The sequence below is a fragment of the Roseburia sp. 1XD42-69 genome, assembly GCF_003612565.1.
Lineage (GTDB): Bacteria > Bacillota > Clostridia > Lachnospirales > Lachnospiraceae > Roseburia_B.
The window spans coordinates 1-55,580 of sequence record NZ_RAZG01000008.1 but is presented as its reverse complement, the minus strand read 5'-3'; the positions used below and the strand labels follow the sequence as shown (position 1 = coordinate 55,580).

Below are 55,580 nucleotides of genomic sequence, written 5' to 3'. Positions count from 1 at the left end.
GATTTAGGTTCAGACTTTGGGCCTCAGACTACAGTGCTGACGGATGGAAACCGGATTATGATATCAGATGTTTCAGGATTTTCCATGGATTTTATGGTGGGTGCAGGTCAGACAGGAGATGTGGATATAGAAGTGACAGATATTGGAAAAATGACACTGCAGATTGGGGCAAATGAACATCAGACTATGAAATTTACCATTCCCAAAATTTCCAGCCAAAATCTATATCTGGACGAAGTGGATGTAACCATGATAGATGGCGGAGGCAGGGCAATCAGCATTTTGGATAATGCGATTGGAACTGTGAGCAGTATCCGTTCCAGAATCGGTGCTTACCAGAACCGCCTGGAATATGCGGTGGACAGCCTGGATGCGGCAGGGGAGGATGTGACGACTGCTTACTCACATATTAAAGATACAGATATGGCAAAAGAAATGACAGAGTACACCAAATATACTGTTTTGCAGCAGGCAGGAACCTCAGTGCTTGCCCAGGCAAATGACATTCCCCAGATGGTATTGCAGCTATTGCAGTAGGAGTATAAAACATGAATCGTGAGCAGGTAAAAGATTTTACCAGAAGAATTTCCCAGTGTAACAGAGGCGGCATGATTGTGGTAATTTATGATATTTTCTTTGCGTATGTAACAGAGGCGGAAGATGCATTTTCCAGAAAGGAGAATGAGCAGTTCCAGGAATCTGTGCGGAAGGCGGAGAAATGTATTGACGAATTGATGCGGGCCTTAGATTTTAAATATGCGGTCTCAAAAGACCTATATTCTCTGTATGTCTTTGCCAAAGAATCTTTGGCAAAGTCAGTGATGAGGAATGGGCTGGAAGATTTAAACCATGCAAAAATGGTTATGGAAAACCTGCATGATGCTTTTAAGGAAGCAGCAAAGCAGGATTCCTCACAGCCATTAATGCGCAATACCCAGCAGGTTTATGCCGGGATTACATACGGAAAAAATGATTTGACTGAGACATATCAGGTACCTGAAGCTTCCAGAGGATTCTTTGCATAAGAATCCTCTATTTGCTTTACCCGGCCAAGAAGAAACTTATACCGCATCTGCACAGACTGAAGCTCATAGATATAGCAGTCGATAAGGTCCTGGTCCAACACATTTGCAAGGTTGGCATAGGCGGAATCTAAATCCACCTTGGCTTTGTCCAAATCCTCTAAAAGCACAGCATAGTTTTTGTCACAAAAAACACTGTTTTTCAGCATTCGCTTCATAGCATCCCCGCCTTCTCATAAATATGATATATTTAAATTATAGTCAATAGAATGTGGATTTATACAAAAAAGGAATAATTTTGAAAATAAAGTATATATTGTACCAAAGAGTGGACGAGGAATAGAAATATGGAAATGAATAAAAATACCGGGATGCTGGTAATCATTGGAATTTGCCTTTTGGTGCTTTTTATGGGCCTTTTGCGGCAGAAAGCTGAGTTTTTGCTAAATTTTTTAGTGCGGGGATTATTGGGAGTCATAGGCATTTATCTGTGCAATATGGCCTTGGCTGAGTTGGGAATTGCCTGTGCAGTGGGAATTAACCCCTTTAGTGTTTTGACAGTGGGAACCCTTGGTACAGGCGGTCTTGGGCTACTTTACGGCATTGTTTTTTATAATATGTTGTGACAATTTCACAAAAATGGAAAATTTTTCAGAAAGCAGTAGACAAATTAGGCTGCAGCTACTATAATGCTAACTACAAACTACGAGAGAGGTGATACATTGGAAAAGTAAAAATTGTAATATTGTTTTTCCTGCTTGTCATTGCAGTGGCGCAGGATATTCGTTCTGGAAGGGTTTCCAATAAGCTGATTCTATTTGGGCTGTTCCTTGGGCTGCTCAGTAAAGTTCAGGAATATGATTTCAGAGGGATATATTTTTTTCTTAGGAACATTTCGGTTCCTGTAATCTTATTTTATCTTATGTTTCTTATGCATGTCCTTGGGGCAGGCGACATCAAGTTATTTTCCATGATAGGCGGTATACTTACCATTGAGGAATTGCTTTTTTGCATTTTTTACAGTTTTATAGCAGGCGGAATACTCTCTCTTTTTTATTTATTAATGGATAATCACAGGGGAGAAAAGCTGAAATATGCATGTAATTATCTTTTTTATGTGTGCAGATATCAGAAAATAATACCCTATGAGCTTCCGGAGGAGATACCAAAGTCTAAGATGGCATTTTCCCTTGCAGTTTTCCTCGGATGGATTTGCATGTACGCTATACCCATTGTAAAGTCAGGAGGTTTGTTTTGGTACAGTTAAAAGTAGCGGTGCTGGATAAGGAGAGGGAGTATTTAAAGCAGCTTGCAGCGTACCTTGTCCGGAAAAAGGAATGTTTTTTTAAAGTCTGGACGTTTTGGGATATGAGAGCATATGAGCGGGCGGCGGAAGCAGAAGTATTTGATGCTCTTTTAGTCACAGGTGCGTGTTTGGAGGAAATGGAAATTGAGAAGATTTCATCAAAAATTATATTATTTCGGGAAGATTGTATACCCGGCTTTGCACAGCATCTGCCTTCTGTTTTTAAATACCAGCCAGTGGAAGAAGTTTTTTCTCAAGTTTCTGCTCTTTTATGGCAGGAAAATCCCCTCCAGGAGGAATTTGTTTCCGGGAAACGGACAAAGATGACAGGGGTGTACTCCCCGGTTCATGTGTGCAGCCAGATGTTGTTTTCCCTTACGATGGCTCAAATATTAGGGGAACATGAAAAATTATTATATATCAATCTCCAGGAACACAGTGGTTTTTATGGAGTTACCGGTACGGATGCCACAGAGGATATTGGAGATCTTATCTATGGGATGATGCAGAATGGCCAGAATTTTCAGACAGGCCTGCATCGGATTCGCAGAACAATTCTTAATTTCGATTATATTCCTCCGGTTGTTAACCCGGAACATTTATCAGAAATCCCTCAAAATCTTTATGAAGAATTATTTTTAGATCTGAAAAACAACAGTGGGTATGATGTGGTAATCGTAGATTTTGGAAATGTATTTTTAGGATTTGCCCAAATGTTGTCCTTCTTTGAGAATATCTACTGTCTGGAAAAAGAAGGAGGGCTTAACCGCATCCGCATGAAAGAATTTACGGGTTATTTGGAGAAGGAAAGTGAGAGTACAGCATCCAGATTAAAGCATATTTTTTTGCCGGATGAAATGGTTTTGGGGGAGGAGCCGTTTTCTTTGGAAAAAAGTTTGTACGGCTCCCTGGGAGACTATGTGAGGAATTGGCTGGGAGGTCCAAAAATTGAATGACAGGAAATTATATTTAAAAATGAAGGAAAGAGTTCTGGAGCAAATGGATTTTAACCGGGAGCTTTCAGATGGTGAGGTTGTGGAATGCATAGAAAAGGAGTTGTCCAGGGCAGATAAGACAGAGATATTGTCTTTTGAGAAAAGAAAGACAAATTCTAGGAATATGTTTTATTCTTTTCGTAAATTCGGTATTTTGCAGGAATTGCTGGAAGATGAGGAAGTGACGGAGATTATGGTCAACGGGGCGGAAAAAATATTTTATGAAAAAAAGGGAGAATTGTATTCCTACGGCAGGCACTTTGCAGACCAGGAAGAACTTGAGGACCTCATTCAGACAATCTGTGCAGGGGCAAACCGCATGGTAAATGAGGCATCCCCTATTGTGGATGCCAGGCTGCCGGAGGGTTCCAGAGTGAATATCGTTTTAAAACCCCTGTCATTAGACGGTTCCGCCGTGTCCATACGCAAGTTTTCCCAAAAGCCCATGAGTATGGAAAAATTACTGGAATACCAGTCGTTGTCAAAGGAGATTGTGGAGTTTTTAGAAAAACTGGTAAAAGCGGGGTATAACATATTTGTCTCCGGGGGTACGGGAACTGGGAAAACCACCTTTTTAAATGCCCTTTCCCAATTTATCCCCAGGGAGGAGCGGGTGATTACCATTGAAGATTCAGCAGAGCTCCAGTTAAACGGGATTTTAAATTTGGTGCGCTTAGAGACCAGACAGGCGGGTTTTGAGGGCGTAACACCTATTGGTATCAGGGACTTGATACGTACAGCTTTAAGGATGCGGGCGGACAGGCTGATTGTGGGAGAGTGCAGGGGTGCGGAGGCAGTAGATCTTTTAAGCGCCAACAATACGGGCCACTCCGGGAGTCTTGGGACGGGACATGCCAACAGCGCAAAAGATATGCTGAGCCGTCTGGAGACTATGGTGCTTATGGGAATGGATATTCCCATATGGGCAGTGAGAGGTCAGATTCTTTCTGGAATTGATGTGATAATCCATTTGGGAAGGCTGAGAGATAAGAGCAGGAAACTTTTAGAGATTGCAGAACTTTCAGGAATGGAGGATGGAGAGATAGTATTAAATTCTTTGTACCAGTTTAAAGAGGCCGGGGAGAAGGAAGGGAGGATTCAGGGGATATGGGTGAAGACAGGGGAATTGCTTCACAGGGAAAAGTGGGAAAACGCAGGGTTTGGCATTTAAATCTATGGGAAGCCGCAGCTGCCGGTAGTTTATCAGGAGGAATCTGTTTTTTAATTGCCTGGCTGTTTTATGACTGTGTCTGGGTAATGGCGGTTTGGCCCGCAACTCTTTATCCTGCATTTTTGGCAGCAGACAGATACAAGGGAAAAAAGAGAAGAAAAAATTTAATTATGGAATTTAAGGATTATTTGTATGCTGTGAGCAGCAGCCTTTTGGCAGGGTACTCCATAGAAAATGCATTTATAGAATCCCAGAAAGATATTATGGAGTTATATGGGGAAAAATCCGAGTTGATAAAGGAGCTTGGAAATTTAAAAAGAAGACTTGGAATGCGGGAAAATTTAGAGAAAATACTTCAGGAATTTGCAGAGGAAAGCGGCTGTGAGGACATTGGGAGTTTTGTGGAAGTGTTTTGCTATGCAAAGCGGGGAGGCGGGGATTTCCCAGGAATTATCCAGACAACCATCCAAAGAATCTGTGATAAAATTGAGGTCTCTGAGGAAATAGAAACCACTATTGCCCAGAAAGTTTTAGAGGAAAAAGTTATGAGTGTTGTACCTATAGTGGTGTTGGTTTTTTTCCGTTTTTCCTCTCCTGAATTTATAGGTATTTTATATGGAAATCTTTTTGGAATCCTAGTAATGACGTTTGTGTTGTTTCTCTATGGGGCTGCAATGGCCTGGGGAGCCAAAATTGTAAAAATTGAGGTGTAGAAAATGTTTGGTTTGGGATTTTTTTTGATATCAGCAATATATCTTATAATAACCAGAGACAGAAAGAAGACGTCACTCATTCGCGCTCCGTGTCTTATCTTTGCCTTCTTTGCCCTGTGGGCGGCAGGTGCAGGACTTTTAGCAGGAGATGGGGAGCAGGAGAGGAAGCTTCTTGTGTGTGGATTTCTTGGGGCAGCAGTCCTTTGGTATGTCAAAAGAGAGCAGGGAATACGGGAGCAGGAGAAAAGAAAAAGACAAATGTTATTGGAATATCCTGAATTTGTAAATAAACTTTCTCTTTTGCTCGGTGCCGGAATGACAGTTTCAACTGCATTTTCCAGAATGGATCAGATATATGGAAAGCTGCCGAAAGGAAAAAGGGAGAAGGAACATCCTGCTTATGCAGCACTTCACCAGATGCTTATTGATATAGACAATGGAAAAAGCTGGCAAAGAGCTTATCAGTCTTTTGGGGAGTACTGTAAACTGCAGCCTTACCGAAAACTGGTATCCCTGCTGTTGTCCTGTCAGCATATGGGCAATAGGAAGTTGACAGAACGGCTGAACGAAGAGGCAGACAGGGTATTTTCTGAAAGAAAGCATATGGCCAGAAAGCTGGGAGAAGAAGCGGGGACAAAAATGCTCTTCCCCATGATGTTAATGATGCTTTTGGTAATGGGAATTATTCTAATACCGGCTATATTAAGTTTAAATATTTAATGGAACAATAGGAGGATTGTATATGAGAGAAATGAACAGATTTTTAAAAGAAGAAGAGGCGAACGGCGTTGTGGAAGTAGTTTTGATTTTGGTGGTTTTGATTGCCCTGGTGGCTCTTTTTAAGGAAAAACTGGAACCATTGATGAAAGAATTATTAAAAAAGGTGGAGACAAATGCCAAAAAAATATAAAAAGGCATATCCTGGCTCCTTGAGTATTTATTTTACACTGTTAGTGGCCTGTATAGGTGCTTTTATCCTTGTTATTGTAGAACTTGCAAGGTTTTTCGGTCTTGATTCGGATGCTGCGGAGTATACAAATTTGGCGGAGGAATCCCTGTTTGCAGGATACCAGCCGGTTTTGCTTCATGAGTATGATATGTTCTGGCTGGATGGATGTTTTGGAGGAGAAAATTTTAAAATAGAAGCCGGGGAGGAGGAAATGGAGGCCCTGCTCTATGACAATCTTTCAGGCGGGGGAAGAAATTTTTATAAAATGCATGTGGACGGGGTAAATACAGAGACATATCTGCTGGCAACAGACAGGGAAGGGAAAGTATTTCAAAGCCAGGCGGCAGCAGTGTATAAAGAAAAATTTGGAGAGAGGGCGGCAGAGGAGATAGTTACACGTATTCAGGGGATTCAGGATGCAAAAAATAGGGGAGAGAGCCCGGAAGGAAAAATTGCCTCGGCGGAATCCGCCCTTGATTGTATCAGGCAGCAGGCGTCTCAGGAAACACAAAAGCAGGGAGAGGAAAAGCTTACAGGGGGAGGGAGTCAGAGGAAAGGGGCTTCTCTCCCCGGGGAAAATCCCCTGGATGCAAATCGCCTTATGAGAAACCATGGTATCTTATCTCTGGTTCTTCCACAGGGAGCATCGTTGTCTGAAAAGTCGGTGGATACAAAAGGCAGCCTTTTAAAAAGAAGCTGCCGAAAGGGAACAGATCAGGGGGCAGTTAAGACAGGGACGATGGACAGAATTTTTATGCAGCAGTATATAAACAGATATGTAGGGAATTTTCTCTCACCTGTGGAATCCGGAGGATTATCTTACGGGGAAGAGTACGTAATTGCAGGGAAAGGGACAGACAAAGAAAACCTGGAGTATGTGATAAAAGAAATGCTTCTTGTACGGGAAATTGCAAATTTTGCCTATTTATGTACAGATGAAGCAAAACAAGCCGAAGCATTGGCGGCTGCAACGATTTTAGCAGGAATTAGCGGCAATCCAGCAGTGATTGAGGTGGTAAAGCAGGGAATATTAGCGGCGTGGGCGTATGGGGAAAGTGTCTTTGATGTGAAGGTACTACTGGGAGGGGGAAAAGTGCCCCTGATGAAAACCGCTGGAGACTGGGGGACGGACTTGTTTCATCTGGGAGATGTAATTTCAGAAAATGGGAAGGGAGCAGACCATGGATTGTGCTATGAGGATTACCTTCAGGCTTTTATGTATGTCCTTTCTACAAAAAAGGCATCCTACCGTTGTATGGATCTTATGGAGTATACGATGAAAGAATCAGGGTTTTTACATGGAAAAATGGATGGTATGATTCTTCGTATGAAAATAGAGGCGGAATACAGTGCGGATACAATATTTTCCTCCCTTTTGGGGAAAGATACCTTGGGAGGTTACAGCTTTGGAAAGGAGAGCAGTTATTGTTATCAATAGATAATTTGCCAGGAAGAAAAAGAAACTTCGTCCAAGAAGTTAAGGGGAGCGGCAGACCGGAAGCTTCCTATATGGCAGAGGCCATAGTTATTTTACCTGTATTTGTAACTTTTATGACAATTCTATTGTTTTTCTTCCGGGTTTTGCAAGTGCAGCAGCTAGTGGATAACGCCCTGATTCAGACTGGAAGGGAATTGTCAGTGGCTTCCTATGGAGCTTCCGTTAAAAAAATATCTGAAAACAGTTTTTCAGCCGGGATTATTTTGCAAAAAAACTTAAAGGCCAGCAGAGTTGCAGGGCAGTTTATTAACGGGGGAAACCTGGGAATTTCTCTATTGCGTTCCGAGTTTAAAGGTGATTTTATTACTTTGAGAGCAGATTACCAGATAAAAATTCCGCTTCTTCTGTTGGGAAAATATAATTTTAAGGTGACACAACAGGTAAAATGCCGTAAATGGACGGGGAGAAATTTGTCTTCCGGAGAATCGGGAAAGGAAGAGGAAATTGTATATATAACTTCCACAGGAAGGGCATACCACAAAAACAGGAATTGCACGTATTTAAAGCCTAAGGTAAAAAGTATAGCAGAAGGTAAAATCGATAGCAGCCGCAATGCAGACGGAGCAAAATACTATCCATGCAGCAAGTGTGGGAGAGATTTAAAAGGCAAATCAGTGTATGTGACAGATTATGGGAATCGTTTTCACAGTAATAGGAATTGCAGTAAAATTTTAAGGATGGTTTGCGCCGTGTTCTTATCGGAAGTAGGAGACAGGTACAGCTGCAGTAAGTGCAGCAGGTAAAGGGAAAGGGGAGAAATTATGTTAGAACAGTATTTATTGCTTGGGACTTTGGGATTTCACTGCCTGGAGGATATTAAGAGGAAGCAAATTACTTTAATGGTCACTTTGGGTTCTGCAATGGCCTGTTTAATCTGCCATATTATATTTCAAAACCGGAGTATTTATAATATGCTGGGAGGAATGTTGTTTGGAGGGATGATTCTGCTTTTTTGCATTCTAAGCAGGGGAAAGATGGGACCGGGGGATGGTATTGTATTTATGTTGACAGGCCTGTATCTGGGGGCAGAAGAAAACCTGGCCCTTATGCTTTTGTCATTTTTCTTTGCAGCAGGCTGGTCATTTATTGCAATATGTTTTTTTCATAGGAATAAAAAGGAGAAGATACCATTTATTCCTTTTCTATTTTTGGCGTATCTTGTGATTTTAATAATTTGAGGTGGAAATGAAGAGATTCGAGGGTTCCTATACAGTAGAGATTACATTGTTGTTGCCTTTAATTTTTATGGCGATGTTTTTGCCAATTTACAAGGCTTTTGATTGTTATAAAGAAGTAAAACAGGATTCTGGGTATATATGGGAGAAAAATTTTGTGCCGGAGGAAAAAATCAGGAAAATGCAGCTGGCAGAAAAAGTGTGGGAGGATTTAAAATAATGGAGTACAGGCGGTGTCAGGGAAAAAGTTATATGATTTTGAAATCTGAAAGTGCAGGCTTAGGGTATCAAATGCCTATGTTAAGGGAGAACAGAGTGAAAGGCGTTCTTCCTGTTCAGAGGGTGTATGAGGGGGAAGAAGTTCAGTTTTGGTATGATATCAGCGGAAAACATGATTTGGAAGGGTATGCAAGGTTTCATAAACTAGGAAGGGACTTTTTAGGAAATTTTATTTTGTCTTTGAACCGTACTGCACAGAATTTGGGGGAATATTTGCTTTTGGAAGATGAATTGTGTCTTGAGCCGGACAGGATATATCTTAACTACAATGAAAAAGAAATCAGCTTCTGTTACATACCAGGCAATAAAAAAAGTTTGGAATCTTCCCTGGGAAATTTTATGGAGTTTTTTTTAAAACATATGGAGCATGGGGCACAGCAAGATATAGAAATCTGTTATAAAATATATGAAAAAAGCCAGGAAGAGCATGTAAGACTGTCAGATCTTGCGGAGCTGGCAGCGCAGGGGCTTAGCAGAGAAGAAAAAAATTTTAAGCCGGAGGAGCCAGACATAAGGGAAGAATGTGAGATACAGCAGGAGCGGGAGGAGGTAAAGAAAAGGCAAAAGGAGAGGTGCGGTTTTATAAAAAATGGATTTTGTGCAAAGAAAAAAATATTATCGCAGTGGATGATGGACAAGAGAAATAGAAGTAAGGGGGAAGAAGAGCAGTTTATCTTTGAGCCCCAGGAGCCAGAGGAGGAAGTTTCTAATCCCACAGTATTTTTGGGGAGTGAGAGAAAAGAAATTCTGGGAGAACTGCGGTATGAAGGGGATGGGCGAGGAAGAAATTTTAAAATTGACGTTCCGGTGTTTTTAGTGGGCAGCCAGGATGGGGAGGCAAACGGAGTAATTTTTACTTCTTCCGTAAGTCGTCATCATGCATTAATTTACAGGGAAGAAGAAAATTACTTTATTGAAGATTTAAATTCTACCAATGGAACATACTTAAATGGGGAAGCCCTTGGGTATAAAGAAAAGGTTCCTTTGTCCAAAAATGATAAAGTAAGGTTTGCGGATGAAGCCTACCGTTTTGTGTAATACTTGCAAAACCGGGAGAATACCTTATAATTCTTATAGAGTAAATAGAAAAAGAGGTATTTTGCGGCATGAGAGAACAGATAAAAACTCTTCCGGCTGTCACTGTAACAATTGCAGCGGCAAATATTCTTGTTTGGATTTTTTTAGAAGCCGCCGGGAGCACATACGACAGCGAATTTATGACAGCCTGGGGGGCGGCGTACACTCCCTATATTTTGGAAAATGGAGAGTGGTGGAGGCTATTGTCCTGTACATTTTTACATTTCGGCGCGGAACATTTGCTAAATAATATGTTTATTTTTGTTTTAACCGGAATGCGGCTGGAAAAATTTTTGGGAAAGCTGCCTTTTGTACTGCTGTATCTCTTTTCCGGATTTGCAGGCAGCGCTTTGTCTTTTGTAATGGAGTTAAAAGCAGGGGAAATTGTGGTGTCTGCCGGAGCATCTGGGGCTGTTTTTGGAGTGTTGGGAGGGCTGACTGCGGCGGCAGTATGTAATCACGGTAAAGTGGAAGGGCTTACTTTGAAAGGGCTTTTTATAATGCTGGCCTTAAACCTTTATAACGGTTTTACCACAGCAGGTGTTGATAACTGGGGGCATATAGGCGGTTTTGCCGGAGGATTTCTCTTATGTTTGATTTTTTGTCTCATGGGAATATATAGAAAAGATTGATTTTAGTTTCAAAATTTTTTATACTATATGTATTGCAGATAAAGATAGAATAAGAGTACCAGACGGAGGACAATATGAAGATAAACATTTACTATGGAGGAAGAGGGTTACTGGATGATCCCACATTGTATGTGGTAAACAAAATGGAGGACGTTTTAAAAGAACTTCGGGTCAATGTGGAACGTTACAATATCTATGAGCACAAAAATGAAATCTCCACATTGCCCCACACCTTTAAGGAGGCGGATGGAATCATTCTGGCAACTACGGTAGAGTGGCTGGGAATCGGCGGTTACATGCAGCAATTTTTAGATTCCTGCTGGCTTTACGGGGATAAGGAGCTGATGAGTGAGCTTTATATGCAGCCAATTGTAATGTCTACCACTTATGGGGAGAGAGAAGGCGTTCTGGCTCTGGAAAACGCATGGGAGATGCTGGGGGGGCAGCCCTGTTCGGGCCTGTGCGGATATGTGGAGGATTTAGTCACTTTTGAGTTGAATGAGGAATATACGGTAATTATTGAAAAGAAGGCGGAAACACTTTACCGTACCATATCCCAAAAGATTAAAGCCCTGCCGTCCAGCAATCAGGCTGTAAAACAGACTGTGTTAAGAACCCAGTCTATGGATTTGACACCTCAGGAGAGTGAGCAGCTGTCCAAATATGTATCAGATGATTCCTATGTAAAGAAACAGAAGGAAGATATTGAAGAGCTGGCCTCTATGTTTAAGGATATTTTGGGTAAGAGCAAAGATGAAGAAGACACTATGTATCTTACGGAGTTGGAGAGCCATTTTGTACCACAGGAGGATTTTAAGGCTACGTATCTTCTGATGATAGAGGGAAAACAAAAGCCGTTGTATATTCAGGTGGAAGACGGGGAAATGACCTGTCACTATGGCAAGGAGGAGAATATTGATGTCTTTGCAAAACTCAGCTCCGAGGTGATGAATAATATAGTTAGCGGAAGAATGACTTTCCAGCGTGCTTTTATGACAGGTGAGATGACAGCGAAAGGGAATTTTAAGACTTTGCGAATGTTGGATACTGTCTTTAATTTTGAGTAGGAAGTGCGATGGATTTGGCATAAAACAGGAAAGGAGTATATAAGAAAATGAGAGATGATAATTGTATTTTTTGTAAACTGGCATCTGGTGAGATTCCAACAAACAGTATTTATGAGGACGATATGTTCCGGGTGATTTTGGATGCAGCGCCGGCATCTAAGGGACATGCACTTATTATTCCAAAAGAGCATTATGCGAATATTTATGAGATTGATACAGAAGCAGCGGGGGAAGCCATGAAACTTGCAAAGAAAATGGCAGCTCACATGACAGAAAAATTAAAATGCGACGGTTTTAATCTTCTTCAGAACAATGGTGAGATTGCCGGACAGACTGTATTTCACTTTCATCTGCACTTAGTTCCAAGATATAAGGATATGAAAAATGATGACATTTTAAGATGGAACCATGAGACATATACAGAGGAAGAGATGAAAGAAATCTGTTCTGAGCTAAAAATGTAACGAAATCCTGTTGGGAACACCTGGAGGGGGATAATTCCTGCCACATTCCATGTTTGAATGTGGCAGAAGCCTTACTATTTTTTCGCATTATTTTCAATTAAATCCACAATTGTCTGAATGGAGTCCATCTGGCCGCTTTTTTTCATAGAAGCAATATAAGTATCTCGCTTTTCCGTAACTTGGCGGATGGCAGATAAAAGTGTGGATTCTGTTAAATCTTCTTCTAATAATACGTAAGAAAATCCTTGTTTTTCAAAAGACTTTGCGTTTAATATCTGGTCGCCTCTGCTGGCGGCGGCAGAAAGCGGTATCAGTATATTTGGCTTGTGTAATGCTAAAAGTTCACAGATAGCATTAGCTCCGGCGCGGGAGATAACCATATCTGAGAGGGCAAACATATCTTTTAGCTGTTGGCTGATATATTCAAACTGTGCATAGCCTTTTGTATTTATTAAGTCATTATCCAAATTTCCTTTCCCGCAGAGATGAATAATCTGATAATCGTCTAAAAGTTTTGGTAGCAAAGCCCGGACAGCGTCATTAATTGCCTTTGAACCTGAACTTCCTCCAATAATAAGAAGCACAGGTTTACTAGATGTAAAATGGCAGAAGGAACGTGCAGCTTCGGGATTTCCCTGCAGAAGTTCCTGGCGGATAGGGGAGCCTGTGAGTACAGCTTTCACAGAAGGGAGATATTTTAAGGTTTCGGGAAAATTACAGCACACTTTTCTTGCAGCGGGGATGGAAATTTTATTGGCAAGTCCAGGCGTAATATCCGACTCGTGAATAATTACGGGAATTTTCCTCATTTTGGCTGCAAGAACCACTGGCACGGAAACAAAACCGCCTTTGGAGAAAACGATATTTGGCTTGATTTTTCCTAGAAGACGAAATGCTTGCCCAAAGCCTTTGACTACTTTAAATGGGTCGGAAAGGTTCTTGATATCGAGATATCTCCTTAGTTTTCCGGAGGATATGCCATGGTAAGGAATTTCCATAGCTTCAATTAAATCTTTTTCCATTCCCTGATAGGAACCAATATACTCAATTTCATAAGATAATGCCTTTAATGCAGGCAGTAAAGCAATATTTGGGGTGACATGTCCGGCAGTGCCTCCGCCGGTGAGAACTATTTTTTTCATAGAATACCTGTTACCTTTCTCTCTAAATGTTTCTTTCATTATATTATACCCTCTGGAAAAAAAGTCAAGAAATTAATGAGAAGGCGGTTTGTGTCAAATTCCACATATTTATGGCTGCCTATGGTTTTTGATGGTGCAAAAGGGGGAAACTTGCGGTGAAATTTATAGCATGTCCCCTTTTCACTAGAGAAATTTTTCCCTATAATAATATCAACATCTATGTGGATGGCAATTAATAAAAAAGGAGGCAGTTATGTTTCAGAAGGAAATAATTCCGGAAAAAGTGCTTACTTACATAGGAGAAAATCATGTTCTGCTGGAAATGATAGTTGTAGGTGTATTATTGCTGATACTTTTATCAGCGCTTTTCCAGCTTTCAAGAATGAAGAGGGAAATACGTAAAATATGCAGGCAGGTGAGGAAATATCTGGATGTTGTGATGTCCGAGGATACAGAGGCAGAAGCAGAGGAAGAGGAGGAAGAGGCAGAGGAGGAGATGCCGGAGCCGGAAATAGAAATGCAGCCGATACATACCTACCAGAGAAGGCGGGAGTTTGAACCGGTGAAAAAGAGTCAGAAGTCTGAAGAAGAAAAGCAGAGCCAAAAGGATGCGGAATTATTAATGGAAGTGATTTCCGATGTGTTCTAGGTTAGTACTTGAATCCTATGCCAAGATTTGCTAAAATAGTGATTAGTTAAAATAAATTATCACAAGGCAAAGGAGTGTTCACACATGAGCAAGGTAGTATTTGACTATTCAAAGGCATCTTCTTTTATCAGTGAAGAAGAAATGAGTTATATGAGCAGGCTGGTGGAGGATGCAAAAAAACAGTTGGTTGCAAAAGACGGGGCTGGCAACGATTTCCTTGGATGGATTGATTTGCCCGTGGACTACGACAAAGATGAATTTGCAAGGATTAAAAAAGCGGCAGAGAAAATTCAGTCGGATTCCGAGGTTTTGGTGGTTATCGGAATCGGAGGTTCTTACCTTGGAGCAAGAGCAGCTATTGAGTTTTTAAGACACGGATTTTACAATAATATTTCCAAAGAAACAAGAAAGACACCGGAAATTTATTACGCTGGAAACAGCATCAGCGGAGCATACCTGGAAGGTCTTTTGGATGTAATTGGGGACAGAGATTTCTCAGTTAATATTATTTCCAAATCAGGGACTACCACAGAGCCGGCCATTGCTTTCCGTATTTTCAAGAAAAAACTGGAAGAAAAATATGGTAAGGACGGAGCTGCAAAACGTATCTATGCAACTACGGATAAGGCAAAGGGTGCCCTTAAAAATCTTGCTACAGAAGAAGGGTATGAGACATTTGTAGTGCCGGATGATGTTGGAGGACGTTTCTCTGTCCTCACAGCAGTGGGTCTCCTTCCCATAGCAGTCAGCGGTGCTGATTTGGACAAGCTTATGGAAGGTGCAGCAGAGGGAAGGAAACTGGCTTTAGAACAGAAGTTTGAGGAAAATGATTCTCTGAAATATGCTGCAGTGCGCAATATCTTACTCCGTAAAGGAAAAGCTGTGGAGGTGCTTTGCAATTATGAGCCAAGCCTTCACTATGTTTCCGAGTGGTGGAAACAGCTTTACGGGGAGAGCGAAGGTAAAGATCAAAAAGGACTTTTCCCCGCATCTGTAGATTTGACCACAGATTTACACTCAATGGGACAGTTTATTCAGGATGGGGCAAGAATTATGTTTGAAACCGTATTGAATGTAGAAAATTCCAGAGGGAATATTCTGATTGAGGAAGAACCAGTGGATTTGGACGGTTTAAATTATCTTGCAGGAAAAGACATGGACTTTGTAAATAAGAGTGCCATGAACGGAACCATACTGGCACATACAGACGGAAACGTGCCTAATCTTATGGTAAAAATACCGGAACAGAATGAATTTTATCTTGGGGAGCTGTTTTATTTTTTCGAGTTTGCAGTAGGCATCAGTGGATACTTGTTGGGAGTAAATCCATTTAACCAGCCTGGTGTGGAGAGCTACAAGAAAAACATGTTTGCACTTCTTGGAAAACCAGGATTTGAAGCACAGCGGGAAGAATTATTAAAGAGATTATAATTTTGTAATATTTACGATACAGAGCTGTTTTTTATGAAACAGCTCTGTATTTTTATTAAAACATTGTGTAAAAAAAGGATTTTCCAGAGAAAAAGCCATGTGGGGAAAGTGCTAAAAGCCTTGAGATATAAGGCCTTCCCAAAGAAAAAGGATGTATTTAAGAAATTCTTAAGAAAAACTTCCAAAAACTTGACAAAGTGCTCTGTCTATGCTAGTATCACATTGTAACATTTTTGTAATAAATGTAATAATTCTGAATAGAAATGTGAAAAGTAACATCCGTACAAGAGATAACGCATTTTGAAAGGGAATTACAGCAATTGGAGGGTTCTATAAGATGAAACTAAACAAAAAAGTGATTGAAAGCATGACAGTTGTATCAGCAGTAGCAGTTGTGTCAACATTCACCGCATTGACAGGTTCCACGGAAGAGAGCGTTACAGTGGCACAGACAAGTATTGTTGTTTTGGAAAAAACAGGTACAGCAGGGATTATTGCTGAATTACACAAAATGGAAGAAGATGCGCTTGCTGCGAATGGCTTAATGACAGCCAGCATTGTAAGAACAGAGAGCAATCTTGTTGCAGAGGCAAACGCACAGGAGAATACGGAGGCTGCAGAAAATTCCACAGAAGTTTTAGAGGAATCTGCTGGTATCTCCCAGGTAGTATTTGAAGCAATGGAAGTTGCAGATGCAGAGGAATCTGCTGGTATCTCCCAGGTAGTATTTGAAGCAATGGAAGTTGCAGATGTAGAGGAACAGCCGGATAAAGCTGTAGAGGAAGTATTGCCCGAAAATATTGAGGCACCGGAAAAAGCCCAGGAAACTCAGCCAGAAGAAAACGGCGCGGCAGCAGCAAAGGCAGAAGAAAATATGGAAGATGTCCAGGAGCTTGAGCCGGAGAAAAATGAAGAAAATCCGGAGGGTGTGCAGCAGGAAGAGAATGTGGAAGAAGCACAGCCGGAAGATAATACAGAAGCCCCGGAAGAGTCATCAACTGAGGAGAATCCAGAGGAGACACAGCCTGAAAAGGATGTAGAAAACTCCCAGGACGTACAGCCTGAGGAAGATGCAGAAAATCCGGAGGCACAGCCAGAAGAGGACACAGAAAACTCCCAGGATGCACAGCCTGAGGAAAATACAGAGAACACAGAAAACGAAGAGTGGTCTGACCAGGTAATGGCGAATGTGGAGGAGGATATGAACATCCGTACAGCTCCAGATGAGACTTCTGAGCTGGCAGGTAAGTTTTACCGCGGCGATGTGGCTGAAATCGTTGAAGTAGGGGATGAGTGGACAGAAATTACTTCTGGAAATGTAACAGGATTTGTAAAAAATGAATATCTTGTATACGGCGATGAGGCATTTCAGCTTGCAAATGAGGTTTGCAGCGTATATGCAACTGTAAATACAGATGGACTTCGCTTGAGAAGCGAGCCTAACGAGGAGGCTGGAATTGTAACGACAGCTTCAAACGGCGATCGCTTAAAAGTAGACAAAGAGGCAGAGGAGACAGAAGGCTGGGTAGCAGTGAAAACTTCTGATTCCACCGCTTATGTCAGCGAAGATTATGTGGAAGTGGCTTTAAATTTAGGCACAGCTTTAAATAGTGAGGAAGTAAAACAGAAAGAAGCTGCAAAAGCAGCAGAGGAAGCTAAGAAAGCTGGAAGAAAACCGGCTATGTCAGCAAGCACAGATGAGGTAACTCTTCTGGGGGCTCTGATTCAGTGTGAGGCAGGAAGCGGTTCCTATGAAGGAATGCTGGCAGTTGGCTCTGTTGTTATGAACCGTGTAAGAAGCGGCGGATATCCCGGAACAATTTCCGGTGTTATCTACCAGGCAGGACAGTTCCCGCCGGCACTCAGCGGAAGTGTTGCAAATGTTGCAGCAGGCGGTGTGAGAAGCGCATGCTTACAGGCAGCTCAGGAAGCGATCAACGGTGCGGACAATACCAACGGTGCACTGCAGTTTAGAAGTGCAAGTTCCGGTTACGGCGGAACAGTTATCGGAGGAAATGTGTTCTTCTAAATCTTATATTAAAGTGGTTTATTATGGGAGATTACAAGATTTTCTTGTAATCTCCTTTCATTTATAGTACTATGTTAATCAGGAACTGTATGTAAAAATTTTATGGAGGACAAAAATGGGAGCATTTATTGTAATTGTTATTTTGCTTATTATAGCTTTAATTGTAGCGGCAAGCTGTATTAAGATTGTGCCTCAGGCACATGCGGCTATTGTAGAGTGCCTTGGGGCATACCGGGCAACCTGGGGCGTGGGAATTCATTTCCGCAGGCCCTTTGTGGATCGGATTGCAAAGAAAATCAATTTAAAAGAGCAGGTAGTTGATTTTCCCCCACAGCCCGTTATCACCAAGGATAATGTAACTATGCAGATTGACACGGTTGTATTTTTCCAGATTACAGATCCCAAGTTATTTGCATATGGGGTGGAGAGCCCGATTATGGCCATTGAGAATCTTACCGCCACCACACTTCGTAATATTATCGGTGATTTAGAGCTGGATGAAACTCTGACTTCCCGTGAGACGATCAACACCAAAATGCGGGCATCCCTTGATGTGGCAACAGATCCCTGGGGAATTAAGGTAAACCGTGTGGAACTTAAAAACATCATTCCTCCCGCAGCGATTCAGGATGCCATGGAAAAACAGATGAAGGCAGAGCGTGAGAGAAGGGAAGCCATTTTAAAGGCAGAAGGGGAAAAGAAATCTACGATTCTTGTGGCAGAGGGTAAAAAAGAATCTGCTATCCTTGACGCAGAAGCAGAGAAACAGGCGGCAATTTTACGTGCGGAGGCCCATAAGGAGGCAACCATCCGTGAGGCGGAAGGTCAGGCGGAGGCGATTCTTAAGATCCAGCAGGCCAATGCAGACGGACTTCGTTTCCTGAAAGAGGCAGACCCCAACGACGGCGTATTAAAGTTAAAGAGTTTGGAAGCATTTGCAAAAGCGGCGGACGGCAAGGCAACCAAAATTATTATTCCATCAGAGATACAGGGTATCGCAGGGCTTGCAAAAGCTGTTGTAGAAGTTGGCAAAGAGAACAATTAGGAATAGAATCAGAATAATGAAACAGCCAGAAGGTTTTTGCAGGGAAAAGGATAACCTTCTGTCTGTTTTCTTAAGTTTTAAAGGAGAGGAAAGTTATGAATTTAAAGGGACGTCATTTTCTAAAGTTAATGGACTATACGCCGGAGGAGATTTTATATCTTATCGACCTGGCGGAGACGCTGAAAAAAGAAAAGAAGCAGGGGAAAAGCCATGCGCATTTGACGGGAAAAAATATTGCCTTAATATTTGAAAAAACAAGTACCAGGACACGGTGTGCCTTTGAGGTGGCAGCCCATGATTTGGGGATGCATGTGACATATTTAGACCCATCAGGTTCCCAGATTGGGAAAAAAGAGAGCATTGCGGATACGGCAAGGGTTTTGGGCCGGATGTTTGACGGCATTGAGTACCGAGGATACGGGCAGGAAATTGTGGAGGAACTGGCAGGATACGCAGGGGTGCCTGTGTGGAACGGTTTAACCAACGAATTCCACCCCACCCAGATGCTGGCGGACATGCTTACCATCCGGGAGCATTTTGGAAAATTAAAGGGGATTAAACTGGTTTATATGGGAGATGCCCGGTATAATATGGGAAATTCCCTGATGGTGACATGTGCAAAACTGGGCATGGACTTTGTGGCCTGCACTTCCAAAAACTATTTTCCAGAAGAAAAATTGGTGGAACAGTGCAGAAAAATCGCAGAGGAGACAGGGGCAAATATCACCTTAAGCGAAGAGGTGGAACTTTCTGTAAAAGATGCGGATGTTATTTATACAGATGTGTGGGTTTCCATGGGAGAACCTAAAGAGGCGTGGGAAGGGCGCATTAAAGAACTTATGCCCTACCAGGTAAATCAGAAAGTAATGGAGCTTGCAGGAAAAGATGCCGTGTTTATGCACTGCCTTCCGGCTTTCCATGATTTGGGAACGGTTATCGGAAGGGAAGTCCATGAGAAATTTGGTTTGGAAGAGATTGAAGTGACAAATGAAGTTTTCGAGGGCAGCCAGTCTGTGGTATTTGACGAGGCGGAAAACCGTATGCACACCATTAAGGCTGTTATGCTGGCCACATTAGGAGAGCAGGGTTGAAATCAGAAATATTAAGTGCTTTAAGGGAAACCGGGGAGTATGTGTCGGGGCAGTATCTCTGTGATAAGCTGGGAGTTTCCAGAACGGCAGTTTGGAAAGGAATCCAAAAGCTCAGACAGGAAGGCTATGTGATTGAGGCGGTTTCCAATAAGGGATACCGTCTCATAGAGACCATGGATGTTTTAAATGAAGACGAATTGAAGAGCCGAAGGCGAACCTGTTGGATTGGGGAAGAAATACACTATTATGAGGTGACAGACTCCACAAACTTAAGGGCAAAACAGCTTGCGGAGGAAGGGAAGCCCCACGGGACTTTAGTGGTGGCGGACAGGCAGGACGCAGGCAGGGGCAGGAGGGGAAAAAGCTGGACATCTCCTCCGGGAATAAGTGTGTATATGTCCCTGATTTTAAAACCCCAAATAAAACCCCAGTCCGCATCTATGCTCACTTTAATTGCAGGGCTTGCCGTAGCAAGGGCACTAAAAGATTATGCAGGGGTTTCACCTCAGATTAAGTGGCCCAATGATATTGTGTTAGGTGGGAAAAAGGTCTGCGGAATTTTAGCGGAGCTTAGCACGGAGATAGAGGAGATTCACTATGTTGTGGTGGGAATCGGCATCAATGTGAGAAACACTGAATTTCCGGAAGAAATATCCTCCATAGCCACCTCCCTTTTGCTGGAGGGAAAAGATAAAATAAAGCGGGCGGAGTTGATAGGGGCGGTGTGTGAATCTTTTGAGCACTATTATGGCATATTTTCCGAAACAAATGACCTTTCCGGCCTGAAAGAAGAATATGACAAGTATCTTGTAAACAAAGGCAGGCAGGTAAGGGTGTCAGACCCTATGGAATATTTTGAGGGGGAAGCGGTGGGAATTACCGATTTGGGGGAGCTTATTGTAGACACAGAAAAAGGCCGGCGCCTGGTTTTTGCAGGGGAAGTGTCTGTAAGGGGAATTTACGGATATGTGTAAAATGATTTTTCGGAAATCTTAAAGGACAGGTGAAGATGGAACAGCAGGAAATTGTATTGTGCGCATCCAGCGCATATGATAAAAAATTTTATTTAAATCCCATATTCCAGGGGATTCCCCAGCGGGTGAGAGACGAGTTAAAAATTATGTGTGTGCTCTTTACGGAAGATGTGGGGGGAATTTTGGAAGTGTTTTTTAACGAGGATGGGGAATTGGAGTTTCGCACATCGGCGGATGAGGGGGATTACCTCTATGATGAAATTGGAAGTGTCTTAAAGGTAAAGGATTTGCAGCGCAGTAAAACAGAGCTGCTGGAGTCTTTGGAAATGTTTTACAGAATTATAATTTTGGGAGAGTTTGAGGAGGAATAAGGCGCTATGCTTTTGACAATAGATGTGGGAAACACAAATTTTACTTTTGGAATTTTTAATGATAGAGAACTGCTGACAACATTTCGCATGACCACCAAGCAGCTTCGCACATCAGACGAGTACGGAATCAGTATTATAGATATGTTAGAGAGGAATCAGATTTCAAAATCGGACATACAGGGAGTCATAATCTCCTCTGTTGTGCCCAATGTCATGCATTCCCTCACCAGTGCCGTGATTAAATATCTGGATATCACCCCTACCATTGTAGGGCCGGGGATTAAGACGGGGATTCGGGTTATGACGGAGAATCCCAAGCAGATTGGTGCGGACAGAATTGTGGACGCAGTGGCGGCCTATGACCTTTACGGCGGCCCGGCCCTTGTCCTTGATTTTGGAACAGCGACCACCTACGATTTGGTGGACGGCAGGGGAGCTTTTGTGGCAGGGGTGACAGCTCCCGGAATCCGCACCAGTGCCCAGGCCCTTTGGAATGAGGCGGCAAAGCTGCCGGAGATTGAGATAAAAAAACCTGCGTCTATTTTGGCCCAGGAAACCATCAGCAGTATGCAGGCAGGATTGGTTTACGGGCAGATTGGCCAGACGGAGTATATTGTGAAGCATATGATAAAAGAGTCCGGTTACGACAACGTAAAAGTAGTGGCTACCGGGGGATTAGGGAGAATTATTGCCAATGAGACGGACTGTATTGATATTTATGACCCTATCCTTACCTTGTCAGGGCTGCGGCTGATTTTTGAAAAACAGAAATAAGAGGGGTAGGAAATGAAACCGCTTAAAATCGGCAGCGTAACACTGGAAAACAATTTAATTTTAGGGCCTATGGCAGGGGTAACAGACCTGCCATTTCGCTTGCTGTGCAAAGAGCAGGGGGCGGGGCTGATCTGTATGGAGATGGTGAGCGCAAAAGCCATTTTTTATAAAAATAAAAATACGGAAGAACTTTTGGAAATCCATGAAAATGAGCGTCCGGTTTCCCTGCAGCTTTTTGGTTCAGACCCGGAAATTATCAGTGAGATGGCAAAACAGATAGAGGAGCGGCCCTTTGATATTTTAGATATCAATATGGGATGTCCGGTGCCAAAGGTGGTAAATAACGGGGACGGTTCCGCCCTTATGAAAGACCCTGTTCTGGCAGGAAAAATTATAGAAAAGACGGCCAGGGCCATAAGTAAGCCTGTGACGGTGAAAATTCGGAAAGGGTTTGATGAAAACCATATCAATGCCGTGGAACTTGCCCATATTGCGGAAGAATCCGGCGCTGCGGCAGTTGCGGTTCACGGGCGAACCAGGGAGCAGTACTATTCCGGGAAGGCGGACTGGGATATAATCCGCCAGGTAAAGGAGGCTGTCTCCATACCGGTGATTGGAAACGGGGATTTGTTTTCCGGGGCGGATGTGGCCGCCATGGAAGAAATAACCGGGTGCGACGGGTTTATGGTTGCACGGGCTGCCCAGGGAAACCCCTGGATTTTTAAACAGATGCTAACTTACCTTGAGACCGGGGAGGAAATGGCAAAACCTGATTTTAAAGAAATGACGGATATGCTCTTGCGCCACGCAGCACTTCTTTTGGAATATAAGGGGGAATATACGGGAATCCGGGAAATGCGGAAACATGCGGCCTGGTATACCGCAGGATATCCCCATTCATCGAAATTGCGGGGAAGGATAAACGAAGTGGAAAATTTTACGGAGCTTAAGGCTCTATTTCAGGAAGTCCTGTCATATAATACACCGTAATCGTTTGTGGATTTGAGGTGTTGCAATGAAGAAAAATCCTTTCTGTTTGGGCATTTGGAATAAAATGCGCAGCTTGTGGAAAAAATGCGGTGAGGCACCGGAAGCAGAAAAATCAGAAGAAAAACGGGACAATCCTTTTCTTCCCTATATCCGGGAGATTTTAGAGAAAGTGCTTTTGGAGAAAAAAATCAGCTACCGGGATTTTTTCCCTGTTCTCATTGACGGGGAGGAGCCGGAAAAAACCCTTTTTGCGGCTAAAGAACTGGGGGAAGATTTAAACCGCATGGCCATATTTACAGACAGGCCCGAATATTTTGAAAACTACAGGGATATGATGTATGAGGAACAAGGACTTATTATAGAAGTTTTCCCAAAAGAAAAGGACAGATTATCGGCTTTTTTGGGGTCAGGGGAGTCCTGTCAGGTATTTCTTGATTTTGAACGGGAGGAAAAACTAATGTTTCAGGCCCTGTTCGGAGAGAAAATTTATATCCCCATATTTAAAAAGCCATGGGAAAGGGCAGGAAATATTGACATTGCCCTGCCTATCGGGTATAATACAATGATTGTCAGTGGCATAAATTTTGAGGAGACACGGCCTGTTTTAGACAAATTTGAACGGGCTTTTTACGGTAAAGAATAATGAGGAAAGGTAGAAAAAGGAATGGATAAAAAAAATATTTTAACGTATCAGGGATTGAAAAAGTTAGAGGATGAGTTACAGGATTTAAAAGTAGTTAAGAGAAAAGATGTGGCCCAGAAAATCAAAGAGGCCAGAGAGCAGGGGGATTTATCCGAGAACGCAGAGTACGACGCTGCAAAAGACGAGCAGAGGGATATTGAGGCCCGTATCGAAGAGATTGAAAAAATCTTAAAAAATGCGGAAGTGGTTGTGGAAGAGGAAGTGGAGCTGGATAAAATCAGCATTGGCTGTACCGTCCACATTTTAGATTGCGAGTTTGACGAGGAATTAGAGTATAAAATTGTGGGTTCCACGGAGGCAAACAGCCTGAAAGGGAAAATTTCCAATGAGTCCCCCGTGGGCCGGGCGCTTATGGGAGCCAAGGTAGGAGATACTGTCACAGTGGAGACACAGGTAGGAGAATTGTCATATAAAGTTTTGGAAATTCAGCGTTCCATGTAAAACAGGAGGATAAAATGGCAGAGCAGAAGAATGTACAGGAGCAGGATATTAATCAGCTTATAAAGGTGCGGCATGAGAAATTGCAGGAGCTTCAGGAAAACGGGAAAGACCCGTTCCGGATTACGAAATTTGACGTAAGCCACCACAGCATGGAGATTAAAGAGAATTATGATTCTTTAGAAGAACAGCAGGTTACCATTGCGGGACGTATGATGTTTAAACGCGTGATGGGGAAAGCGTCTTTTTGTAATGTGACGGATCTTAAGGGGAATATTCAGGCATATGTGGCAAGGGACAGCATCGGTGAGGATTCCTACAAGGACTTTAAAAAATATGATGTGGGAGATATCCTTGGAATTACCGGGGAAGTGTTTAAAACCAAAACCGGTGAAATTTCTGTCCATGCATCTTCTGTTACACTGTTGTCAAAGAGCCTTCAGATTTTGCCGGAGAAATTTCACGGTCTTACGGATACGGATATGAGATACCGTCAGCGCTATGTGGATTTGATTATGAACGCTGAGGTGAAGGATACCTTTATTAAGCGTTCCAAAGTAATCAGCAGTATCCGCAGGTATCTGGACGGGGAAGGTTTTATGGAAGTGGAGACTCCCATGTTGGTTTCCAATGCAGGAGGGGCGGCGGCGAGGCCCTTTGAGACCCATTTTAATGCCTTAAACGAGGATTTGAAGCTTCGGATTTCCCTGGAACTTTATTTAAAGCGCCTGATTGTAGGGGGCATGGAGCGGGTGTATGAGATTGGCCGGGTATTCCGCAACGAGGGATTAGATACCAGGCATAACCCGGAGTTCACCCTTATGGAGTTATATCAGGCGTACACGGATTATCACGGTATGATGGATTTGACGGAAAATTTGTACCGTTATGTGGCAAAAGAGGTAACAGGTTCCCTTGTACTTAAGTATGGGGAGCATGAGATGGATTTGTCCAAACCTTTTGAACGTCTTACTATGGTGGAGGCGGTGAAGAAGTATGCCAATGTGGATTTCAACGATATTCATTCTACAGAGGATGCGAAGAAACTGGCAGATGAACACCATATTGAGTATGAGGACAGGCATGGGAAAGGAGATATTTTAAATCTGTTTTTTGAGGAGTATGTGGAGGATCATTTGATTCAGCCTACTTTTATTATGGATCATCCCGTTGAGATTTCGCCTCTTACGAAGAAAAAGCCGGAGAACCCGGAGTATGTGGAGCGTTTTGAGTTCTTTATGAACGGTTGGGAAATGGCCAATGCATATTCTGAGCTCAATGACCCCATTGACCAGAGAGCACGTTTTGAGGCCCAGGAGAAGCTTTTGGCAGCGGGGGACGAAGAGGCAAACCATACGGATGAGGATTTCTTAAATGCACTTTGTATTGGAATGCCGCCTACCGGGGGGATTGGATTTGGAATTGATCGGATGGTGATGATGATGACAGATTCGCCGGCGATTAGGGATGTGTTGTTGTTCCCGACGATGAAGACTTTGGAGAAATAAGTGAGGCGGGGAAACCTTTAAAATCAAGGGCTTTGGGATTTGCGGGCGTAAAAATATTTACGCCTGTACGCCCAATTTACGCCCAAATTTTTAAAAGATGTAAAAAAATATGGGAATCTATAAAAAATAGGAAAATTCATATTATATAAAGTGGCAGAGATTTTGGCGTAAAGGCTGACGTTGCTTATTCTATTGAGAATCCATTTTGCAAGAGCGAAGGGAGGGAAACCATGCCGATATCGACAAATATTCTGCTTGGGCAGTATGTAGAAGAAGTAAAGAAAATATATGGAGAGCGGTTAAAGTCTGTAATCCTGTACGGTTCTTACGCAAGAGGTGATTTCAGACCGGATTCAGATATTGATATTGTGATATTGGTTGATTTGGCGGATATGGAGATTGAAAAGTACAGCAAGCAGTTGTCATGGTCTACCTATGATTTCAACGAGGAGCATGACACGGATATTAAGCCCATAGCAAAGAGCAATACCCATTTTAAGAAGTGGCTGGGAATTCATCCTTTTTATACAAATGTGCAAAAGGAAGGGGTGGAATTGTATGGAAGAGCCTGAAAGGGGAAGTATCGGTGGTTTAGTGCGCTATCGTATTGAAACAGCGAAGAGTGATTTGCTGTCGGTCAATATTCTGTTGACAGAGGGAGAATACCGGGGAGCCAATAACCGGGCTTGTTATGTGGTTTATTATGCTATATCGGCTGTTCATGCTTTAGATGGGAAGTCATATAAGCGTCACAAAGACACATTGGCTAATTTTAACAAGGATTATGTAAAGACGGAAATTTTTCCTAAAGCCTTTGGAAGACGGATTGCACGTGCAGAACAAATCCGCCATGCCAGTGATTATGATGATTTTTATATTGCTACAAAAGAAAAAGCGGAAGAACAGATTCTGACTGCAAAAGAATTGATTGGGCAAATAGAGGATTACTGTGCGGAAAGAATGTAGAATCAGATATGTAAACAAGATACAGGGGATAGGATGTAAAACATATACGCTTGTATCTTTGAATATTAGAGTATGTTGAAAATGAAAAAATCTATAAAAGCAGGTTGGCAGGAACCCATAAGATGTTTAAGTCTTATGGGTTCTTTTTAGTTTTAAAAATAGTTAGCCAAGTTAAAAGAGCAATTTACAAGTAGAAATTACAGTGCATTTTATTAGTGTGAACTGCAATTTGAAAATATTATAATTTGAACATAAGAGAGGTGAGCATATTGAAGAAATTATTGGATGCTACTACAGAAGATTTGGCAGGTATTTATAAGGAATTGGCGGAGACTGTGGGCATTGATAATGCGCATGAAATCTATCTTCACTTCAAAGGTATGCAGATGATGTTTCCACGCAGATTTTATTCTCATAAGTACATTGCACAGCAGATTGTGAAAGAACGTGAAGAGGGGGTGAGTGTCCGTTGCCTGGTTCAGAAATATGGATTATGTGAGAGCAGAGTGAGACAGATTCTAAGAGAAGATAATCAATAAAAATTTTAAGCAGTAGAAGGAGAAAAATATGAGCAAGTCTAAAGTACATATGCCGAAAGAACTGAAAAAAAGGTGTCAGTTGGTAATACATTCCGCAACAGCAGCGTCCGCTGCGGCAGGTGCTATTCCGATACCCATGTCTGATGCCATACCGATAACCGCAGCACAAATAGGTATGATTATTGCATTAGGGAAAGAATTTGACATAACATTGTCTGATGCTGCGGCAAAATCTATTCTGGGGGTTGGGGTGACTCAACAAGCAGGCCGGGCAGTGGCATCCAATCTCCTCAAAGCGGTGCCAGGTGTAGGAACAGTAGTTGGAGGATTTATCGGTGCATCTACAGCGGCGGCATTAACAGAAGCATTAGGCTGGGTTATAGCTGATGATTTTTATAGAATGTCCCAGGGTGAAAACCCAGAAAATATTGTTGAGACTGCAGGTGAATTGAAAAGCGCATTTGAAGGATTAAGATTTTCGAATAAGTGATTGGATACAAGGATAAATGGAACATTAGAAGCGATAGGAGAAAAATATGCGAAAATTCATGCGTAGGAAAAAGGAGCAAGACCGGGTAATAGTCACAACAAAAGAGCAATTAAAAACGGCGGTAAATCAAAAGAAAGAGCATATTGAAATTCAGGGAGATTTGGCCAGAAAGCTGCGATGGATAGGTTTGCTGTCGCCCCGTAAAATTGCCGCTTTAACAGTAGCTTTGGCAACAGCAGCAGGAGTTGCAACAATAGGAGTTACTACGGTAGGAGCGCCCGTAGCAATAGGAGGAGCGGCGGTTTCTATTACAGCGGCATCGGCTGCACCGATTATAGAAATTACGGGAGGAGAGATGGCTGCGACAATTCTGGCATCAGGGGTTGCGGTAGCTTTGCTTTTGTCTATCCTCAAAGGATATGAGGTGGAAGTAAAGTATAATGGAGCATCCATGTGTTTAAGAAGAAAAAATTAATTTTATCAGGAGGAAATCAAAGTGCGAAAAACAAGGAAGGATTGTACCGTGGGTGCATTTGAAAAGAATCATGGTTTGCCGCCAGGAACGATTCGGAATCCGGATGGAAGGGATACACGTGCGGACAAAAAGATAGGAACGATTCGGAAAGAATATGAAAAAGGGCAGAAAGGCAAATGATGTATGTTTTTTTGTTAATGTAAGATTAAAGAACAGGAGGAAGAGCGATGAAAAAACAAAAGTTTATGCTAAAAATCATGTGGATGTTGATGATTGTATTTGTGATTGGCGTTGTACCATGCGGATTAGAAGCGAAAGCGTCCATTGTAGACAGCGGAACTTGCGGGGCAGAGGGGAATGAAGAAAATGTGACATGGACCGTAGACAGCGGGGAGAGGATACTTACCGTTTCTGGACAAGGCGCTATAAAGGATTATGCGGATTTTTATAGTGGGATGAAAGCACCCTGGCATCAGTATAGAAGAAAAATAGATAAAATAGTAATTGAAGAAGGCATTACTTGTATTGGAGAGTGTGCATTTGGAGAAATGTTGGAAACGGAATTAGTTTTGCCGACATCTTCTTTGAAGGAGATAAAGAGTGGTGCATTTATGTGGAATTCAAATCTAAGAGAAATAGATTTACCAGAAACCATTACGGTGTTAGGGGGAGGTGTTTTTCAAGGTTGTAAAGGTTTGTCTGAAATAGAAATACCTGGTTCTATCAAGCATGTGCCGTATGGTGCTATGGATATGACTAATCTGAAAAAGGTAGTTTTACATGAAGGTGTAGTTTCGACTGGGAAGGATTGGTTTGGAGTCTATCCTCCCCATCCATGCTTGACCAGAGTATACTTACCAGAAACATTGGAGCAAATGGATGCGGAGTTTATGGCGGAAAGTCAGTTGGATGAAGTAATGATTTGTGGGAAATCAGAGGCAGCCCGTAGAGCTGCTGCTACTAAACTTGTTCCATATTTGGATATGCTAAAAAAACATGACATAAGTAGTGCAGAAATAGTCATGTTAGGATATTATACAACTGGAGGAAAAGCGCCTGAGGACGGAGTAATTTTTGGAGGAGAAGAAATTGAATATGTAGGGGCAGAACTTAGGCCAATGTTAAGAGTGAAATATACACTCGAAGATGGAAATCAGGTATTGTTGCAAGAGGGAAATGAATATGAAATTATTTATGCAAATAATATTGAGCCAGGAAAATCCACTGTTACAGTGAGAGGAAAAGGAAACTTTTTTGGAGAGAAGTCTGTAAACTTTGATATTTATGCATTGATTAAGGATTGTGATGTGAATTTGTCGTATACATCCATTCAATATGACGGGACAGAAAAGAAGCCAGTGGTAGAAGTGCTGCATAAAGGAAAAAGATTGAAAGAAGGAGAAAATTATCTGTTAGAGTATGAAAATAATATAGAAGAGGGGACAGCCAAGGTAATAATAACTGGTAAGAATGGTTATAGAGGGAGTCAGATATTGACTTACCAGATATATAAAAAATCCATAATAGAATGTGATATAAATTTATCTTATGAATCAGTCCAATATGACGGAACAGAGAAAAAGCCGGATGTAGAAGTGTCATATAAAGGCAAAAAGCTAGAAGAGGGAGTGGACTATGCATTAGAGTATGCGGATAATGTAGAGGAGGGAGAAGCTAAGGTAACAATAACAGGAAAGGGTGGCTATAAAGAGACTAAAATCTTAACTTATAAAATATATAAAATTGCAGTAGAAAATTGTGATATAAATCTCTCTTATGAATCAGTCCAATATGACGGAACAGAGAAGATGCCAGTGGTAGAAGTGGCTTATCAGGGTAAAGAGTTGAAAGAGGGAACAGATTATACACTATCCTATGCAAATAATATAGAGGAAGGAACAGCCCAGGCAATAATAACCGGAATAGGTGCTTACAAAGGGACAAAAGTTGTAACCTATCAGATATATAAAAATTCCATAGAACAATGTAAAGTAAACCTGGCATACACATCTGTCCAAGCAGATGGAACCGAAAAAAAACCAGCAGTAACTGTTAAAGATAAAATGGGGAATTTCTTGCAGGAAAACATAGATTATACTCTGGAATATCAGGATACAGTATATCCGGGTCAGGCAACTGTAAAAGTGTCAGGAAAGAATCTCTATAAAGGGACGAAAAGTGTACCATATCAGATTGAGGGAATTTCCATAGAAGGTGCAGAGTTCGTACTCAATGAAACCATTTTTACCTACGACGGTTCTGCGAAAAGACCTTCGGTAAGTGTAACTTTAGAGGGAAAGGCTTTGATACTGGGAACCGATTATCAGGTAAGCTATAAGGACAACGTGAATGAGGGAACTGCATATGCAATTATTGAGGGAACTGGCATCTATACAGGAGCGGTCAGCATGAGTTTCACAATCCTGCCATACAGTGCCGGGAAAGAAAGTGTCTACAGTCAGGGCGACACTTTCCTCAGCGGGAATTTCGTGTATGAAGTGATGGACGACGAGGCCCTTGAAGTGGAGGTAAGCAGCACTTCAAAGAAAAATCTGACGAAAGCAGTGATTCCTGCCACTATTAAGTGTGAGGGCATTACCTACAAGGTTACATCCATCGGGCAGAAAGCGTTCTACAAAAATACGAAAATAAAGAGTGTGGAAGTAGGAAACAATGTAACAAGCATTGAAAATTATGCATTTTACGGCTGTAAAAACATGGCTTCTTTAAAATTGGGGAAAAAGGTAGAGGTTATCGGCTCTTCTGCATTCCGAAAATGTACAAAGCTGACAGCAGTCACCCTTCCAAAGAGCATGGAAGAATTGGGGAAAAACGCATTTTATGGCTGTTCCAAGTTAAAAACCATTACCATTAATGCCAATTCCGTGATTGACATAGAAGAAGGGGCGATTAAAGGAATTTCTAACAAGGCAGTGATTAAAGTGCCAAAGAAGCATTATAAAAAATATCAGAAGAAACTTACAAGCAGAACGGGCTACAAGAAAAAGACTATGAAGTTAAAGAAAAAATAGGAAAATATTATTTTATTTTTATGACGGATGAAAACAGGAGAGGCTCTTTCGGGCCTCTCCTGTTACTTGATTTCAAATAAGGAATACAGGCCGGGAGAAAATATCCTGCCTATCTGTGGCGCAGATATTCTATTACAGCCGATTTTGGGATTTTCCAGCGGTTCCCAATCTTAAAAGCATATATCTGCCCACTATGTATCAGATACAGCAAAGTGTTTTTCCCAACTTTTAAAAGCATCCGGCATTCCTTAAAGGTCATGATATCAGGTGTTTTTTCAAACATAACAGGCCTCCTTTGTGGGTTGAAAAATCGTTTGTTTTGGTTTATCTTAGTTTATATCAGTGTTTATTGGTTTCACACTCTATGTTTAGGAAACACAGTTGTGAAAGAGATGTGGCAGGGAGGAAATTGTATGGACAGGAAAGAGTTAAACATCAGGAAAGCTGGTATTGTAAGCCCATCTCCCGTTTGGACAAATATGTGCCCGTATTGCAGGGAAAAGTTGTCAAAAGCCGAAGTTTTAAAACGGAAGGTGAGAAAGGTATGCAGGTGTAAAAACTGTGGAAAGACGATTGATGAACGCTATATTATTTATTAAAAGGGATATGGAAAAGCTGCTGCTTATTGTTGGCAGTTTTTTTATGTCCCACCGGAGCTTAAAAAAGCGCAAAACCCCTTGAAATGCTGATACATTATCTTCCTGTAACAAGGCATAATGCTATTGCAGGTGCCAAAATAAAAAAAGCAGGAGGATAACGAAATGAAAAAGACAGTGACAGAGGTTTTGAAACTTGTTGGGAAAGCGGCGGCCAAGGTGGTCATCTGGATGGCCGGGAAGCTGGAAGGGGGGAAATGAGATGGCGGCAGAAGTGGAATCCATGTTCTACACAAGGCAGGCCCCCTGGCATGGGCTTGGGACTATGGTAAGGGATGCGCCCACTTCCATGGATGCCTTAAAGCTTGCCGGGCTTGACTGGAAGGTTGTCCAGCGGGAGCTTTTTACACCGGAGGGAATCTTAGCGGCAGGCTTTCAGGCAAACGTAAGGGAGAAGGACGGGAAAGTCCTTGGCGTGGTGACAGACCGCTACAGGGTTGTCCAGAATGAGGAGGCATTCGCCTTTACGGACGCCCTCTTAGGGGAAGGGGTGCGTTATGAGACGGCAGGCTCCCTCCAGGGCGGCAGGCGCACCTGGATACTGGCAAGGCTCCCCCAGCGCTACATTGTAAACGGGGATGAGATAACCCCCTACCTGGTATTCATGAACAGCCATGACGGGACGGGGGCTATAAAGGCGGCCATGACCCCCATCCGGGTGGTGTGCCAGAATACCTTAAACCTTGCCCTAAAGACGGCAAAAAGGTGCTGGTCTGCCCACCATACCGGGGACATCCGGGGGAAGATGGAAGAGGCCAGGGACACCCTTTTGTATGCGGATGCCTACATGGCGGAGCTTGGGAAGGAGATTGACAGCTTAAACCGGATAAAGGTTACAGACAGGCAGGTTTATGAATACATAGACCTGCTTTTCCCATTTCCGGAGAACGGGAGCGGGCAGCAGAAGAAAAACATGGAAAAGATGAAGGAGGACATGAAGATGCGGTATTTTGACGCCCCGGACTTAAAAAGCACAGGGAAGAACGCCTACCGCTTCTTAAATGCAGTGTCCGATTTTGCCACCCATGCAAAGCCCTTAAAAGAGCGGGCGAATTTCAGGGAAAGCCTGTTTGCAAGGACGGTGGACGGGAACCCAGTGATTGACCGGGCTTACCAGATGGTAAAGGCGGCGTAGCGGAAAAAGGCGGGGGCTGCCCGTCTTTTTCAAAAGAAGCAGGAAATGACAGGAGGCATATATGGAAGTATTGGTAAAAACGGCAGATTTGAGCCGGGAGGAATGGCTTAGGTGGAGGACAAAGGGCATAGGCGGTTCGGACGCATCCATTATCGCAGGGCTGAACCCATATAAGTCCGTATACCAGCTCTGGCAGGAAAAAAGGGGAATGATGCCTTTCGAGGAGGCAGAGAATGATTTTACCCATTTCGGAAAAGTCTTAGAGCCCGTGGTAAAAAGGGAGTTCATGTTAAGGACGGGACTTAAGGTAAGGGCAAAGAAAGCGATTTTAAGGAGCAGTGAATACCCCTTTATGCTGGCAGACCTGGACGGGGTCATCTATGAATTTGGCCGGATGTGCCTCTTTGAGGCAAAGACAGCCTCCGCCTATAAACAGGGGGTGTGGGAAGAGGGTGTCCCCGGGGAGTATATGCTCCAAATCCAGCATTACATGGCAGTGACCGGGGCAGGGAAAGCCTATATTGCGGCACTGGTGGGAGGAAACCATTTCTTCTTCCATGAAGTGTTAAGGGATGAGGAAATGATAGGGAAGATTATTTCCATGGAAGCATACTTCTGGGAGAATTATGTGCTGGCAGGGAAAGAGCCGCCTCCGGACGGCTCCAAGGCCACCGCTTCCTATTTAAACAAAAGATACGGCATATCCAACGGGAAGTCCATAGAGCTTCCCGGGGAAGCCCTGTCTGTTTTTCAAAGGTATGACGAGATAACCGGGCAGTTAGAAGAACTTTCGGCCCGGAAGGAGGCAGTCTGCAATGAGTTAAAGTATTTATTAAAAGAGAACGAGGAAGGAACTGCAGGGGAACGGAAAGTTACTTGGAAAGAGGTAAAGACCACGTCCTTTGACAGAAAGAGGCTTAAGGAGGAGGAGCCGGAGATATACGGGAAATATATATTGACGGGGAGCTGCAGGAGGCTTCATGTAGCGTGATTTTAAGGAGGGAACAGATGGAGGATGTAAAGATACGGCTGTTAAAGGCCGGGGAAATTGAGTGCAGGGTGGGGACAATCAGTGAAAACGGATTGTCCCTGCTTCTTTATAAGGATGCCAGGGCAGACCAGAGGATACTGGACGAGGCCTTTGGATGCTTCGGGTGGAAAAGGAGCCACCAGTCCATAGACGGGAGGCTGTACTGCACCGTGGAGGTCTGGGATGGGAAAAAGAAGGAGTGGATAGGGAAACAGGACGTTGGGACGGCAGGCAGTGCGGAAAAGGAAAAAGGGCAGGCTTCGGACAGCTTTAAAAGGGCCTGCGTCTGTGTGGGAATCGGCCGGGAACTCTATACGGCCCCCTTTATCTGGGTGCCTGCAGGGAAGTGCAGGATACAAAAGAACGGGGAAAAATATGCCACCCCGGACAGGTTTTCGGTAAAGGAGATTTCCTATAATGGAAACCGGGAGATTGCAGGGCTTAAAATCGTAAACCAGAAGGGGATGGAGGTATACAGCATGAAAAACCCTGCCCCACTGGTTGGGGAGATGGAGCCGCCTTTGAAAGAAGAATGGATGGAAGAGTTTCAAAAGGAGCTTGACCGAACCGGGGTGGCGTTAGATGCAGTCCTAAAGCGTTACGGCATTTCCAGTGAGGAAAACATGACCTCTGAAATATACGACAGGGCCATGAGGAGCTTAAAAAGGACGAAAACAAAGGCGGCGTGAGGAAAGGAAGGGGAAAAATGCAGAGAAAAGAGTATAAATTAAAAGTATGGGTAGGCCAGATGCTGTTCCGGTTTACCAACAGGGAGCGGAATCAGGAGTTTTTAAAGACCCATCCCCACATCCCGGTAAATGAAAACCTGGCAGTTTCCTTCCTGGCTATGGACATGAGGAACAAGTGGCACATAAAGTTTACCGATGCGGATGAGGGATTTATAGAAAAAATGTGGGGGAAGCCAGTGGATGAACTGTACCCCCTGGTGCTGGAAAACACCATGAGGCTGCTCCCCCCAAGCCTCATCCCCCTGGAAGAGCTTTTGGAGGAGGTTGTAAAAGACCGGGGGATGCATTTGGAGGAACTGCCGGAAGGGTTCCCAAAGATGTATGTCCTGACCAATCTCCTGAAAAGGTATGGGGCGGCAGCCCTTTTATACCCCGGGACGTTAAAGAAGGCGGGGGAAGTGCTTGGGAGTGATTTTGCCATCCTTCCCTCGAGCATCCATGAGGTGCTGCTTTTGCCGGGGGAGTTTGGGAGGAAAGACCTGGAGAATTTTGCAGACATGGTGCGTTATGTGAACCGGGAGCATGTGGAGGACTGGGATGTGCTGGATGACACGGTTTATTTTTATAAGAGGGACGGGGACAGGCTTTTTCGGCCCCTGGAAGAAGAGCCGTAAGGGGAATGGGAGGGGGGAAGGCTGGTGTGAAAAAACCAGCTTTTCCCGGCCTCTTCTTGACTGTTCCGAAATGTCCATTTATAATAATGGACAACAGGACTTAAGGGAGGACAGGGATGGAGGATATAAGGGAATTAAAAGAACAGGTCAAATCTTTGGAGAAGAGGGTGGAGGTGCTGGAAGCGGTGCTAAACGGCAAGATGGCCCGGAAACCAGGGCGGAAGCCTAAGCTGTCAGTTGCCCAGAGGGATGAAATCATCCGGAAACATGCTGCAGGGAGTTCCTATGCCAAACTGGCAGGGGAGTATTCTGTGGGCAGGACAACAATATGCAATATCTGTAACGGATATGGGAAAAGGGAGGCAGAGGAAGATATCATAATACCTGTTACCCGCTGTTAAAGACGGCCAGGCAGTATTTTTGTGGAATTATTACAATTCCATGTTTTAGTATAAAAATTTTTGGCCTGTTATTGATTTTCCCTTGGAAAGAAAATATAATGAAGTTAGGAAACGCTTCATTCCCAAGGACAAGAGGGGGGAAAGGGATGGATAATACACAGATAGCATACCAGAATAAAGACATCACAAGCAAAGTGCTTGCGGAGCATTTTAAAGGAAAGACCTTCCAGGTATACGGCCTGAATGTCCCGCCCATTAAGCAGGCGCTGCCAACCAACATACCTGCAGTGAAGGCCAATGAGCTTAGGCTGGATAACCTGTTTGAGCTTGCGGACGGCACGCTGGCGTTGGTGGATTATGAAAGCGCATACAAAGAGGCGGACAAAGTAAAGTACCTGAATTACCTGGCAGGGATAGCCGGACGGTATCAGAAGGAAAAGAAGGACTGCCCCATTTTACGCATGATTGTGATATACACAGGGGATATTAAAAGGGAACAGGTTGAGAGCAGTTATGATATCGGAGCCGTAAAAATGAATGTGGAAACAGCATTCCTGTCAGAGCTTGATTCGGAGAGGATTTTTAACCGCCTGAAAGGGAAAGTGGAAAGGAACGAGAGGTTAAGTGATGATGAACTGATGGAGTTTATCATACTTCCACTATCCTACCGGAGGCAGGAGGAAAAGCAGGAAAGAATCCAGGAAACGGTAAGATTGGCGGCAGGGATTCAGGACAGGGGTCAGCAGGTCTTTATCCTGGCAGGGATTTTAGCATTTACGGACAAGGTCATTGACCGGGAAACCGCAAATATAATAAGGAGGGCGATTGAAATGACACAGGTGGCGCAGATATTTGAGGAAGAGAAACAGCAGGCATTAAGAGAGGAAAAGCGGCAGACAATCAGGGAAACATCAAGACAGATTGTAATAAAAATGATAAGGAAAAATTATTCTACAGAGGAAATCGCATCTCTGGTGCCAAGCTATTCCCAGAATGATGTGGAGGAACTGCGGAAAGAGGTTGAGGCACAGGCAAATTAAAGGAAGTTTCAGGTTTAAACAGAAATCCCTTATGGTGCTGCGGGCATCTTTGGGATTTCTGTTTTGCATTTAAAAGGTTAGTTCCAGTAAGCAGAGTATTTTATAAAATCTACCAGGTCAGATTTTTCTCTTTTATATCTCCCTGCAATGTTCCGGGCAAGTATCAGCCCATCGTGAATGAGTTCCAGTATCTTGGACTTGCTGGTTTGGAACAGATGCTGGTCCTGCTTGCGTGTCAGCAAATCAGGTTCTTTTTCTAACATACTTCTACCTTCTTTCTTTGTTATTTTTGAAATTTATTGGCATTATACGGATGATTAAAGTGTATATCGGATTTGTAATGATATAAGAGAATTTGAGGTATTTGTGGATATGCTGCGTTAACTGAATAAGGAACAGAGGACATGTGCCAATGTGCCGTGAAAAGTAAACTCTTTTTATATTATTAAGAGTATTGATAAAAAGAAAAGAGTACTTTAATATATAATAAAAGTATATCAAAAGGTTGGCACATTGACACACGAGAAAACAATGAGAGGAGAGAATACAAATGACTGTATCAGCGAAGGAGACAAAATTTTACACTTTAGAGGAAGTGATATATCTTTATTATGCTGAAAAGAAAGGGTATCCTGATTATAAAGAAACCGGATTTGATGAAATGAAAGAAGAGGATGGGGAAAAGCATCGTAAATTCCGCATAGATTACAAAAATGCAAATAATAATTTTAATGATATATTGAAAATATTTGCACTAACGCAGTTTACTGAGCATTGGAAAAAGCAGAATGGAGGATATCAATTCGACAAAGATGAAGCCGAATTTTTGGCCGAATTGTTATTTAGATATTCAGACCAGAAAATTTGGAAGTCAATAAAAAAAGTTAGTAACCAAAATTTCGATGGGTTTATAAAAATTTATCGTGAGCAAAATGGAGAGGAGCTGTTAGCAGAATTAAAATTTGTTATTGAAGGATTTTTGGAAATTTGTGAGAATAGAGAAGGCCGGGAATCAGAGCGGTATGAGCAAGTAAAGAATACGTTAATGATTTATACACAGTACCATCAGTTACAGTGGATAAAACAAATGCAAGATGCTATTTATTCTGTTCCAATACTTACAATGGATGACGTAGAACATTCTGTTGGTGGATGTATTTTAGGTGACTATCAAACGTTTTTGCGTGGGACAGGAGATATTATAAAGAATATAGTAAAAGATGCAAATGCTGATTGGGAAAAAAAAAGACAGAAGCATAGAGAAGAATTTGGTGAGATAGAGTTTGATGATAACACAGTTTTTCAGATGGAACATATAATTGCTTTAATGAAAGAAATTGATTCGAAGGCTGGTGAAATGTTTGAAGATGATTATCGTCAAAATGAACCAAGACATATAGCAAAAGATGCTAAAGAAGAACGCAACAACATAGAGTTGGTAAGAAAGGTGCATGAAAAAGCATATAATCAATTATCGGGAAAAGAGAAAATAGAATTAGACAGAAAATTTTTTGAAAAAAAGGCAGAGGTTTGAACTTTATGTTTATAGGTTCAAACCTCTGTTCATTTTTAAAAATTATTTGAAGATAAAAATGTTTAGTCAAGCTGAATTTGCAGTCTTAAAAAATGAAGAAAAAATTTGGTGAATGTCAAAATGGAAAAATTATCAGATAATAGTTGATGAAACAAATCAATTTATGATTATGAAAAAGGAGGCTAGTATGAATAGTTTACAAACAGAACAAGAAATTTTTGAAAAAGGATTTGACAGTATACTTGATAATGCGCATGGTGAAGGAGGGAAGAAAGAAGTTCTTGTTATTTGCGGGGACAAAGCACACGCTGTCTTGTATGAAAGCAAGTTTTCAAAAGTAAAGAATGCTACCGTTATCTTGAAAAAAAGAGATGAAGTTTTGGAATGGACTGTAGAAGACTGGCATGTAAAAAAATGTCCTATACAATTAGCAATATGGATTAAGGGTTCAAAAACACTTGCAGGTCTTATGGAAGATGCAGACAATAAACAGAACTACTTTATTATTGATAATAAATCTGCAGAAAAGCCACAAGAACTAATTGTATTTTGTGCGGTCGAAATTGATAATAAGGCAACTATCTTTTATTATAATGGGAAAACACATCAAAGTAATTATTTACACCAGATATCTTATGGGGAAGAAGAGCTTGATAGTTATTGTCTGGTGAAAGAGTTGAAGGATTTGTTAAAAGAGATTAGTCTGATAAGGAAGGGGATATAGATGATAGATATAGAAAAAACCTGTGAAATGTTAAGAAACCGTTCTAGTATGTATAATAGGAAGGTTGTGCAAAAGAATAATGTGCCACCAGGGTTAGAGAATAAAAGCAGGATAGTAGGGAAAGGAGAACGATTTGGCATTAATGAAGAAAAATGTATGGAGGAAAAACCCTATCTTAGCAAATTAATGGGAAAAAGAGAGCGGTTTGCCGAAAAGCAGGAGGAGCAATTTGATATAGAGAGGGATGATGGAGATTCACCAAAAGAGCAGATGCAGATAAAAAAGTTACTATCTGATTACATTTTGCCAAAAGAGCAATTTGAGAGGGGGGGTGAAAGGGAGGAGTGTCAGGAGAGAAGGCCCAAACAAGAATTAAAGCCACGAAAATGGAATCTTAATCAAATCGAACAGGCTGTTTTGGATAAGATGAATATTATCTATCATGAAGGCAATTTGTATTGGTATACAGGGAGGCATTACCAAATCATCAGGAATGGGGAAGAGTTGTTCCGGTTAATACGTACTAAAGTCAGCAAGGATGCTTTTGGAGCTACTTCGGTAAAGTGGATATCAGATTTATTTATGTTTTTGAAAACAGACCCCAATCTGGTTCCCGATGATTATGAAGAAAAACTGTTACAGGCTAAAACACTTATATCTTTTAAAAATGGTGTCTTGGACCTTGAAACCATGAATTTATATAATCATTCCCCAGACTATCTGATATTTTATACAATAAATGCGAAGTGGGAGAAAAACACGGAAGCATATCATTTTAAAGAGTTTTTAAAGTCTATGAGTGGAGGGGATAAATCCGTTGCGAAAAGGGTCAAAGAAGCGTTAGGGTACCTTCTATCAGTAAGTAATGACGGGAAGTATTTCTTTGTAATGGGAACAGCACCCAATAGCGGGAAAAGTACATTGGGTGAATTATTGCAGGAGATTGTGGGCAGGGAACACGTTGCACATATTTCTACACACCAAATAGGGGGTAGATTTGCTTTGGGAGATATTCATGGAAAGACTTTAAATCTTTCTATGGATTTGCCTAAAGGGAAGCTTTCGCCAGTTGTCGTTTCTATTATAAAGCAGATTACAGGGGGGGATGTGATTACAACAGACCAGAAATACGAACGTATGAAAGAAGTTCATAGCAATATGCGGTTTGTTTTCGCAAGCAATTATCCTGTTGCCATATCAAAAGAGGATGATGACGATGCCTTTTGGAATCGTATGGTAATAATTCCATTTCAGTATTCTGTTAAGGATGTAGATGTAAACCATGATATGCTTCAAAATTTGCTGGGAGAGAAAGATGCAATTATCTGTATGTGTATAAAGGCGTTTCATAATGTATTAATGAATAATTATATGTTTTCGGAATGTGAAGTGGCAGAGCAGATGAAGCGGTCGTGGAGAAATGAAGAGGATGAAATAGCATTTACAATGAAAACCTTTGTAGATGAATGTGTAGAGATAACTGGCAATCCGCAAGATTACATTTACTCACAAGATTTTTATGAAGCGTATCAAATTTATTGTGAGCAGTACAATTTACCTTGTATGAGATACAATAAGGTTATTGACTGGTGTTTAGGGCATTTAACTGGATGCGAAAAAAAGCGGATACATATAACAGGAAATAATCCGAGGTCTGGATTATCAGGATTAAAATTTTTAGAAGGGGGTAACGTATGAAAGAAATACCCATATGGGAAAAAAGTAATCTGACAATCGAGGAGGCCGCTTTGTATTCTGGCATTGGCAGGAACAAGCTGCGGCAGTTGACGGATGATGAAAATTGCAAATTTGTTTTATGGGTAGGCAATAAACGCCTGATAAAACGAAAAAAATTTGATGAATTCATCGAAGTGGCCTACTCCATATAGCAGGCAAAAATTAAGTGGTGGCGTGTGCTGAAAGATACGGCACACGCCATTACTATACCCAAAATCACAAAAAAGCAGGAGGAAAAAAGATGGCAGAAAGAAGAAAAGACAGAAGCGGGAGAGTGTTAAAGGAGGGGGAATCACAGCGTAAAGATGGTTCCTATGACTACAGATGGCGAACCCCGGACGGCAGGCGTCATTCCATATATGCGAAGTCATTGGAGTTGTTAAGGGAAAAAGAAGAAGAACTTATGCACGATAAGACTTATGGAATCCGTACAGAGGCAAAAAATGTTAAATTAAATGATGTATTTGAACTGTGGAAAAAGCTAAAAAGAGGCCTGAAAGATAATACATATCAGAATTACAATTATATGTACATGCAGTTTGTCTATCCGGAAATTGGCCAGTTGAAAGTGAAGAACATAAAGCGTTCAGATATCAGGCGGTTTTATAACATGATGGCAGATGAGAGAGGCCTAAAGATAGCAACCATTGACAATATACATACCGTGTTACATCAAGTACTGGATTTGGCGGTAGAAGATGAATATATAAGAAGCAATCCGTCAGATAATGCGCTGAAAGAACTAAAGCAGGCCAGGAATTTTGATACGGATAAGCGCAAGGCTTTAACGGCTGAGGAACAGAAAGTATTTATGGATTTCCTTACAAAAAATAACAGGTACAATCATTGGAAACCGATTTTTGAAGTCATGCTTGGAACAGGGCTGCGTGTGGGTGAAGTGACAGGCCTAAGATGGGAGGACATAGATTTGGAGGAAAGGACTATCAGTGTAAACCATACCTTGGTGTATTACAACCATGAAAAAAACGGCTGTTATTTTGGAATCAATACGCCTAAGACAAAAGCAGGGCAGCGGACGATTCCCATGCTGGATAATGTGAGGGAGGCATTTATACAGGAAAGGGAATTTCAGGAAGAAGCAGATATTTCATGCAAAGTCAGCATAGATGGGTTTACGGATTTTATATTTATCAACCGTTTTGGCAATGTACAGCATCAGGGGACGCTTAATAAGGCGTTGCGCCGTATCATGCGGGACTGCAACCAGGAAATGATTGAAAAGTCCAAAAGCAAGAAGGATATGGTATTATTGCCGAAATTTAGCTGCCATGTGCTCAGGCATACATTTGCGACACGTTTAAATGAAGCAGGCCTGAATATGAAAGTTATCCAGGATGTTTTAGGACATGCGGATATCGGGACAACGATGAATATTTATACGGATGTCACGAAGGAAATGAAAACCAGGGAATTTGATGTGTTAAATAAATATTTTAAGTCGGAGAATAAAGAAGATGGTTCCGATGACGATATAATAGTCAAAGTGATGCGCTGCTGAGGGCAGCGCATTTCATATTGTAAAAAATGGAGGGATGACATATAATAATAGAAAGAATACATGAAAAACATTTGTATCACAAAGGGGAAAGCAGGCAGAAGATGAGTAAGAAATTTGAAGAACTTGAAATAAAAGATGATTTTATGTTTGGGGTTATCATGAGAAACCCGAAATATTGTAAACCTTTCCTGGAGACAATATTCGGGATAAAAATATCCCGTATTGAATATCCGGAATCTCAAAAGACCATTGAATTAACTGCGGATGCAAAAGGCATCCGGCTGGATGTGTATGTGGAGGATGGAAAAGGGACGGTTTATAATATTGAAATGCAGGCAACCAGTAACCGGAATCTTAAGAAGAGAATGCGGTACTATCAGAGTATGATAGATTTGAACATTTTGGAGAAAGGTGCCACTTATAAAGAGTTAAAACGCAGTTTTGTAATCTTTGTCTGCACATTTGACCTGTTTGGGAAGGGACGCCATGTGTATACCTTTGAGAACAGATGTGTGCAGGAGCCGGATTTGCCATTAGGGGATGATACAACAAAGATTATTTTAAATACCAAGGGGACTGTGGATGATGTAAGCCCGGAAATGAAACGGCTTTTGAATTTTATTGACGGGCAGGAGCCGGAGGATGATTTTACAAGGGAGCTTGCAGAAGCAGTAGAATCAGTGAGGAAGAATGAGAAGTGGAGGTTGGATTATATGACATTACAGATGCATTATCAGGAGAAATATGAAGAGGGGTTAGAGAAGGGATTAGAGCAGGGGATAGAGCAAGGGATAGAGCAAGGGATAGAGCAAGGGATGGAGAAAGGAGCAGAGCGGGAGAAAGTGGAGTTTGCCAAAAGGATGCTGGAGGATGGGAACCTGCCGGAAGATAAAATTGCATTGTTTTCAGGACTTGGGTTAGAACGGGTATTAGAGTTAAAAAACGAGTTTGAGCTGGTATAGTAATATATATATCCTAGAGGAGATGGATTATATGACACTACAGATGCATTATCAGGAGAAATATGAAGAAGGATTAGAGCAAGGGGCAGAGCGGGAGAAAGTAGAGATTGCCAAAAGGATGCTGGTGGATGGAAACTTGCCGGAAGATAAAATTGCATTATTTTCTGGGCTTGGGTTAGAACGGGTATTAGAGTTAAAAAACGAGTTTGAGCTGGTATAGTAATATATATATATCCTAGAGGAGATGGATTATATGACATTACAGATGCATTATCAGGAGAAATATGAAGAGGGGTTAGAGCAAGGGTTAGAACAAGGGTTAGAACAGGGGATAGAGCAAGGGATGGAGAAAGGAGCAGAGCGGGAGAAAATAGAGATTGCCAAAAGGATGCTGGTGGATGGAGATTTACCAGTGGACAAAATTGCACGTTTTTCTGGGCTTGATTTAGATAGGGCTTTAGAACTGAAAAAAGAACGTGAAAAAAAGTTGCAGACGATATAGAGATTTACGCCCATCTTACGCCCAATTTACGCCCAAAAGGCTAAAGCGTATGTAGATTTCTAATAAACTATGAAAAAAGGAACTTGCATTATTAGCTGAAAAACAGGGATATGTAAGGATATGAAAATAGGCGGAATTTCGGGTATATAGTTCCCGACGATGAAAACGCTTGGCGGAAAAGACCAGTAAAATCAAGGGTTTGCGGACTTAAAGCTAGTATGGTACGACAAGAGTACGACAAAATAAACTCTCTTAAAGGGTTAAAATAAATGATTTTAAATTAAACTCGTGTCAGTTCAAGTTAATATTTTGTACGATAAGGACATTTTTCTAAAAGAAAATTTTAGGGAAGTGTCCTTTTGTTATGGTCAAAAAACAAAATAGGAAATGGAGGAAATGAACATGAGTAGTACAGCGTTAGGAGCAGAGAAAGCGATTATTTTTATCAGTGATGCACATGAAAAATTCTACTATGAGAAATTGAAAGAGGTCAGGTATCAGGACGTGTACCACAAAGCGCTTGTATATTGTCTTGGTATCAGCGATGACACAAGAAGAAATATCAACAGCATTTATAACTTTAAGACAGGCTGTGTAAAAACGGAGTGCCTGCACGAAGGCTGGCAGACCAGCGGGAGCTTAAAAGTAGTCAGGATGGCGTTTAACCTTTACTGCAATGGTACGCCGAGTGTCCTTGACTATGATGATGCGGAGGAACAGGTGGACGAGTGCAGACGGTACACAGTGGAAGAACTGTTCTGCTGTGCCTATGCGCCTTATTTTTGGCAGGCGGTACAGATTCGTTATGCCTGTATCGCTCATACCGTCAAGGAGCGCGTCGAGCTGCCGCCGCTGCGTGTTCTTCTCCGGCGGCGTTTCCAAAAGGAACTGGTCTACGGATATATTGTAGCGGAGCATAAGCTCAAAAAAAATCTGTAAACTTGGGTGCTGCCCCTTGTTCTCAATGTTCGCAAGGTAGTGCGGCGAGATAAACATTTCGTCGCTTACTTTCTTGCGGCTCTCCTTGCGCCCTGTCTGCGCCGCCTTTATCGTTGCCCCAAAAGCCTTGAAGTCGTATTTTGGTACTGGTCTTTTTGCCATAGTTATTCACCCTATTACATTTTACTGTTCACCTTTCTTCTTGGATATGTCTACACTGTTCTATCAGTTAGCCAAAATAATTCCCACTGACGCTATACCGTCTTTCGGCAAGGTGAAAATTGGGTGAAAGTTTCTGCAAAATTCTTGACAATATTTAGAAAGCAGTATAAAATTGAGCATATGCTTAATTTTCGGGAGGAAATTTATGGTTAAAGGCGACGAAAGAAAGAAACAGCTCTTACGAGTTGCACTAGATGTATTTATAGAAAAAGGCTACTACGGTACAAGTACCCGCGAAATTGCAAGAAAGGCTGGTGTCAGTTCTGGTTTATTATTTCACTATTTCAGCAATAAAGACAGTATTTATCTTGAGCTTGTAAAAATTGGTGTTGAAGAAATGAAAATAGATACAGAAATAGCAATGGGAGCACCTTGCAAATACCTTTTTCAAACCATGAAAAATGTATTTAATCAGCTAGAAAGCAATCCCTCATTTGGAAAGATGTTTGTGTTTATGGATAATGTGCAGCACACAGTAGTCAATGAAAAGGATATAACATCACTTTTAGAATCAGCAGATATTTGTAAGCAATGGATTCCTATCATTTTGGAGGGGCAACAACGCGGCGAGTTTCGTGAGGGAAATCCCCATTCACTATGTGTTGCTGTTTTTGGTGCTATACAGGGAATTGCACAGGAAAAAGTTAGAATCCCAAACACACCATTGCCAAAAATAGATTGGCTTATGGATATGATAGTTAGTCGTACTAAATAGCAAAATATATTTATATTTATGAACTAGAATAAACTGAAAATATTGCAGAAAGGTAAAGAAAACAGATGTTGAAAGTAAAAAGTTATGAGGATTTATTCGATAAATATATTCGCACAAAAAAGATTTTTGAAAGCGTTGTACTAATTAAAAATGGAACAGGAGAAACTATGTTTTCAAAGGCTTACGGGGAAAAAACTATAGATAGTCCAATAGTAGCTGCAAGTATAACAAAAATGGTTACTGCTGCATGTATTTTTACGCTCATTCAGCAGGGCTATATAACACTGAATGATAGTCTGTTAGACTTTTACGAACCTGCTTATCTAAGAGGATTGCACGTTTATAAAGGCAAAGATTATTCTTGTGAATTAAAAATATCAGATTTACTCTATCAGACAAGTGGATTGGCAGATATATATGAGGAGGGAAAAGACAATATAAAAAGGCAAGCTATAATATCCGACACATTTATTAGCTTTGAAAAAAATATTGCTTTAACAAAAGAAAGAGAAGCTCATTTCCCGCCTAATTACAAAGCCAATGCCCACTATGCGGATATCAATTATAATATACTGGGTGACATTATTGAAAAAGTCACAAAATGCTCATTAGAGAGTGTGTTTGAACAATACATATTTTCGAAAATAAATATGTCTGAAACTTATTTGCCTGTTTCGGAAAAAGAATACATACCTATGGTTTACTATGGGGATAAGCAGCTATATAGACCGCAATTCATAATGTGCAGCAAAGCCAGTGGCGGTTGTATTACAACTACAAGAGATTTAATGATATTTATACAGGCTTTTTTCCGTGGTGAACTTTTTGACAAAAAAATGCTTGATTCAAAACAGTATAGAAAATTACAACTATCTATGTGTCCTATTTATTATGGGAGTGGCTATATGAGGGTAAAAATGGGTGGAGTTTCTACTTCCTTTTTGGGACAAGGTGATTTGATAGGTCATAGCGGCTCAACAGGATCATTTGCATTTTACTATCCAAACAAAGAGTTATTCTTTGTTGGAGATTTTAATCAAATGAAATATCCTACATTGCCTATAAGGTTTGTAATGCAGCTTGCTATGTTTACACCATAAGAAATAATGAGGTGATAAAAAATGAATATAACAGAATGGGTACGTTGCCCTGTCTGTGGAAATAAGACAAGATTGCAGATACGGGCAGATACAGAGCTGAAAAACTTCCCGCTCTACTGCCCGAAGTGCAGACAGGAAAGTTTGATTGATGCAAAGGATTTACAGGTAACAGTGATTAAAGAAAATGCAGTAAAAACACAAAGCTGATTAACTCAGCGACAAATCGGGATTTGCAGATGAATTTCTTGAACTTTCCCTATTTTTCAAGGCTTTTAGAGCCTCATACAGTGAATTGTTATGTATTTTCCCTTGTTTTTGCCCTTATGGGCAGTTTACAAGGGAAATTTTTTTCTGAATGTATCTAATCGTTGCCCGCCACCTTATCCAACAGCCTTGCGGAAGTCCGCTTTGCTTCCCTTGTGGCATGGGCATACACATTCATGGTGGTACTCACGTCAGAGTGTCCCAAGAGTTCCTGCACGTCCTTCGGCGCTGCACCGTTTGACAGCAGGTTGCTTGTATAAGTATGGCGGAGCTGGTGGAAGTGAAAGCCCTCAAATCCGTCCAGTTTCTTTGCCAGTGTCCGGCAGACGATACTCAATGTACTTGGCGTTTCAAGGCAGCCGTCAGGTCTTAAACACACAAATGAGATTTCGTTGTAATCCGCCGGAATTTCCTGCGTGTTCTTCATGCTGTAATACTCATAGTAAACCCTGTTTTTGTCCTGCACTTCCTTGTAGTAATTGCGGTGGTACAGTTCCCCGTACTGCATCTGATTTCTAAGCTGCTCTTTCCTTGCCTTTTTCAGTATGGCGGTAAGCGTGTACCCAAAATCAACCGTCCGCACTTTCTTACGTTTAGTCGTTCCGATAATCGTTTTGTACTTTGCGCCGTCATAGCGGACACTCCGCTTTACCGTTAAATACTGTTCCTCAAGGTTGATGTCCTGCCAGGTCAGCCCACATACCTCGCCGATCCTAAGACCTGCATAGTAGGCTATCTGTATCGGCAGAACCGCAGAGATATTTTTCTTTTCAAGATAAGCGATAAGTTTTTCATAGTCATCATGGGAAATCGGCTGTGTGCCCGATTGTCCCATATCTTCCTCTGAAAACAAATCCACTTCCTCTGCCTTTCGTTTCAGCTTGATGTACTGCATTGGATTGAACGTAATCAGTTGCTTTGGGAATACCGCAAAACGGAACGACTGCTGTAAAACTGCTGAGAATGAATGGATATAGTCTTTGCTCAATCCTTTTTTCACTTTCCCGTCGGGATATGTTCCTCCGAAAGTAAGCAGGTCAAGGAATGTCTGCAAATGCTCCGCTGTTACGGTTTTTAATCTGCGGTCAGCAACAGGATGTTTCTTAATGCAACGTATCGCACCGAGATAATTTTCCACCGTACCGTTGCTAAGAGTGCCGACCTTTAATTCTTCCTCCGCCCAAATATCGAGCAGTTCCCCAAGCGTGATGTTGTCAGCTTTTGCAATGAATTTCTTTTCTTCGTAATCCTCCATTGCCTGCCGTAACAGCTTTTCCGTCTCGCTCTTGCTTTCCGTACCCGTAAACTCTTTCTGTACCAAGTTGCCGCTTGCGTCCTCCACATAGAAGCGGTAGTACCATTTCTTTCCTTTTTTCCTTACAGAACCTTTTGCCATAATGATCTGTTCTCCTTTCACAAACGCAACCTCGGTTGCGTTGAGGCAATCGGAACTGATGAAATGCTTTCTGCGTGTAAGTATATCATGACTCCGATTGCTTTACTATACCGATTCGGATTCTTCCTCTGATACCATAGAAAGAAGATTTGCAAGCCTTGTAGTGGCTGTTTCGGGATTTTTGGAATAGAGCCTCACAATATCGCCCATATCATTAAACATGTTTACAGTGTGGGTGATTTCCCGAAGGAACATGATCTCGTTATATTCCTTATTTGATTCAAACCCCATTGTCTGGGCAAGTGTGGCATTTTCCGCATTGTCCTTAAAATTCTTACAGGCAAACTGGAAAGAATCCACGAACAATTCATACTCCCTTAACATCAGCAGCAGTAAATCCTTTGTAAAGTCTGACTCCGCCTGTTCCATATTAAACGGTAGCTTTGCGAGAATGGAGGACATCACATCACGAATGAATAATTCCCTTTTATCCGTAATGTCTGTTTCGTATTCCTCCGTTTCCCCTTTCAGCCACTCCACAGACACATGGAGGGCTTCCGACAGACCTTCCAAGACCAGCTTCTTTGTATTGTCGATTGTTCCCGCCTCATAGCGCACGATTGTGGAAGTGGCTACCCCCATCTTCTCTGCGACATAAGGCTGGTTCAATCCTAACTCGACTCTACGCTGTTTTGCCCTGCTACCGATCAGCTTGCGTAATTCTTTATCTTTCATATTGATACGCCTCCTTTGTCGGTATGTTTATACTATAGCACACAAAAAACAATAATGCAATATGCAACTTAAAAATAATTTTTATATTATCATAATGCTTGACAAGGGAATATAAAAGAAGTATAGTATCAGTACACGCAAAATTGCGTAATGCAATTCAAAAGGAGGTAAGTTGATGACAGAAACGAAGATTGCAATGACAATCAAGGAAGCGTCCGAGTATACGGGAATCGGCAGGAACACCATGAGAAACCTTGTGGAATGGGGAAAGCTGCCGGTCTTAAAAATCGGGCGAAAGGTACTTATCAAAAGCGATATTTTGGAAAAGTTCATGGAAGTGAACGAGGGAAAGAACCTGCGGGATAAGGGCGATGTAAAAGCGGTAACACGAAAATCAGCAGTATAAAAGGCGGCTTCTTACGAAACCGCCTCAGGTATGTATCAGACTGAAGCCATGATATACCTACACGCAAATAGATTATATCATGTGCTTTCTTCTGGTACAAGCGGAAATTTGCGGGAATGGGCAGAAAGTGGGTTGAAAAAATAAGTCCATATGGCAAAAGCTGACTTAAAAAATCGATTGATTTCTGTATTTTCGGTTGAAAAAGTCAACTGATGTTTTGGCGACGCTTTCAATGTAGCATAAAGTGACTGTAAAAGTTCAACTGATTTTCTCCATTTTCAGTTGAAAGAAATTTCAGGTAGTACTTTTTACTATCATGTGCGGCAGCACTTTTTGATGGCATGATGGCAGTTTTTACCGTCATAAGTGCCATCACTTTTTGCTATCATAGCGGCATCATTTTAGGCGAAGTGATAGCGTTTTTTGCCATCACAAATGGCAAAGTGCATCATTTTTCACTATCATGGCGGCAGTTTTGTAGGTATAATTCGAGTGCCTATAGGGGAGTTCCTTTCTCTTAAAGCCCTCGGCGTTTGAGAGCGAAATACACCCATTGCACAAACTTCGTTTATGCAATGGGGATTTCGCCCCTGCGGGGAGTAAATTCACGCAAACGTGAATTACAAATGCTGACGCATTGGAATTAACCGACTATGCCGCTCACTCACAATCTGTCCCGCCATACTTCCGCTTGCTCCAATCTAATACTGCCATTTGCAGGAGGGAGGACAAAGCACAATACAGAGACATTCATTTATCCGCATGAGCAAGTTGCCCAATGTCAGGGGCAGGATTACCTATATATCCAGCCACGCAAAGCAGGAAAACCTGTATGCGGTCTATGAAACGACAGACTGTCACTACTGGACGGAGCTTGCGAAATGCAATCAGCAGGAATTTGAAAAAAGCAATACGGAGGGGAAGTGCATTGAGGCAAGGGAATTTATCATTGCCCTGCCCGAATCATTCCCAAACCTCTATGAGCCAGACAAGCTGTTACAGCTTTTTACAGACCGTTTCAAAGAAAAATATGGTGTGGAGTGCGTATCGGCGTTGCACCATAACAAACGAAAGACAAATTACCATATCCATCTTATTTTTTCGGAACGGGAACTGTTGCCCGAACCCATAGAAAAAACTGCCACACGCAATATGTTCTATAACGAACAGGGAAAACACGTCCGCACCAAAAAAGAGATATTTGACGAAAACGGAAATGTCCGCAAAGGCTGTAAAATCGTGAAGAAAGGCGAAGTATATGAGCGCAATCTCTTTACTGCCAAGGACAAGCTGTTCAAGCAGGAGAATTTTGTTAACGAGGTAAAGCATTTCTATACTGACCTTATCAACCTTCTTGTAAAAGATGACAAAGAAAAACTCCATGTGTTCGACAACAGCAGATTGTATCTTGCTACCAAGAAGATAGGGAAAAATAACCCGAAAGCGGAACAGATACAGACCGATAATGAAATGCGTATGCGCTGGAATTGTGAGGTAGACAGGGCAATTGTCAGCGGTGTTTCTGAAACGGAGATACAACAGATAAAGAAAAAATATATCACAGACCGCATCAGAGAATCCGTTGATATATTCGGCAGTCAGCCGGAACGTCTGGGAAGTATTATAATGACTGCTGTTACGGCGCTGGCGTTGCTGATTTCTAAAGTATTGGATAAGGCGAGGAAACTGTCGGCAAAGTTTTTTGAGAAAGAAGTGGTACAGACGGTTACAGAACCAAGCGAGGAAAGAACGCTAGAAAAAATACCACAAACGGATAAAAAGCCAAAGCAGGAGCATAATCTCCTTAAAGAATTGATTGCTAATCCGTCAGCACAAAAACAGGAGTTACAGTCACAAACACAGGTAACAGAACAGGAAACACCGCAGATACCGCCAAAGCCTGTCGTGTCCACTGAAGCCGCCGCATATCCAAAACTGCTGAAGATTTATAAGGAACTGAACCGCCAAAACGGGATTATCTTTGACGCAGAGAGGGAACGCAATGAGTTGGAACTGGAACGTGACAGTCTGAAAGGATTTGCGAAACTGACGAAAAAAGGGGAACTGCAAAGTAGGATTGACCGTAAAAACGAGGAAATAGACCTTTTGAAAGTTGGTTTGTCGGGTATCATCAAAAGATACGGTTATCAAAATGTGCAGGAATTTTACCAGATTTATCGCAAATCCTACAACGCCTATATCGCATGTAAGGAACAAGTGACTAAATGGGAAAAAACTTATGGGGATGATAATCAAAAGAAAAGTAAGGAAAGTGTGCTTGAGCGGTTGAGGAATCCGCCAAAGAAAACCGCAGATTACCAACAACAAGGGATTCTTAAGGGAAAAGACCGAGGGGCGAGATAGTCCTTTGGTCTTGTTAAATATAATAACCTTTTGATGATGAACACCCCAAAATATGATATAATAGATTTGTAACTGATTATTACAAGAACCGAAATGGGGTTGTTATGAAAACTTTGATATTGAATGGTTCTCCAAGAATAAATGGTGATACAAACAGTCTTATTAAGAAATTTACCGAAAAAAAGATAGATGAATATAAAATTGTTGATGCATATAGATGTAATATTTCGGCTTGCCTTGATTGTCGGAACTGCTGGAAAAATAATGGCTGCTCAATAAATGATGAAATGCAGGAAATATATAAATACATACAGGAATGCGATAACATTTTAATTGCTTCACCGCTCTATTTTTCGGAGTTGACTGGAAAATTATTAGATGTTGGGAGCAGACTTCAAACATATTTTTGCGCTAGATTTTTCAGGAATGAAGAACCTATTGCAAAATCTAAGAAAGGAGCAGTTATATTAGTTGGGGGTGGTGACGGTCATATAGACAAAGCATACAGTACGGCATGTACGCTTTTACATCATATGAACTGCAATAACATTCATGAAGTTGTATATAGCCATAACACTAATACAAGACCTGCAATAAATGACAAAAACACACTTATGAGATTAAATAGTATATATGATTTTTTTAAGAATAACGAATAAGCCAAGTTGTTTTTTACAGAGTGGATTCAAGAAGGATAAACTTATGAAAGTAGAAGATTATAAAATGCGTATTTTATTTGAAATGGACAAAAAAGATTATGTTCCTGACGGAAGCGTTTATAGCAGACCTTCTGCAAGGGCTGTCATCATTAAGGATGGAAAAATAGCAATGGTATATAGTAAGAAATATAATTATTATAAATTTCCGGGTGGAGGCATAGAAGCTGATGAATGTATGGAAGATGCATTGATAAGAGAAGTATTAGAGGAAACGGGGTTATGTGTTATCAGGGATTCCATTCAGGAATATGGGCAGGTTCATCGTATTCAGAAAGGTACAAAAGAGGATATTTTTATACAGGATAATTATTATTTCCTGTGTAGCGTGAAAAAGGATATAGAACAACAAAATTTGGACAAGTATGAAGCGGACGAAGGCTTTACGCTTGAATTCCTGAAGCCGCAGCTTGCGATAGATGTAAACAGGAAAACGATACTGGATGATTTCACTCAGGTAATGTTGGAACGAGAGGCGCTTGTATTGGAATTACTGATACAAGAAGGATATTTTGAATATGGAGGTAAATTACATGAAAATACCTAAAATGGTATTGTTTGATTATGGCCAGACACTTATTGCAGAAAAATTTGACGGCTTAAAGGGAACAGAGGCTGTCTTACAGTATGCTAAAAGAAATAAGTATCATTTGTCGGCAGAGCAGGTGCAGGCTAAAGCAAATGAAATCAATCAGGAATTCGGGAGATTTGATCCTGAAAAAAGACACTTATTTCAAATAGAAATACCCAATACCATGTTTACGCCTTACCTTTATGAATCGCAGGGAATAGAGATTGCATTAAGCAACTCTGAAATTGATACCGTATTCTGGAATGCCGCTGCTCCGGGAATGCCGACAGAGGATATCAAAGAATTTTTGGGATATTTGAAAAACAAAGGTATCCGCACAGGCGTAATCAGCAATATTTGTTATGATTTTTCTGTGGTTGCAGAACGTATCAACAGGCTGCTTCCGGAAAATGCTTTTGAATTTATCATTACCTCAAGCAATTATATCTTCCGCAAGCCAAACAAAAGGATATTCGATCTGGCTTTGGAAAAAGCCGGATTAGAGCCGGATGAAGTTTGGTATATCGGGGATCAGTATGAATGCGATGTAAAAGGCGCCTTGAATGCCGGCCTGTTTCCGGTATGGTATATAGGGGCGATCGATCTGCCCTACACAGAAGATACAAATATCTTGACGGTAAAGACTTGGAATGAAATAGAGCGGTACATGGAGGGATAGCGTGTGCAGAGAACAGAAAATGTCGAATTAACGGTTTTATGCCTGATTCATCAAAATGATAAATACCTTCTGCAGAACAGATTAAAAGAGGATTGGAAAGGTTTGACTCTGCCCGGAGGACATATTGAGAAAAATGAATCTATCATAGATGCTGTTATTCGGGAAATGAAAGAGGAAACGGGACTTGATATTCAGAATCCAAGATTATGTGGAATCAAGCAATTTCCCATTGAGAATGGGCGGTACATTGTATTTTTATTTCATACAGACGAATTTCTCGGAGAAGTAACATCATCAGAGGAGGGAGAAATGATTTGGGTAAAAAAGGCAGACCTGTCAAAGATGAATACTGTAAATGACCTACCGCCACTTCTTCAAGTGATGGAAGATGATAATTTAACGGAATTTCAATATGTAATTGAAAACGGTGAATGGAATATGATTATTAAATGAAAGGAATCTTCTTATGGGAAAACTAAATGTTGACGGAACAGAGATACAAGTCTTACAGATTGAAGAAGACGATTATATTTCTTTAACGGATATGGTAAGGAAAATTGACAACGGACCTGCGCTGATAGAAAAATGGCTGCGCAACAAGAATACAATAGAATTTCTTGGCATATGGGAAGAAATGTATAATGCAGACTTCAATGCTGCCGCCTATGAAGAAATCATGCTGGAGGCAGGATTAAACCGTTTTATTATGTCGGTTAAGCAATGGGTATCCCGCACAAATTCAAAGGGTATTGTGGCAAAGGCTGGACGGTATGGAGGGACATACGCATATAAAGATATTGCATTTGAGTTTGCAAGCTGGGTATCTCCGCAATTCAAATTATATCTTATCAAAGAATTTGAACGGCTAAAGAAAGAAGAACAGGCTTTACTTGGATGGAGCGCGAAGAGGGAATTGGCAAAAATAAATTACCGGATACATACGGATGCAATCAAAGTCAATCTCATTCCGCCGGAACTCACACCACAGCAGACTTCAGTCATATACGCATCAGAGGCTGATGTGCTGAATATGGCATTATTTGGCATGACAGCGAAGCAATGGCGGGATAAGAATCCTGATAAAAAGGGCAATATCAGGGATTATGCGAGCATAAATGAATTGATATGCCTGTCAAATATGGAAAACATTAACGCAGTGTTGATTGAAGATGGGCTGAACCAGAAAGAACGCTTAATAAAGCTTAACAAGATTGCCATACATCAGATGTCTATTTTGGAAGAACAGACTACAAAGATTTTGAAGTGATTTAATTCCCCCGAATTCGGGGGAATTAAAATTACCACAGTTCAAGGCTGTCTTCCGCATCCACCCACATTTGCATATTTCCCTCAAGATACAGTCTTGCATATTCAAGTGGCTCATCTATTGCCAAAGCATTTAAGGCACATTCAGAGCAGGGAGTAGTTTTCAATCCTTCTTCTGCTTTATTGCAGTCTATCAGTAAGAAATAACCTGCGTGGGTGTATACGTCAATGCTGTTATGGTGGATATTGTATGTTGCGTAAATCATATTCATTTTATCTGTCCTCTTTTCATTGATTTTTTGAAAGCATTTCAATCAGTTTACCAATTCCCGTATATTATGTGTTATAATGTTTTATGTGATTTTGTTTCCCTCATTTTTTCCCTTATCAGGGTTCGTAATGCCTTTTGGGAAGATATAACATGAGGGAAACTATAAGGGAAAGCTCACCTGCGACAAACTTAGTGTTTTCAAGGGTTAGCGGAGAATTTATTAATAACTCAAACTTCGCACATAGATTTAGCCTATGCACCTTGAAAATTCAATACTGGCAGTTATTCAGTTATCTTAATTCCTATGCTATGCTGCTTGAAGCTGTGTCCTCAGTAAA

The 55,580-nt window shown here is 41.6% G+C and carries 69 protein-coding genes and 1 pseudogene (1 of these 70 running past the window's edge); 63 read left to right on the top strand and 7 right to left on the bottom strand.

From position 1 onward, the window contains the following. Positions 1-537 carry the 3' portion of a flagellin N-terminal helical domain-containing protein gene (locus D7Y06_RS06005; RefSeq protein ID WP_120406922.1) on the top strand. It extends 906 nt beyond the left edge of the window, so only the last 537 of its 1,443 coding nucleotides appear in the window; the start codon falls outside the window, past its left edge; its stop codon occupies positions 535-537. Positions 538-548: 11 nt separating this feature from the next. After that, entirely contained in the window at positions 549-1,025 is a 477-nt protein-coding gene (locus tag D7Y06_RS06000; protein ID WP_120406921.1) for a flagellar export chaperone FliS, read from the top strand. Here the strand turns inward: D7Y06_RS06000 and D7Y06_RS05995 are convergent. Continuing rightward, positions 989-1,240, bottom strand: coding sequence for a DUF2508 family protein (locus tag D7Y06_RS05995; protein WP_120406920.1), 252 nt, complete (start codon positions 1,238-1,240; stop codon positions 989-991). The two genes, D7Y06_RS06000 and D7Y06_RS05995, sit on opposite strands and share 37 nt — an antisense overlap. 129 nt (positions 1,241-1,369) lie before the next feature. Here D7Y06_RS05995 and D7Y06_RS05990 point away from each other — a divergent pair, with 129 nt between their 5' ends. The 15 genes from D7Y06_RS05990 (at position 1,370) to D7Y06_RS05920 (ending at position 12,348) form a co-directional block, all read left to right on the top strand. Then, positions 1,370-1,648 carry a pro-sigmaK processing inhibitor BofA family protein gene (locus tag D7Y06_RS05990; protein ID WP_243119124.1) on the top strand — a complete coding sequence of 93 codons (279 nt, stop codon included), beginning with the start codon at positions 1,370-1,372 and terminating at the stop codon, positions 1,646-1,648. A gap of 119 nt (positions 1,649-1,767) precedes the next feature. Beyond that, positions 1,768-2,289, top strand: a complete 522-nt coding sequence (locus D7Y06_RS05985; RefSeq protein WP_256387212.1) for a prepilin peptidase — start codon at positions 1,768-1,770, stop codon at positions 2,287-2,289. Continuing rightward, positions 2,277-3,284, top strand: coding sequence for a hypothetical protein (locus D7Y06_RS05980; protein ID WP_120406918.1), 1,008 nt, complete (start codon positions 2,277-2,279; stop codon positions 3,282-3,284). The genes D7Y06_RS05985 and D7Y06_RS05980 overlap by 13 nt, the downstream gene beginning before the upstream one ends. 19 nt (positions 3,285-3,303) lie before the next feature. Then, positions 3,304-4,494, top strand: a complete 1,191-nt coding sequence (locus D7Y06_RS05975) for a CpaF family protein (RefSeq protein WP_120406972.1) — start codon at positions 3,304-3,306, stop codon at positions 4,492-4,494. Beyond that, a complete protein-coding gene (locus D7Y06_RS05970) occupies positions 4,431-5,207 on the top strand; it encodes a type II secretion system F family protein (protein ID WP_120406917.1) in 777 nt (258 codons plus the stop codon). The genes D7Y06_RS05975 and D7Y06_RS05970 overlap by 64 nt, the downstream gene beginning before the upstream one ends. Positions 5,208-5,231: 24 nt before the next feature. After that, positions 5,232-5,927, top strand: a complete 696-nt coding sequence (locus tag D7Y06_RS05965; protein ID WP_158591266.1) for a type II secretion system F family protein — start codon at positions 5,232-5,234, stop codon at positions 5,925-5,927. A 22-nt stretch (positions 5,928-5,949) separates the two neighbouring features. Then, the gene (locus D7Y06_RS05960) at positions 5,950-6,117 is read left to right on the top strand and encodes a Flp1 family type IVb pilin (protein ID WP_120406915.1); all 168 of its coding nucleotides are present in this window, start codon (positions 5,950-5,952) and stop codon (positions 6,115-6,117) included. After that, entirely contained in the window at positions 6,101-7,594 is a 1,494-nt protein-coding gene (locus tag D7Y06_RS05955) for a DUF5702 domain-containing protein (RefSeq protein ID WP_120406914.1), read from the top strand. Before D7Y06_RS05960 ends, D7Y06_RS05955 begins: the two co-directional genes overlap by 17 nt. Further along, positions 7,582-8,397, top strand: a complete 816-nt coding sequence (locus tag D7Y06_RS05950) for a pilus assembly protein (RefSeq protein ID WP_120406913.1) — start codon at positions 7,582-7,584, stop codon at positions 8,395-8,397. The genes D7Y06_RS05955 and D7Y06_RS05950 overlap by 13 nt, the downstream gene beginning before the upstream one ends. A gap of 18 nt (positions 8,398-8,415) precedes the next feature. Beyond that, the gene (locus D7Y06_RS05945) at positions 8,416-8,832 is read left to right on the top strand and encodes a prepilin peptidase (RefSeq protein WP_120406912.1); all 417 of its coding nucleotides are present in this window, start codon (positions 8,416-8,418) and stop codon (positions 8,830-8,832) included. A 7-nt stretch (positions 8,833-8,839) separates the two neighbouring features. Beyond that, positions 8,840-9,049, top strand: coding sequence for a hypothetical protein (locus D7Y06_RS25865; protein ID WP_120406911.1), 210 nt, complete (start codon positions 8,840-8,842; stop codon positions 9,047-9,049). Beyond that, entirely contained in the window at positions 9,049-10,146 is a 1,098-nt protein-coding gene (locus D7Y06_RS05935) for a DUF6382 domain-containing protein (RefSeq protein ID WP_158591264.1), read from the top strand. The genes D7Y06_RS25865 and D7Y06_RS05935 overlap by 1 nt, the downstream gene beginning before the upstream one ends. Before the next feature lie 68 nt (positions 10,147-10,214). Further along, positions 10,215-10,817: a rhomboid family intramembrane serine protease gene (locus tag D7Y06_RS05930; RefSeq protein ID WP_120406909.1), complete on the top strand. Its 603-nt coding sequence runs from the start codon at positions 10,215-10,217 to the stop codon at positions 10,815-10,817. 74 nt (positions 10,818-10,891) lie between these two features. Beyond that, positions 10,892-11,884 carry an SCP2 sterol-binding domain-containing protein gene (locus tag D7Y06_RS05925; RefSeq protein ID WP_120406908.1) on the top strand — a complete coding sequence of 331 codons (993 nt, stop codon included), beginning with the start codon at positions 10,892-10,894 and terminating at the stop codon, positions 11,882-11,884. A gap of 47 nt (positions 11,885-11,931) precedes the next feature. Continuing rightward, positions 11,932-12,348 (top strand): HIT family protein, encoded by a 417-nt coding sequence (locus D7Y06_RS05920; protein WP_120406907.1) that lies wholly within the window; start codon positions 11,932-11,934, stop codon positions 12,346-12,348. A gap of 74 nt (positions 12,349-12,422) precedes the next feature. Here D7Y06_RS05920 and D7Y06_RS05915 read toward each other — a convergent pair whose 3' ends face one another. Continuing rightward, positions 12,423-13,490, bottom strand: coding sequence for an undecaprenyldiphospho-muramoylpentapeptide beta-N-acetylglucosaminyltransferase (locus D7Y06_RS05915; protein ID WP_120406971.1), 1,068 nt, complete (start codon positions 13,488-13,490; stop codon positions 12,423-12,425). Positions 13,491-13,743: 253 nt separating this feature from the next. Here D7Y06_RS05915 and D7Y06_RS05910 point away from each other — a divergent pair, with 253 nt between their 5' ends. The 19 genes and pseudogenes from D7Y06_RS05910 to D7Y06_RS05820 all read left to right on the top strand — a co-directional run bounded on the left by D7Y06_RS05910 (position 13,744) and on the right by D7Y06_RS05820 (position 30,995). After that, positions 13,744-14,139: a hypothetical protein gene (locus D7Y06_RS05910; protein ID WP_120406906.1), complete on the top strand. Its 396-nt coding sequence runs from the start codon at positions 13,744-13,746 to the stop codon at positions 14,137-14,139. An 84-nt stretch (positions 14,140-14,223) separates the two neighbouring features. Then, complete coding sequence (locus D7Y06_RS05905; RefSeq protein WP_120406905.1) at positions 14,224-15,570, top strand: glucose-6-phosphate isomerase; 1,347 nt, start codon at positions 14,224-14,226, stop codon at positions 15,568-15,570. Between the two features lie 337 nt (positions 15,571-15,907). Beyond that, entirely contained in the window at positions 15,908-17,599 is a 1,692-nt protein-coding gene (locus tag D7Y06_RS05895) for a cell wall hydrolase (protein ID WP_120406903.1), read from the top strand. Positions 17,600-17,714: 115 nt separating this feature from the next. Then, complete coding sequence (locus D7Y06_RS05890) at positions 17,715-18,644, top strand: SPFH domain-containing protein (RefSeq protein WP_120406902.1); 930 nt, start codon at positions 17,715-17,717, stop codon at positions 18,642-18,644. A 95-nt stretch (positions 18,645-18,739) separates the two neighbouring features. After that, positions 18,740-19,735 carry an ornithine carbamoyltransferase gene (gene argF / locus D7Y06_RS05885; RefSeq protein WP_120406901.1) on the top strand — a complete coding sequence of 332 codons (996 nt, stop codon included), beginning with the start codon at positions 18,740-18,742 and terminating at the stop codon, positions 19,733-19,735. Further along, positions 19,732-20,709 carry a biotin--[acetyl-CoA-carboxylase] ligase gene (locus D7Y06_RS05880; RefSeq protein WP_120406900.1) on the top strand — a complete coding sequence of 326 codons (978 nt, stop codon included), beginning with the start codon at positions 19,732-19,734 and terminating at the stop codon, positions 20,707-20,709. The genes argF and D7Y06_RS05880 overlap by 4 nt, the downstream gene beginning before the upstream one ends. A gap of 35 nt (positions 20,710-20,744) precedes the next feature. Beyond that, complete coding sequence (locus D7Y06_RS05875; RefSeq protein ID WP_120406899.1) at positions 20,745-21,080, top strand: DUF6145 family protein; 336 nt, start codon at positions 20,745-20,747, stop codon at positions 21,078-21,080. Positions 21,081-21,086: 6 nt separating this feature from the next. Continuing rightward, positions 21,087-21,854 carry a type III pantothenate kinase gene (locus D7Y06_RS05870; RefSeq protein WP_120406898.1) on the top strand — a complete coding sequence of 256 codons (768 nt, stop codon included), beginning with the start codon at positions 21,087-21,089 and terminating at the stop codon, positions 21,852-21,854. 12 nt (positions 21,855-21,866) lie between these two features. Further along, complete coding sequence (gene dusB, locus D7Y06_RS05865) at positions 21,867-22,844, top strand: tRNA dihydrouridine synthase DusB (protein WP_120406897.1); 978 nt, start codon at positions 21,867-21,869, stop codon at positions 22,842-22,844. 25 nt (positions 22,845-22,869) lie between these two features. Next, entirely contained in the window at positions 22,870-23,487 is a 618-nt protein-coding gene (locus D7Y06_RS05860; RefSeq protein WP_120406896.1) for a hypothetical protein, read from the top strand. Between the two features lie 21 nt (positions 23,488-23,508). Beyond that, a complete protein-coding gene (greA, locus tag D7Y06_RS05855) occupies positions 23,509-23,988 on the top strand; it encodes a transcription elongation factor GreA (RefSeq protein ID WP_120406895.1) in 480 nt (159 codons plus the stop codon). Between the two features lie 14 nt (positions 23,989-24,002). Further along, positions 24,003-25,481, top strand: a pseudogene (gene lysS, locus D7Y06_RS05850) (lysine--tRNA ligase); the annotation flags it as partial. Positions 25,482-25,723: 242 nt separating this feature from the next. Continuing rightward, positions 25,724-26,065, top strand: a complete 342-nt coding sequence (locus D7Y06_RS05845; protein WP_120406893.1) for a nucleotidyltransferase domain-containing protein — start codon at positions 25,724-25,726, stop codon at positions 26,063-26,065. After that, positions 26,052-26,459 (top strand): HEPN domain-containing protein, encoded by a 408-nt coding sequence (locus D7Y06_RS05840; RefSeq protein WP_120406892.1) that lies wholly within the window; start codon positions 26,052-26,054, stop codon positions 26,457-26,459. Before D7Y06_RS05845 ends, D7Y06_RS05840 begins: the two co-directional genes overlap by 14 nt. Before the next feature lie 260 nt (positions 26,460-26,719). Next, positions 26,720-26,998, top strand: coding sequence for a Mor transcription activator family protein (locus D7Y06_RS05835; RefSeq protein WP_120406891.1), 279 nt, complete (start codon positions 26,720-26,722; stop codon positions 26,996-26,998). A gap of 28 nt (positions 26,999-27,026) precedes the next feature. Beyond that, on the top strand, positions 27,027-27,488 hold the full coding sequence (locus D7Y06_RS05830; RefSeq protein ID WP_120406890.1) for a GTP-binding protein: 462 nt from the start codon (positions 27,027-27,029) through the stop codon (positions 27,486-27,488). A 46-nt stretch (positions 27,489-27,534) separates the two neighbouring features. Beyond that, positions 27,535-27,963: a hypothetical protein gene (locus D7Y06_RS05825; protein WP_120406889.1), complete on the top strand. Its 429-nt coding sequence runs from the start codon at positions 27,535-27,537 to the stop codon at positions 27,961-27,963. Between the two features lie 21 nt (positions 27,964-27,984). Further along, on the top strand, positions 27,985-28,143 hold the full coding sequence (locus D7Y06_RS25860) for a hypothetical protein (protein WP_158591262.1): 159 nt from the start codon (positions 27,985-27,987) through the stop codon (positions 28,141-28,143). 47 nt (positions 28,144-28,190) lie between these two features. Continuing rightward, positions 28,191-30,995: a leucine-rich repeat domain-containing protein gene (locus tag D7Y06_RS05820; protein WP_120406888.1), complete on the top strand. Its 2,805-nt coding sequence runs from the start codon at positions 28,191-28,193 to the stop codon at positions 30,993-30,995. 109 nt (positions 30,996-31,104) lie between these two features. Here the strand turns inward: D7Y06_RS05820 and D7Y06_RS05815 are convergent, their stop codons facing one another. After that, complete coding sequence (locus D7Y06_RS05815; protein ID WP_120406887.1) at positions 31,105-31,278, bottom strand: helix-turn-helix domain-containing protein; 174 nt, start codon at positions 31,276-31,278, stop codon at positions 31,105-31,107. Positions 31,279-31,408: 130 nt separating this feature from the next. On the opposite strand from D7Y06_RS05815, the gene D7Y06_RS05810 reads away from it, so the two are divergent. The 7 genes from D7Y06_RS05810 (at position 31,409) to D7Y06_RS05780 (ending at position 36,620) form a co-directional block, all read left to right on the top strand. After that, positions 31,409-31,594 (top strand): hypothetical protein, encoded by a 186-nt coding sequence (locus tag D7Y06_RS05810; RefSeq protein WP_147415591.1) that lies wholly within the window; start codon positions 31,409-31,411, stop codon positions 31,592-31,594. 259 nt (positions 31,595-31,853) lie between these two features. Next, positions 31,854-32,786: a DUF932 domain-containing protein gene (locus D7Y06_RS05805; RefSeq protein WP_120406885.1), complete on the top strand. Its 933-nt coding sequence runs from the start codon at positions 31,854-31,856 to the stop codon at positions 32,784-32,786. 61 nt (positions 32,787-32,847) lie between these two features. Further along, the gene (locus D7Y06_RS05800; RefSeq protein ID WP_120406884.1) at positions 32,848-33,777 is read left to right on the top strand and encodes a YqaJ viral recombinase family nuclease; all 930 of its coding nucleotides are present in this window, start codon (positions 32,848-32,850) and stop codon (positions 33,775-33,777) included. Between the two features lie 17 nt (positions 33,778-33,794). Continuing rightward, the gene (locus D7Y06_RS05795; RefSeq protein ID WP_243119122.1) at positions 33,795-34,505 is read left to right on the top strand and encodes a hypothetical protein; all 711 of its coding nucleotides are present in this window, start codon (positions 33,795-33,797) and stop codon (positions 34,503-34,505) included. A 17-nt stretch (positions 34,506-34,522) separates the two neighbouring features. After that, the gene (locus tag D7Y06_RS05790; RefSeq protein ID WP_120406883.1) at positions 34,523-35,179 is read left to right on the top strand and encodes a DUF5688 family protein; all 657 of its coding nucleotides are present in this window, start codon (positions 34,523-34,525) and stop codon (positions 35,177-35,179) included. 116 nt (positions 35,180-35,295) lie between these two features. Continuing rightward, positions 35,296-35,580: a helix-turn-helix domain-containing protein gene (locus D7Y06_RS05785; RefSeq protein ID WP_120406882.1), complete on the top strand. Its 285-nt coding sequence runs from the start codon at positions 35,296-35,298 to the stop codon at positions 35,578-35,580. 146 nt (positions 35,581-35,726) lie between these two features. After that, positions 35,727-36,620: a hypothetical protein gene (locus tag D7Y06_RS05780; protein WP_120406881.1), complete on the top strand. Its 894-nt coding sequence runs from the start codon at positions 35,727-35,729 to the stop codon at positions 36,618-36,620. Positions 36,621-36,697: 77 nt separating this feature from the next. Here the strand turns inward: D7Y06_RS05780 and D7Y06_RS05775 are convergent, their stop codons facing one another. After that, entirely contained in the window at positions 36,698-36,883 is a 186-nt protein-coding gene (locus D7Y06_RS05775) for a DNA-binding protein (RefSeq protein ID WP_120406880.1), read from the bottom strand. Positions 36,884-37,170: 287 nt separating this feature from the next. On the opposite strand from D7Y06_RS05775, the gene D7Y06_RS05770 reads away from it, so the two are divergent. The 12 genes from D7Y06_RS05770 (at position 37,171) to D7Y06_RS05710 (ending at position 46,781) form a co-directional block, all read left to right on the top strand. Next, positions 37,171-38,154 (top strand): hypothetical protein, encoded by a 984-nt coding sequence (locus tag D7Y06_RS05770; RefSeq protein ID WP_120406879.1) that lies wholly within the window; start codon positions 37,171-37,173, stop codon positions 38,152-38,154. Positions 38,155-38,341: 187 nt separating this feature from the next. After that, positions 38,342-38,878 carry a hypothetical protein gene (locus tag D7Y06_RS05765; protein WP_120406878.1) on the top strand — a complete coding sequence of 179 codons (537 nt, stop codon included), beginning with the start codon at positions 38,342-38,344 and terminating at the stop codon, positions 38,876-38,878. Then, a complete protein-coding gene (locus tag D7Y06_RS05760; protein ID WP_120406877.1) occupies positions 38,879-40,576 on the top strand; it encodes a DNA primase family protein in 1,698 nt (565 codons plus the stop codon). Next, positions 40,573-40,767: an excisionase gene (locus tag D7Y06_RS05755; protein WP_120406876.1), complete on the top strand. Its 195-nt coding sequence runs from the start codon at positions 40,573-40,575 to the stop codon at positions 40,765-40,767. Before D7Y06_RS05760 ends, D7Y06_RS05755 begins: the two co-directional genes overlap by 4 nt. Before the next feature lie 89 nt (positions 40,768-40,856). Next, positions 40,857-42,134: a tyrosine-type recombinase/integrase gene (locus D7Y06_RS05750; RefSeq protein WP_120406875.1), complete on the top strand. Its 1,278-nt coding sequence runs from the start codon at positions 40,857-40,859 to the stop codon at positions 42,132-42,134. Positions 42,135-42,235: 101 nt separating this feature from the next. Then, positions 42,236-43,096, top strand: a complete 861-nt coding sequence (locus tag D7Y06_RS05745; protein WP_120406874.1) for an Rpn family recombination-promoting nuclease/putative transposase — start codon at positions 42,236-42,238, stop codon at positions 43,094-43,096. Between the two features lie 31 nt (positions 43,097-43,127). Further along, the gene (locus D7Y06_RS05740; protein WP_120406873.1) at positions 43,128-43,316 is read left to right on the top strand and encodes a hypothetical protein; all 189 of its coding nucleotides are present in this window, start codon (positions 43,128-43,130) and stop codon (positions 43,314-43,316) included. A gap of 33 nt (positions 43,317-43,349) precedes the next feature. Then, complete coding sequence (locus tag D7Y06_RS05735) at positions 43,350-43,598, top strand: hypothetical protein (protein ID WP_120406872.1); 249 nt, start codon at positions 43,350-43,352, stop codon at positions 43,596-43,598. A gap of 402 nt (positions 43,599-44,000) precedes the next feature. After that, on the top strand, positions 44,001-44,537 hold the full coding sequence (locus D7Y06_RS05730) for a DUF6075 family protein (RefSeq protein ID WP_243119120.1): 537 nt from the start codon (positions 44,001-44,003) through the stop codon (positions 44,535-44,537). 367 nt (positions 44,538-44,904) lie between these two features. Further along, complete coding sequence (locus D7Y06_RS05720) at positions 44,905-45,474, top strand: TetR/AcrR family transcriptional regulator (protein WP_120406871.1); 570 nt, start codon at positions 44,905-44,907, stop codon at positions 45,472-45,474. A gap of 65 nt (positions 45,475-45,539) precedes the next feature. After that, the gene (locus D7Y06_RS05715; protein WP_120406870.1) at positions 45,540-46,574 is read left to right on the top strand and encodes a serine hydrolase domain-containing protein; all 1,035 of its coding nucleotides are present in this window, start codon (positions 45,540-45,542) and stop codon (positions 46,572-46,574) included. 21 nt (positions 46,575-46,595) lie between these two features. Then, positions 46,596-46,781 (top strand): cysteine-rich KTR domain-containing protein, encoded by a 186-nt coding sequence (locus D7Y06_RS05710; RefSeq protein WP_120406869.1) that lies wholly within the window; start codon positions 46,596-46,598, stop codon positions 46,779-46,781. 154 nt (positions 46,782-46,935) lie between these two features. Here D7Y06_RS05710 and D7Y06_RS05705 read toward each other — a convergent pair whose 3' ends face one another. Further along, the gene (locus D7Y06_RS05705) at positions 46,936-48,234 is read right to left on the bottom strand and encodes a tyrosine-type recombinase/integrase (RefSeq protein ID WP_120406868.1); all 1,299 of its coding nucleotides are present in this window, start codon (positions 48,232-48,234) and stop codon (positions 46,936-46,938) included. A 105-nt stretch (positions 48,235-48,339) separates the two neighbouring features. After that, positions 48,340-48,969 (bottom strand): helix-turn-helix domain-containing protein, encoded by a 630-nt coding sequence (locus D7Y06_RS05700; RefSeq protein WP_016287107.1) that lies wholly within the window; start codon positions 48,967-48,969, stop codon positions 48,340-48,342. A gap of 175 nt (positions 48,970-49,144) precedes the next feature. On the opposite strand from D7Y06_RS05700, the gene D7Y06_RS05695 reads away from it, so the two are divergent. From D7Y06_RS05695 to D7Y06_RS05665, 7 genes are all read left to right on the top strand, one after another. Beyond that, positions 49,145-49,375: a helix-turn-helix domain-containing protein gene (locus D7Y06_RS05695; protein ID WP_016287106.1), complete on the top strand. Its 231-nt coding sequence runs from the start codon at positions 49,145-49,147 to the stop codon at positions 49,373-49,375. A gap of 762 nt (positions 49,376-50,137) precedes the next feature. Further along, positions 50,138-51,739 (top strand): MobA/MobL family protein, encoded by a 1,602-nt coding sequence (locus D7Y06_RS05690; protein WP_120406867.1) that lies wholly within the window; start codon positions 50,138-50,140, stop codon positions 51,737-51,739. A gap of 104 nt (positions 51,740-51,843) precedes the next feature. Then, positions 51,844-52,398: a flavodoxin family protein gene (locus D7Y06_RS05685; RefSeq protein ID WP_120406866.1), complete on the top strand. Its 555-nt coding sequence runs from the start codon at positions 51,844-51,846 to the stop codon at positions 52,396-52,398. Then, positions 52,373-53,002, top strand: a complete 630-nt coding sequence (locus D7Y06_RS05680; protein ID WP_243119118.1) for an NUDIX domain-containing protein — start codon at positions 52,373-52,375, stop codon at positions 53,000-53,002. Before D7Y06_RS05685 ends, D7Y06_RS05680 begins: the two co-directional genes overlap by 26 nt. Next, on the top strand, positions 52,989-53,705 hold the full coding sequence (locus tag D7Y06_RS05675) for an HAD family hydrolase (RefSeq protein ID WP_120406864.1): 717 nt from the start codon (positions 52,989-52,991) through the stop codon (positions 53,703-53,705). Before D7Y06_RS05680 ends, D7Y06_RS05675 begins: the two co-directional genes overlap by 14 nt. 3 nt (positions 53,706-53,708) lie before the next feature. Continuing rightward, positions 53,709-54,158 carry an 8-oxo-dGTP diphosphatase gene (locus D7Y06_RS05670; protein WP_016287101.1) on the top strand — a complete coding sequence of 150 codons (450 nt, stop codon included), beginning with the start codon at positions 53,709-53,711 and terminating at the stop codon, positions 54,156-54,158. A 13-nt stretch (positions 54,159-54,171) separates the two neighbouring features. Beyond that, complete coding sequence (locus tag D7Y06_RS05665) at positions 54,172-54,972, top strand: KilA-N domain-containing protein (RefSeq protein ID WP_016287100.1); 801 nt, start codon at positions 54,172-54,174, stop codon at positions 54,970-54,972. Between the two features lie 31 nt (positions 54,973-55,003). On the opposite strand, the gene D7Y06_RS05660 is transcribed toward D7Y06_RS05665, so the two are convergent. Further along, complete coding sequence (locus D7Y06_RS05660) at positions 55,004-55,243, bottom strand: DUF6061 family protein (RefSeq protein WP_120406863.1); 240 nt, start codon at positions 55,241-55,243, stop codon at positions 55,004-55,006. 149 nt (positions 55,244-55,392) lie between these two features. On the opposite strand from D7Y06_RS05660, the gene D7Y06_RS26720 reads away from it, so the two are divergent. Beyond that, the coding region (locus D7Y06_RS26720; RefSeq protein ID WP_207667349.1) for a hypothetical protein at positions 55,393-55,580 on the top strand (188 nt) is incomplete at its 3' end.

Coding starts and splice junctions, on each gene's coding strand:
- D7Y06_RS05955 (WP_120406914.1), top strand. CDS start 6,101: ATGCCAAAAAAATATAAAAAGGCATATCCTGGCTCCTTGAGTATTTAT.
- greA (WP_120406895.1), top strand. CDS start 23,509: ATGGATAAAAAAAATATTTTAACGTATCAGGGATTGAAAAAGTTAGAG.
- D7Y06_RS05930 (WP_120406909.1), top strand. CDS start 10,215: ATGAGAGAACAGATAAAAACTCTTCCGGCTGTCACTGTAACAATTGCA.
- D7Y06_RS05895 (WP_120406903.1), top strand. CDS start 15,908: ATGAAACTAAACAAAAAAGTGATTGAAAGCATGACAGTTGTATCAGCA.
- D7Y06_RS05775 (WP_120406880.1), bottom strand. CDS start 36,883: ATGTTAGAAAAAGAACCTGATTTGCTGACACGCAAGCAGGACCAGCAT.
- D7Y06_RS05745 (WP_120406874.1), top strand. CDS start 42,236: ATGAGTAAGAAATTTGAAGAACTTGAAATAAAAGATGATTTTATGTTT.
- D7Y06_RS05695 (WP_016287106.1), top strand. CDS start 49,145: ATGACAGAAACGAAGATTGCAATGACAATCAAGGAAGCGTCCGAGTAT.
- D7Y06_RS05805 (WP_120406885.1), top strand. CDS start 31,854: ATGGCGGCAGAAGTGGAATCCATGTTCTACACAAGGCAGGCCCCCTGG.
- D7Y06_RS05705 (WP_120406868.1), bottom strand. CDS start 48,234: ATGGCAAAAGGTTCTGTAAGGAAAAAAGGAAAGAAATGGTACTACCGC.
- D7Y06_RS05755 (WP_120406876.1), top strand. CDS start 40,573: ATGAAAGAAATACCCATATGGGAAAAAAGTAATCTGACAATCGAGGAG.
- D7Y06_RS25865 (WP_120406911.1), top strand. CDS start 8,840: ATGAAGAGATTCGAGGGTTCCTATACAGTAGAGATTACATTGTTGTTG.
- D7Y06_RS05750 (WP_120406875.1), top strand. CDS start 40,857: ATGGCAGAAAGAAGAAAAGACAGAAGCGGGAGAGTGTTAAAGGAGGGG.
- dusB (WP_120406897.1), top strand. CDS start 21,867: ATGAAACCGCTTAAAATCGGCAGCGTAACACTGGAAAACAATTTAATT.
- D7Y06_RS05690 (WP_120406867.1), top strand. CDS start 50,138: ATGAGCAAGTTGCCCAATGTCAGGGGCAGGATTACCTATATATCCAGC.
- D7Y06_RS05890 (WP_120406902.1), top strand. CDS start 17,715: ATGGGAGCATTTATTGTAATTGTTATTTTGCTTATTATAGCTTTAATT.
- D7Y06_RS05825 (WP_120406889.1), top strand. CDS start 27,535: ATGCGAAAATTCATGCGTAGGAAAAAGGAGCAAGACCGGGTAATAGTC.
- D7Y06_RS05910 (WP_120406906.1), top strand. CDS start 13,744: ATGTTTCAGAAGGAAATAATTCCGGAAAAAGTGCTTACTTACATAGGA.
- D7Y06_RS05680 (WP_243119118.1), top strand. CDS start 52,373: ATGATTTTTTTAAGAATAACGAATAAGCCAAGTTGTTTTTTACAGAGT.
- D7Y06_RS05720 (WP_120406871.1), top strand. CDS start 44,905: ATGGTTAAAGGCGACGAAAGAAAGAAACAGCTCTTACGAGTTGCACTA.
- D7Y06_RS05975 (WP_120406972.1), top strand. CDS start 3,304: ATGAAGGAAAGAGTTCTGGAGCAAATGGATTTTAACCGGGAGCTTTCA.
- D7Y06_RS05790 (WP_120406883.1), top strand. CDS start 34,523: ATGCAGAGAAAAGAGTATAAATTAAAAGTATGGGTAGGCCAGATGCTG.
- D7Y06_RS05990 (WP_243119124.1), top strand. CDS start 1,370: ATGGAAATGAATAAAAATACCGGGATGCTGGTAATCATTGGAATTTGC.
- D7Y06_RS05935 (WP_158591264.1), top strand. CDS start 9,049: ATGGAGTACAGGCGGTGTCAGGGAAAAAGTTATATGATTTTGAAATCT.
- D7Y06_RS05770 (WP_120406879.1), top strand. CDS start 37,171: ATGACTGTATCAGCGAAGGAGACAAAATTTTACACTTTAGAGGAAGTG.
- D7Y06_RS05675 (WP_120406864.1), top strand. CDS start 52,989: ATGAAAATACCTAAAATGGTATTGTTTGATTATGGCCAGACACTTATT.
- D7Y06_RS05840 (WP_120406892.1), top strand. CDS start 26,052: ATGGAAGAGCCTGAAAGGGGAAGTATCGGTGGTTTAGTGCGCTATCGT.
- D7Y06_RS05810 (WP_147415591.1), top strand. CDS start 31,409: ATGGACAGGAAAGAGTTAAACATCAGGAAAGCTGGTATTGTAAGCCCA.
- D7Y06_RS05945 (WP_120406912.1), top strand. CDS start 8,416: ATGTTAGAACAGTATTTATTGCTTGGGACTTTGGGATTTCACTGCCTG.
- D7Y06_RS05780 (WP_120406881.1), top strand. CDS start 35,727: ATGGATAATACACAGATAGCATACCAGAATAAAGACATCACAAGCAAA.
- D7Y06_RS05800 (WP_120406884.1), top strand. CDS start 32,848: ATGGAAGTATTGGTAAAAACGGCAGATTTGAGCCGGGAGGAATGGCTT.
- D7Y06_RS05685 (WP_120406866.1), top strand. CDS start 51,844: ATGAAAACTTTGATATTGAATGGTTCTCCAAGAATAAATGGTGATACA.
- D7Y06_RS05815 (WP_120406887.1), bottom strand. CDS start 31,278: ATGTTTGAAAAAACACCTGATATCATGACCTTTAAGGAATGCCGGATG.
- D7Y06_RS05915 (WP_120406971.1), bottom strand. CDS start 13,490: ATGAAAAAAATAGTTCTCACCGGCGGAGGCACTGCCGGACATGTCACC.
- D7Y06_RS05735 (WP_120406872.1), top strand. CDS start 43,350: ATGACATTACAGATGCATTATCAGGAGAAATATGAAGAGGGGTTAGAG.
- argF (WP_120406901.1), top strand. CDS start 18,740: ATGAATTTAAAGGGACGTCATTTTCTAAAGTTAATGGACTATACGCCG.
- D7Y06_RS05925 (WP_120406908.1), top strand. CDS start 10,892: ATGAAGATAAACATTTACTATGGAGGAAGAGGGTTACTGGATGATCCC.
- D7Y06_RS05740 (WP_120406873.1), top strand. CDS start 43,128: ATGACACTACAGATGCATTATCAGGAGAAATATGAAGAAGGATTAGAG.
- D7Y06_RS05665 (WP_016287100.1), top strand. CDS start 54,172: ATGGGAAAACTAAATGTTGACGGAACAGAGATACAAGTCTTACAGATT.
- D7Y06_RS05820 (WP_120406888.1), top strand. CDS start 28,191: ATGAAAAAACAAAAGTTTATGCTAAAAATCATGTGGATGTTGATGATT.
- D7Y06_RS05845 (WP_120406893.1), top strand. CDS start 25,724: ATGCCGATATCGACAAATATTCTGCTTGGGCAGTATGTAGAAGAAGTA.
- D7Y06_RS05920 (WP_120406907.1), top strand. CDS start 11,932: ATGAGAGATGATAATTGTATTTTTTGTAAACTGGCATCTGGTGAGATT.
- D7Y06_RS05795 (WP_243119122.1), top strand. CDS start 33,795: ATGGAGGATGTAAAGATACGGCTGTTAAAGGCCGGGGAAATTGAGTGC.
- D7Y06_RS05730 (WP_243119120.1), top strand. CDS start 44,001: ATGAGTAGTACAGCGTTAGGAGCAGAGAAAGCGATTATTTTTATCAGT.
- D7Y06_RS05870 (WP_120406898.1), top strand. CDS start 21,087: ATGCTTTTGACAATAGATGTGGGAAACACAAATTTTACTTTTGGAATT.
- D7Y06_RS05860 (WP_120406896.1), top strand. CDS start 22,870: ATGAAGAAAAATCCTTTCTGTTTGGGCATTTGGAATAAAATGCGCAGC.
- D7Y06_RS05995 (WP_120406920.1), bottom strand. CDS start 1,240: ATGAAGCGAATGCTGAAAAACAGTGTTTTTTGTGACAAAAACTATGCT.
- D7Y06_RS05760 (WP_120406877.1), top strand. CDS start 38,879: ATGATAGATATAGAAAAAACCTGTGAAATGTTAAGAAACCGTTCTAGT.
- D7Y06_RS05700 (WP_016287107.1), bottom strand. CDS start 48,969: ATGAAAGATAAAGAATTACGCAAGCTGATCGGTAGCAGGGCAAAACAG.
- D7Y06_RS05830 (WP_120406890.1), top strand. CDS start 27,027: ATGAGCAAGTCTAAAGTACATATGCCGAAAGAACTGAAAAAAAGGTGT.
- D7Y06_RS05905 (WP_120406905.1), top strand. CDS start 14,224: ATGAGCAAGGTAGTATTTGACTATTCAAAGGCATCTTCTTTTATCAGT.
- D7Y06_RS06000 (WP_120406921.1), top strand. CDS start 549: ATGAATCGTGAGCAGGTAAAAGATTTTACCAGAAGAATTTCCCAGTGT.
- D7Y06_RS05785 (WP_120406882.1), top strand. CDS start 35,296: ATGGAGGATATAAGGGAATTAAAAGAACAGGTCAAATCTTTGGAGAAG.
- D7Y06_RS05960 (WP_120406915.1), top strand. CDS start 5,950: ATGAGAGAAATGAACAGATTTTTAAAAGAAGAAGAGGCGAACGGCGTT.
- D7Y06_RS05710 (WP_120406869.1), top strand. CDS start 46,596: ATGAATATAACAGAATGGGTACGTTGCCCTGTCTGTGGAAATAAGACA.
- D7Y06_RS05660 (WP_120406863.1), bottom strand. CDS start 55,243: ATGAATATGATTTACGCAACATACAATATCCACCATAACAGCATTGAC.
- D7Y06_RS05875 (WP_120406899.1), top strand. CDS start 20,745: ATGGAACAGCAGGAAATTGTATTGTGCGCATCCAGCGCATATGATAAA.
- D7Y06_RS05715 (WP_120406870.1), top strand. CDS start 45,540: ATGTTGAAAGTAAAAAGTTATGAGGATTTATTCGATAAATATATTCGC.
- D7Y06_RS05970 (WP_120406917.1), top strand. CDS start 4,431: ATGGGTGAAGACAGGGGAATTGCTTCACAGGGAAAAGTGGGAAAACGC.
- D7Y06_RS05765 (WP_120406878.1), top strand. CDS start 38,342: ATGAATAGTTTACAAACAGAACAAGAAATTTTTGAAAAAGGATTTGAC.